This is a genomic window from Microbacterium sp. 3J1 (assembly GCF_001049495.1).
Classification (GTDB): domain Bacteria; phylum Actinomycetota; class Actinomycetes; order Actinomycetales; family Microbacteriaceae; genus Microbacterium.
Genome location: NZ_CDWI01000008.1, coordinates 168,861 through 223,985, shown reverse-complemented (window position 1 = coordinate 223,985; position 55,125 = coordinate 168,861). Strand labels below are relative to the sequence as shown.

The window sequence follows — 55,125 nt, the reverse complement described above, 5'->3', positions numbered from 1 at the left end:
AGGGCGTCGCCCCCCAGCGCTGCTGCGCGGGGGGGCGACGAGCGTGGCGGTGTCAGTCACCGTACTTCGCCCGGTTCTGCTCGAGGATCTGGTCGGCCTTCGCCGCCGCGTCGTCGAGCGCGGTCTTCGGGTCCTTCTTGCCGGTGAGGGCCTCGTTCAGCGCGAGCGTGATCTGCGCGTTGGCCTCCGTGATGCCGGGGGAGACCGTCTCGTAGTGCGCGTACTCCAGCTGCTCCATGAACGGAGCGAGGTTCGGGTAGGTCGACAGGAGCTCCGGGTCCTCGCGGACGGAGTTCGCCGCGGGGAGCTCGCCCGTCTCGGCCCAGCCGAGCGAGTTGTCGTTCATCCACTTGACGAAGACCGCCGCTGCAGCCGTCTCGTCGGGGTCCTGGCCCTTGTTCGACGGGAACACCCAGTGCGTGGAACTCGACCACACGGCCTTCTCCTCGCCGATCTGCGGCACGACCGCCGCGGTCCAGTCGAGGTCGTCGAAGGCGGTGTTGGTGGTCTGCCACACGCCGTTCCAGTTGAAGGCGGTCTCTCCGGCGATCAGCGCCTTGATGTTGCCGTCCTGGGCGACGTTCGCGGGGCTGTAGCCCTTCTCGACCATGTCGGTCATCCAGGTCAGCGCCTTCACGCCCGCCTCGTCGTTGAACGTCGCCTCCGTGACGTCCTCGTTGTACAGGTCGCCGCCGAACTGCCAGATCAGGCTCTGGAACTCGAAGGTGCCGGTGAAGACGTAGCCGTCGACCCACTCGCCGGCGACGCCGACGCCCTTGAGCGCCTCGAGGGCCGCGAGGTACGACGCCTCGTCGGTCGGGATCTCGGTGATGCCCGCCTTCGCGAGCACCGACTTGTTGGCGTACAGGCCGAGGGGCGTGACGCTCCACGGCACGGCGTACTGGGTGTCGTCGTAGTTGCCCTTGTCGAACACGCTCTGCGGGAAGTCGTCGGCCGCGTAGCCGAGCCCGTCGACGATGCCCCCGGCGTCGAGCAGCAGATTCTGCGCCGCATAGGTCGCCAGGTCGTCTCCGTGGAGGACGGCGACGTCCGGCCCCTTGCCCGCCTTGATGGCGAGCGGCATCTTCGCGATGATGTCGGCCCACTCCTGCGGCACGGCCTTGACGGTGATGTTGTCGTGCTCGGCGTTGAACTCCTCGATGAGCTCGGGCACGATCTTCGGGGCCGCTCCCCCTGTCCAGCCATGCCAGAAGGTGATCTCGACGTCGGGACCGGTGTACTCCCCGTCGCCCGAGACGGCACCGCCGCCATTGCCGCCGGATGCCGCGCATCCGGACGCTGTGATGCCGATGGCGAGTGCGAGTGCTGCACCTGTCGCCCGGCGAGCCCACGGCTTGTTCATGTGATTGCTCTCCTTTGAGTGCCTCCGGTGATCCGGAGCGGGAAGACCGGGTATCCCAGTCGTGTTCGAAATTTACAGCGCTGGAATTTTGTTGTCAAGGTATATTCATCCGTGACGTGATCGTGACCGGTTGGAGACCACATGGGTGTGCGCTTGCAGGATGTCGCGGAGCTCGCCGGGGTCTCGATGAAGACCGTGTCGAACGTCGTGCGGGGCTATGAGCACGTCAGCGTGTCGACCCGCGACCGGGTGCAGCGGGCCATCGACGAGCTGGGCTACCGGCCGAACCTCATGGGCAGACGACTCGCGACCGGGCGAACGGGCCTGCTGGCACTCGCGTTCGCCAACGTGGCGCTGCCGTACTTCGCCGAGCTCTCGCGAGCGGTGTCGGCGGCTGCGGGCAAGGCCGGCTACCGCGTGCTGCTGGAGGAGACCGACGGCACCCTCGAGGGCGAGCGGGCGGTTCTGGCGGGCTCCGAATCCGGCATGGTCGACGGGATGCTGTTCCAGCCGTCGGCGATGTCGTCGGCAGAGATCTCACGCCACCGGAGCGAGCTCCCGATCGTGATCCTCGGTGAGGGAGCGGCGCCTCTGCCCGTGGATCGCGTGATGATCGACAACTTCGAGGCCGCCAGGGCCGCCACCACGCACCTGGTGGCGCTCGGGCGGCGCCGGATCGGGTTCGCCGGCCACGAGCCGCAGGAGCTGTCGTCGACGTCGATGCAGCGCATCGCGGGATACCAGCAGGCGCTGGAGGATGCGGGTCTTCGGCCCGACCCCGGACTGCTGTTCGCCAGCCGGGAGATCTCCCCCTCGGGCGCCGTGGACGGCATCGGGCGGGCGCTGGATGCGGGAGCGGACATCGACGGCCTGGTCTGCCGTGACGACCTCGCCGCCATCGGCGCGCTGCGCGCGCTCCAGGAGCGCGGGCGCCACGTGCCCGAGGACGTCGCCGTCACCGGCTGGGACAACATCGAGCTCAGCCGGGTGACGTATCCCAGCCTCACCACGATCGCCCCCGATCTCGAGGGACTGGCCCGGCGGGCGGTCGAGATGCTCGCCGAGCGCATCGAGGGATTCGCGGGGGTCGGCCGCCACGAACTGGTGGACCACCGGCTCGAGGTCCGCGAGAGCGCGCCCGCCGCGCCGATCCCCGGTAGTTTACAGCGCTGAACAATTCATGCATGCTTGACCGCATGCTGAGTAATGATCCATCGGTCCCTCCCGTCGCGAGCCAGGGCGATGGCACCCACCCGCGTCCGCAGCTGGTCCGCGGAGACTGGAGCGATCTGAGCGGTCGATGGGGGTTCGCGTTCGATGACGACGATCGCGGCCTCCGCGAGCGGTGGTTCGACGACCCGTCGTTCGAGTCCTCGATCGTCGTGCCCTTCCCTCCCGAGTCGCCGGCCTCCGAGGTGGCCGACCCCCGGCCCCATGACATCCTCTGGTACCACCGGGCTCTCACCCGCGACCACCTCTCCGCCGCGGGTCACCGCGACGGGCGTCGGCTCATGCTGCGCTTCGGCGCCGTCGACTATCGCGCCGACGTGTGGGTCGACGGACAGCGGGTCGGATCGCACGAAGGCGGGCACACGCCGTTCTCGGTGGACATCACGGATGCGCTGCGCAACGCCGACGGCGGCGACATCATCGTTCGCGCCGAGGATCGCGCCACCGACGTCGCGCAGCCCCGCGGCAAGCAGGACTGGCGAGACGACCCGCACGCCATCTGGTACCACCGCACGAGCGGGATCTGGCAGCCGGTCTGGCTCGAGTCCGTGCCCGCAGGCCCGGCGATCGACTGGATCCACTGGCGCACCGACCTCACCTCCGCACGAGTGCACGCCCGCGTCGGTCTGGCCTCACCGCCCACCGACGACGGCGCCGTCGAGATCGAGCTCCGCCACGGCGACACGCTGCTCGCGCGCACCTCCACCCTCGTCCACGAGGGCGAGGCGGAGGTCGAGGTCGACATCCCTCTTCCCGCTCAGATGAACGGCCAGGCGTACGAGGAGCTGCTGTGGTCGCCCGAGAATCCGCGACTCGTCGACGCGACGGTGCGGATCTCTCAGGCCGACGTTCCCGTCGATGCGGTCTCGTCCTACCTCGGGCTCCGATCCGCAGCCGTGGACCGCCGCCTCTTCCACCTCAACGACCGACCGCGCTTCGTGCGCTCCGTGCTCAGCCAGGGGTACTGGCCCGAGACGCACATCGCCGCCCCCTCGGCTGACGCCCTGCGCGAGGAGGTCGAGCTCATCAAGGAGCTCGGGTTCACCGCGGCGAGGGTGCACCAGAAGTTCGAGGACCCGCGGTTCCTGTTCTGGGCCGACCGCCTGGGGCTCATGGTGTGGGCCGAGGCACCCGCCCCGTTCGCCTTCACGTCGACGGCCGTCGAGCGCACCGTGCGCGAGTGGCTCGAGATCGTGCACCGCGACTTCTCGCATCCGTCGATCGTCACGTGGGTGCCGCTCAACGAGAGCTGGGGCGTGCAGCACATCGCCCGCGACAGCCGGATGCTGCACCATGCCCTCGCGCTGGTGCACCTCACGAAGGCGCTCGACTCCACGCGGCCCGTCGTCTCCAACGACGGATGGGAGCAGGCCGACACCGACATCGTGGCGATCCACGACTACGAGGGCGACGGCGACGTGATGCGCGCCCGATACGCCGACCGCGCCGCCGTCGACGAGATGATCGCCGGCATCGGACCGGCAGGGCGACGGCTCGTGCTCAGCGGGGACGTCAGCGACCGGCCCGTGATGCTCACCGAGTTCGGGGGGATCTCGTTCGACGTCCATCACACCGAGAACGCCTGGGGCTACACGAGTGCCGGCTCGTCGGAGGACTTCGGGCAGCGCCTGGGCTCACTGATGACGGCGGTGCACGCGAGTCCTGTGCTGGCCGGGTTCTGCTACACCCAGCTGACCGACACCCTGCAGGAGACGAACGGTCTCGTGGGAGCCGATCGGGTGCCCAAGCTCCCGGTCGAGGAGCTGCGCCGGATCATGGTCGGACCCGGAGGGGTCAGGCCATGGGAGTGACCGCCGCCGAGGAGGACGCCTCCTCGCTCGCTCGGCCCGTGCACGACGGATACTTCGCCGATCCGTTCGTGCTGCGCCTTGCGGGCGGCGGCTACGCGGCGTACGGCACCAACCCCGAGAGCACGTCGGCGGAGGCCGCGTTCGAGGTCCTGCTCTCCGACGATCTCGCGACCTGGCGGAGCGCGGGTCTCGCGCTGAGGCGGATGGCGCCCGAGACGGGCGACGAGTACTGGGCTCCGGAGGTGTGCGTCCGCGACGGGGCGTGGTGGATGTACTACTCGGTCGGGCACGGCATCCGCGGCCATCACCTGCGGGTGGCTCGCGCCGAGCATCCGACGGGCCCGTTCGTCGACCTCGGCGTGAATCTCACACCCGACGAGTCGTTCGCGATCGACCCGCATCCGTTCCAGGACGACGACGGCCAGTGGTACCTCTACTTCGCGCGCGACGTGCTCGACGCGGAGCGTGCCGGTACGCACCTCGCGGTGGCGTGCCTGCCCGAACCCGCTCGGCTCGAGGGGTCGCGGTCGGTGCTGGAGCCGTACGCGGACTGGCAGATCTACGAGCGCGACCGCCCGATGTACGGCGGGATCCACGACTGGCACACCCTGGAGGGCCCGTCGGTCGTGCGGCGTCACGACAGGTACTGGATGACGTTCTCGGGCGGGGCGTGGACCGGCCCGGGCTACGCGGTGTCATGGGCCTCGTCCCCGACACCGCTCGGTCCCTGGACGCCTGCCCCGGCATCCGCCCCGGCGCTGCTGGAATCGGGCCCCTCGTTGATGGGGCCCGGCCACAACTCGCTCGTCGTGGGACCGGACGGGCGGGATCGCATCGCCTTCCATGCGTGGAACGCCGATCTGACCGCCCGGCAGATGCACATCGCCGTGATCGACTTCACGCCGGAAGAACCTGCTGTCGAACTTGCTCTCGAGGAGACCGCCCGGCCGATACCCTAGGTGTCGCTCGGCAGATCGAGCAGGATTCGGGAGACCAGATCGTGAAGACCATCGGCGTGCTCGGCGGCATGAGCTGGGAATCGTCTCTCGAGTGGTATCGCCTCGCGAACGAGCGGGTGCGCGACCTGCTCGGCGGTCACCACTCGGCGAAGATCGTCCTCGACTCGGTCGACTTCGCCGAGATCGAAGCCATGCAGGCGCAGGGCGACTGGGATGCCGCGGGGCAGCTTCTGGCTGACCGCGCTCGGGCGCTCGAGAGCGCCGGCGCCGAGCTGCTCGTCCTGTGCACGAACACGATGCACCTCGTCGCCGAGCAGATCCAGGATGCCGTCGGCATCCCGTTCCTGCACATCGCCGACGTCGCGGCCTCGGCCGTGACCTCCGCCGGACTGACCACCGTGGGCCTGCTCGGCACGGCATTCACGATGGAGCAGCCGTTCTACGCCGAGCGCCTCGCCGCGTACGGCATCCGCACCCTGGTCCCGGATGCCGACGATCGACAGGCCGTGCACTCGGTGATCTACAACGAGCTCGTGCACGGGGTGATCCGCGAGCAGTCCCGACAGCGCCTGGCCGAGGTCATCGAGCGCCTGATCGCTCAGGGCGCGGAAGGCATCATCCTCGGCTGCACCGAGATCGAGCTGCTCGTGTCCGCGGCCGACTCGGCGGTTCCGGTCTTCCCGACGACCGCACTGCACGTCGAGGCTGCCGTGACCCTGGCAGTCGCGGAGGACTGAGGTCCCGGCGACGGGGATGCGGGCGTAGGCTCGCGCCATGAGCACCGCCGCCGCTGTCGTGCAGGACTTCATGAAGGCGTTCCGCGAGCAGGATCGGCCGGCCGCTGAGCGCCTCATGGCGGGCGACTTCGACTTCACCAGCCCGCAGGACGACCATCTCGACCGGGATGCCTGGCTGCGGATCTGCTTCCCGACCGCGGACCACTTCGACGCCCCGGCGACCACGCTGCAGCTCATCGAGGTCGATGGCCTCGTGATCCATCGGTACGAGTACGTCGTCGACGGCATCCGGTTCCGCAACGTCGAGGCGCTCGAGGTCAGGGGCGGCCAGGTGCACGCCGTCGAGGTCTACTTCGGCGGCGCGGTCGACCGCCGCTCCTGACCTCGAGTGGCGGCGTGACCTGGCGTGCCTGCGCACAATTCAGCACAGATCGTCGGTAGGGCCCCGCATCGGGCCGGAATCCGCCTCGACCGAGCATTCATGATGACTTATGCACGCCGCGCCGACCGGTCAGGCCAGCGGAGCCGCCGTCGAGGCGCGCACGATCAGCTGGGAGCTGAGCGGGGCCGCGGTGTCGATCGCGGTGCCCATGATCGCCTGCAGCAGCAGATCCACGGCGAGCGCTCCGCTGCGGGCGATGGGCATGCGCACAGTCGTGAGACCGGGAGTCACGGCCGAGGCGAGGTCGATGTCGTCGATCCCGACGATGCTGATGTCCGCGGGGCAGCGCTTGCCGAGCTCCAGCAGCCCCGATTCGAGGCCCAGAGCGACGAGGTCGTTGTAGGCGACGACGGCCGTCGCGCCGCTGGCCGCCGCAGGGGCTGCGGCAGCCCGCCCACCCTGGATCGAGGCCGCCTGGTGGCTGAGCGCGGTCAGACGGATGCCGTGGCGCTCGCAGGCGCGGGAGATCGTGTCGGCGCGGCGGACGTCCGCCCAGGATCCGCGCGGACCCGCCGCGTAGGCGATGTGCGTGTGCCCCAGAGCGGCGAGGTGCTCGATCGCCTGGGCGGGGCCGTGCTCGGCGTCCATGAGCACGCACGGCGCCCCGTCGATCTGACGGTTCACGACGACGTAGGGCGTCTCTCCGACGAGGTCGATTACCTCGGCGTCGGGCAGTCGGGGCGAGCAGAGCAGCATCCCGTCGAGCTTGCGCGCCTGCTCGATCTGCTCCCGCTCGCGACGGAGGTCTTCATCGGCGTCGAAGAGCACGATGCGGTGCCGACCGTGCCACGCCTGCCCCTGGATCGCCTTGAGGAGCGTGGCGTAGACGGGGTTCGAGACGTCGGGGACGATCACGCCGAACGTCCGGGTCGCGGTGGCCGACTGGGGGGTGGCGTACCCCAGTTCGCTCGCCGCCTCGAGGACGCGACCGAGCGTGGCGGGTGCGAGCCGATCGGGCTCGCCGAAGGCGCGGGATGCGGTGGCGATGGACACGCCGGCGTGCCGCGCCACATCGGTCAGCGTCGCTGCCACATCCACCTCCCGGGTTCGAGGCAATCCTACGGTCCGGACAGGCGATGCAAAACGTCTTGACAAGTTTGTACAACTGATACACACTGTTTACATGACGATCATCGCCGATCACCGTGAAGAGTGCGCCGGCCAGAGCGAAGGAGCCACCGCGTGAGCAACGACACACCGGTCCTCGGCCGCACCACCCCGGCCGCCGTCACCCCGCTGGTCTCGCCGTCCGGCGCCGGCATCCTGCATCTCGGCCTCGGCAGCTTCCACCGCGCGCACCAGGCGGTCTACACCGCCGCAGCCATCCAGGCCTCCGGCGGGGACTGGGGCATCGTCGGCGTCGCCTCTCGGTCGCGCTCGATCGTCGACGCCATGCACGCACAGGAGTTCCTCTACTCCGTCGCGACGATCTCGCCCGGCTCGACGTCGCTGACCATCCCCGGCGTGCACACCGACGCGTTCGTCGGCGCCGAGGAACCCGAACGCGTGGTCTCGCAGATCGCCGACTCCGGCATCCGCATCGTCACCCTCACCGTCACGGAGAACGGCTACAGCTACTCCCCCGCGACGCAGCACCTCGACCTCGACGACGCCACGCTGCGGGCCGACCTCGCCGGCGGCGCACCGCGCTCGACCATCGGACAGCTCGCCAGGGGACTCCAGGCCCGGGCAGCCGCGGGCGGGGCGCCGATCTCCATCCTCAGCTGCGACAACCTCTCGTCCAACGGCACGCACACCGAGAAGCTCGTGCGCGAGTTCCTCTCCGAGCTTCCCGGATCGGAGGGTGCCGATGCTCTCGCCTTCCTCGATCGAGCCGTCACCTTCCCGTCCAGCATGGTCGACCGCATCGTCCCCGCCACGACCGCCGAGTTCCGCGCCCGCATCGGCGGTCTGCTCGGCGCTGCCGACGACATCCCCGTGCCCGCCGAGCCGTTCACGATGTGGGCCGTCGAGGATCGCTTCGCAGGCGGTCGCCCCACGTGGGAGGCCGGCGGTGCGGTGTTCACCGACGAGGTCGGCAGGTACGAGCAGATGAAGGTGCGGCTGCTCAACGGCACGCACTCCCTCATCGCCTACCTCGGCGCGCTGACCGGTGTCGGCACCATCCCCGAGGCGATCGCGCTGGACGGCATCGAGAGCGCGGCGCGGGCCGTGATGCGCGACGAGTACGAGCCGTCGATCGAGCTGCCCTCCGGGGTCGACGTCCGCGCGTACGAGACCGAGCTCTTCGAGCGATGGGCGAACAGCGCGCTCGGCCACCGCACCAGCCAGGTCGGCACCGACGGGTCGGTCAAGCTGCGACAGCGCATCCCCGAGCCGGCGCTCCTCTCGCTGCACCGCGGAGACATGCCGCACCTGATCGCACTCACCGTCGCGGGCTACCTGTCGTGCATCGCTCCGCTGGCGGGATTCGACCCCGGCGTGCACGCCGCGGCGATGACCGACGGCGCCCGCGAGCGGCTCGCCGCCCTCGCCGCGACGGCGCGCACCGGCCACGACCTCGCCCGACGCGTGATCGCGGAACTGCACCTGTTCGGCGACGAGCTCGCGGAGCAGGATGCGTTCATCGCGCGGGTCGGCGAACTGATCGATACCATCCAGCGGCGGGGCGTCGACGCCGCGATCGCCGACGCCGTCTCGGCGTCGCGGACCACGAAGGAGATGCAGCCATGAGGTCTCTCGCCATCCACGGCAAAGAGGACATCCGCTGGGAGGACCGCGAGGTCCCGAACCCCGGCGACGGTGAGGTCCGTCTGCGCGTGAACTACGTCGGCATCTGCGGCTCCGACCTGCACTACTACTTCCACGGAGCCAACGGCGAGTACACGATCCGCGAGCCGCTGACCCCCGGTCACGAGCTCTCGGGAGTCGTCGATCTCGACCCGTCGGGGCGCCTCGCCTCGGGAACCCCCGTCACCGTCCATCCGGCGCGCTACGGGGCATCCGTACCCGGACTCGAGGACCGCCCGCACCTGCGTGCCGGCGGCGACTACCTCGGCAGCGCCGCGGCCGACCCGCACCGTCAGGGCGGAGCATCCGAGCTCCTGATCGTCGAGGACCACATGGTCCGCGTCCTCCCCGAGGGGCTGCCGCTCGAACGCGCCGCTCTCGCCGAGCCGCTCGCCGTGGCGATCCACGCCGTCGGCCTCGCCGGCGACCTCACCGGCAAGCGCGCGCTCGTGATCGGCGCGGGTCCGATCGGACTCCTCGTCGTGGCCGCCGCCGTGAACGCGGGTGCTGCCGCGGTCGGGGCGAGCGACGTCCGGGCCGAGCCGCTCGACCGCGCAGAGTCCCTCGGGGCGAGCGAGTTCGCACTCGTCGGCCGAGACGCGATCGAGGACGAGTCCTACGACGTCGTCTTCGAGTGCTCCGGCGTCGCCGTCGCGCTCACTCAGGCCGTGCGCGCCGCCCGCCGTGCCGGCACGGTCGTCCAGGTCGGGATGCTCGCCAACGCCGAGATCGGGGTCAACCTCGCCCCGATGCTGGCGAAGGAGCTCACGATCCGCGGCGCGTTCCGGTTCTCGACCGAGATCGACGACGCAGTCGCCCTGCTCGCGGCATCCGATGCCCTCGATGCCGTCATCTCCCACGTCCTCCCCGCATCCGACGCCGTGGAGGCGTTCGAGCTCGCTCGCGACTCGTCCGCCTCGGCGAAGGTCCTGCTGTCCCTCTAGCACCACCCCTCGCGCCCCCGCGCACTCCACCGTCCCTGGTCCGAAGGAGTACCTCCCATGTCAGAACAGCACACGACGGCGACCGCCGTCGATCCCACCGCGAAGAGGTCGGTCCGCGACCTCGTCCGCGCCGCCATCTCCGGGTGGCTCGGCACCGCCCTCGAGTTCATGGACTACCAGCTGTACTCGCTTGCAGCCGCGCTCGTGTTCGCCGACCTCTTCTTCTCGTCCGAGAATCCCGCGGTCGCAGTGGTCGCCGCGATGGCCACCTACGGTGTCGGATACGTCGCGCGCCCCGTCGGCGCCTTCTTCTTCGCCCGCCTCGGCGACAAGACCGGCCGCACGAAGGTCCTCTTCTACACGATCCTCCTGATGGGCCTCGCGACCACCCTGATCGGCTTCCTGCCGACCTACGACCAGGTGGGCATTCTCGCCCCGATCCTGCTCGTGCTGCTGCGCGTCGCGCAGGGCTTCGGCGCCGGTGCCGAGATCTCGGGAGCCGGTGTCATGCTCGCCGAGTACGCCCCCGCGAAGCGTCGCGGCATCATCGCCTCGCTCGTCGCCCTCGGCACCAACTGCGGCACGCTGCTCGCCTCCGGCATCTGGGCGATCCTGCTGGTCGCCTACAGCGAGGACGAGGTCATCGCCTGGGCGTGGCGCATCCCCTTCATCGCCAGCGCGATCATCATGCTCTTCGCGATCTGGGTGCGCTTCAACCTCAAGGAGACCCCGGTCTTCGAGGAGCGCGACGACGTCGTCGACGGCAAGGCGCTCTCCAAGGAGGATGCCATCCAGCTCGCGACCGAGACCGGCGACGTGCGCACGCTCGAGGCGATGCAGCGCAAGCCGTGGAAGGCGTTCTCGATCGCGCTCCTGCTGCGCTTCGGCCAGGCCGGCAACTCGGGCATGATCCAGACGTACCTGATCAGCTACATCACCGTCGTGCTGCTGCTCGACCGCTCGATCGGCGTCAACGCCGTCATCGTCTCGTCGCTCGTCGCATTCATCACCGTCCCTCTCTCGGGATGGCTCGGCGACCGGTTCGGCCGTAAGCGCATGTACATGGTCTGGTCCGTGATCGCGCTCATCGTGATCGTCCCGACCATGCTCATGATCAGCAGCAAGGACACACTGCAGGTCTTCGTCGGCTACGTCGTGCTCCACAACCTCGCCGTCATGAGCTTCGCCTCGCTCGAGAACCTCACCCTGCCCGAGCTCTTCGGATCCCGCAACCGCTACACGTTCACGGCCATGGCCCGTGAGATCGCCGCCATCGTCGCGACCGGTGCGGGCCCCGTCATCGCCGCCGCGTGGGTGTCGGCCGTCACCGGATCCTTCATCCCGATCATCATCATGCTGTTCGTCTTCACGCTGTGCGCGCTCGTGGCCTCCATCTGGATGCCCGAGGTCGCCGGTCGCGACCTGACGGACCCGCGCGACGCGATCTGACCGATCGTCACGACCAGGGGTGCGGCTGCCCGAACAGCCGCGCCCCGCACCTCTGCCGTCTCACCCGCATGCCCGCGCCTCGCACCCCCAGGAGAACGCCATGACCATCGAGCTCGTCGACGTCATCATCACCAGCCCCGGACGCAACTTCGTCACGCTCAAGATCACGACCTCCGACGGGATCGTCGGCTGGGGTGACGCGACGCTCAACGGTCGAGAGCTGGCCGTCGCCTCGTACCTCTCCGATCACGTCGCCTCGACCCTCGTCGGCCGCGACGAGGACCGCATCGAGGACACCTGGCAGTACCTCTACCGCGGGCCCTACTGGCGTCGCGGGCCCGTGACGATGGCGGCGATCGCCGCTGTCGACATGGCGCTGTGGGACATCAAGGCCAAGAAGGCCGGGATGCCGTTGTACCAGCTGCTGGGCGGCGCCAGCCGCGAGGGCGTCCGTGTCTACGCGCACGCCTCCGGCACCGACTACGAGGCGCTCAAGAACGCGATCGCCGGCTACGAGGAGCTCGGATTCACGGCCGTCCGCGTGCAGACCGGAGTCCCCGGACTCGGCCAGATCTACGGCGTCTCGGCCGCCGGCCCCGGCGTGCGGTACGACTACGAGCCCGCCAAGCGCTCGGGCGACCGCCCGGCCGAGGAGACGTGGGACACCCGCAACTACCTCACTCACATGCCCGGGATCTTCTCGCGCATCCGCGAGGACTTCGGCACCGACCTGCGCATCCTCCACGACGGACACCACCGGATGTCGCCGATCGAGGCCGCACGCTTCGCCAAGGACATCGAACCGTACGACCTGTTCTGGCTCGAGGACTGCACGCCCGGCGAGGACCAGACCGCGCTGCGGCTCGTGCGTCAGCACTCCACGACGCCCCTCGCGATCGGCGAGGTCTTCAACACGGTGTTCGACTACCAGACGCTCATCACCGAGCGCCTGATCGACTACGTCCGCTCGGCCGTCACGCACACCGGTGGCGTCACCGCCATGAAGAAGCTGCTGGACTTCGCCGCGATCTACGGAATCAAGTCCGGCATCCACGGACCGACCGACATCTCGCCGGTCGGCATGGCCGCCGCCCTGCACCTGGACCTCGCGATCCACAACTTCGGGATCCAGGAGTACATGCCGCACAACGAGCAGACGCTCGAGGTGTTCCAGACGTCGTTCACGTTCGACAAGGGATTCCTCCACCCGGGCGAGCAGCCGGGACTCGGCGTCGAGCTCGACGAGGATGCCGCGGCCGGCCACGAGTACACCAAGGCGTACCTGCCGGTGAACCGACTGCTCGACGGGACCGTCCATGACTGGTGAGGTCGCGCGTGTGGCGTTGCCCGCCCGCACCGTCGAGTCGCGCCTCATCGTCGTAGCTCGCGCTCAGCGGGCCGAGGACTACGACACCGTGCTCGACGTGCTGGTGGATGCCGGCATCCGCAGTGTCGAGGTGACCCTGACGACCCCGGGCACGTTCGAGCACCTCCCCCGCCTGCTCTCGCGCTTCGGCGACAGCGTCGACCTGGGCATCGGGACGATCACCGACCCCTCGCAGCTCGCCCGGGCGATCGAGGTCGGCGCGAGCTATCTCGTGACTCCGATCACGTCCCGTGACCTCGTGACGCAGGCGACGGATGCCGGTGTGCCGATCGTCCCCGGCGGTCTCACGCCCACGGAGCTGTTCTCGTCGTGGTCTGCCGGAGCATCCGCGGTCAAGGTCTTCCCCGCCGGACAGGTCGGGCCGTCGTACCTGAAGGATCTGCGCGGCCCGTTCCCCGACCTGGTCGCGGTGCCCTCCGGCGGCGTCGATCTGGCCGGTGCCGAGGCCTGGCTCACAGCCGGGGCCGTGGCCGTGAGCGTCGGCGGTCCGCTCCTCGGCGATGCCTTCGCCGGTGGCGACCTGGTCGCCCTGCGCGATCGCGCTGCCGCCTTCGTCGAGGTCTGCGCCCGGAGCGCCGAGTGACCGCATCCTCCGTCGTCACGCTCGGCGAGACCATGGCCCTCGTGCGCGCGGTCGAGATCGGCTCGCTGCGTCATGCCGATGCGCTGACGCTCGGGATCGGCGGCGCGGAGAGCAACGTCGCGATCGGTCTCGCACGGCTCGGCGTCGGCGTGTCATGGCTGGGCCGGGTAGGCGACGACTCCCTCGGCGAGCGCGTCGTGCGCGAGATCCGCGGAGACGGGGTCGACGTGCGAGCAGTGATCGACGCCGATGCGCCCACCGGCCTGATGGTGAAGGAGCGCCCGTCGGCCGCATCCACCGCGGTGCACTACTACCGCGCGGGGTCTGCCGGATCCCGTCTGCGCCCCACCGACCTCCCCGACGGATGGGTCGAGTCCGGCGTCCTCCTGCATCTCACCGGCATCACGCCGCTGCTCTCCGACACGGCTCACGCCGCCGTGCGCTGTGCGATCGATCGGGCACGGGATGCCGGGGCATCGGTGAGCTTCGACATCAACTACCGGTCGGCGCTCGCCCCGGCATCCGTCGCGGGCCCCGTGCTGCGCGAGATCGCCGAGCGGGCGGATGTCGTCTTCGGCGGAGTCGAGGAGTTCGCGATCCTGTATCCGGATGCGACGCCCGCCGACGCCGCTGGACGTCTGCGTGACGCCGGGTGCGCGACCGCCGTGTTCAAGCTCGGCCCCGACGGAGCATCCGTCGTCACCGCCGACTCCGTGACCGATGGCCGCGGCTTCTCCATCGACGTCGTCGACACGGTCGGCGCAGGAGACGCGTTCGTGGCAGGATTCCTCAGCGCCCTGGTCGAAGGCCTGGGGACGGACGAGATCCTGCGCCGTGCGAACGCCTGCGGGGCGATCGCCTGCCTCGTGCCCGGTGACTGGGAGGCCGCCCCCACCCGCCGGGACCTCGAGCGGTTCCTCGCGGGAGACGCCGACCCCGTCCGCCGCTGAGAACCCGCTGCCGACCTGATCTCCCGACGTCGGCGTGCATGATTCAGCACAGAACGGCTGCCGAGGGGTGATCAGGTCCGAAATCGGCCCCGTCCGGGCATCGGTGCTGAGTTGTGCACACCGACACACCTCGGCGCGGCGCCGGCTCCCGAGCGCGTAGCCTCGAAGGATGCCTGAGAACGTCGTCACCCTGACCCCGGGCTCCGCCCCCACCGACGACCGACGGCACGTCCCGCCGCTCCAGCACGCCGCGGTGAACTCGCGGCCGATCGCCCTCGCGTACCGGATCGTCGCCGCAGGGGTCATCCTCACCGGCGTCCTGCGCAATGCCGAGGTCTTCTCCGGCACCCCCGCCTGGTCGAGCCTGCTGTTCTACACGATGATCAGCGACCTCATCTGCCTCGTCTGGATGCTGCTGCTCGTCGTCCGCACGGGTCAGGACCTCCGGCGCATCGGCCGATGGGGCACCTCGACGCCGAGCGCACGATGGAGCGGGGCGGTGATGATGTCGATCACCGTGACCATGCTCATCTACCTCGTGGTCCTGGTGCCGACGCGATTCGCCGCAGGCGACAGCGACGTCTTCTCCCTCACCGACAACCTCATCCACATCGTCACGCCGACCCTGCTGATCGTCGACTGGCTCCTCTTCGTGCCGAAGGGATCGTTCCGCTGGGTCGACCCGCTGCTGTGGCCGCTCATCCCCTACGCCTACCTGCTGTGGGCGTTCGTCTACGGCGCGGGCGGCGGCGAGTTCACGCCCGGGCAGCGCTACCCGTACCCGTTCATGGACGTCGACGCGCTCGGGGTGCTCGGCGTCGCGCAGTGGGTGGTGGCTCTGACGATCGCCCTCGTCGTCGTGGGCTTCGTCTACGTCGTCATCGACCGCGCCCTGGCCTCGGCTGCGGAGCGCGCGCTGCGGGTCAGTTGATGATCTCGGCGCGGGGGTCGGAGTGCAGGGCGGCGATCTTCTCACGCCAATCGGCCAGTGCCTCCGGCGACAGGCGCGTCCAGTCGATGACCTCGCGCACGACGCGCAGCGGCTCGCTGCTCCGGTACGAACGCGTCGGATTGCCCGGGAACTTCTTGTCGGTGACGTTCGGGTCGTCCTCGAAGTCGCCGAGCGGCTCCACCTCGTAGACGCGCGGTTCTCGATCGCCGGGTGCGAGCTCGGCGGCGAGGCCGGCACCGTCCCGCAGCGCGGTGAAGTAGACGTGGTTCATCACCACCTCGGGGCGGTAGTTCGACCGGAAGCCGGCGGTCAGCAGATCGCCGGCTCCGAGGTCGGCCTTCGTGCCGTGGAAGAAGGGCCCGTCATCGCGCGCGTCAGTCACGCCGGACAGCATACGACCGGGTCGTGCGCCGCGGAACCCCGGTCACTCGCCCGAGCGGCGGGTGCCGATCCCGGGCTCGTCGTTGTGGATCGACTCGTCCTTCACCTCCCCCTCCGAGGAGGGGTCGACGCGCACCGGGCCTTCGCCGCCCGAGTCGGCTCCCGCGCCGCCGGCGGGCACATCGCCCACGGCGTCCGGGTCATCGGCGTTCCGATCGGCGATCAGCGCGGCGATCGAATCACGTTGGGGTGCGTCGGCCGCCGCCTCCACCTCTTCGGGCTGCGGGTCCTGACCTGAGACGTCGCTCATTCCGTGCCGTCCCGAAGGTCGACGGGAGCGTCGCCCGAGTGCTGACCGCCTTCATCCTCCGGCGCGAGGTCGCCCTGACCGTCCTCGCCGATCTCCGCATCGATCAGGTCGTTGCCCTGTGTCTCGGGCTCCTGCGTGTCGGTCGGGAACGTCCCATCGGTCGGGTCCGCCTCGGGGACGCCGGGCATCTCCGGCTCGAAGCTGTTCGCGAAAGCGTCGATGTTGGTCATGGTGTCTCCTCTGTCGGTGTCCGAAGCACCATCGTCGATCACGACCGCGGCGAGCGCAGGGCGGTTGACAGCAGCAGACGGCCGGAGTATCCGACGCTCCCCGGCGGCGCGCCAGGCGGCACCCCTCTCCTTCCCCTCATGAGAGCATCGACTCACACCGTGATGCGAAGGGGATTCGGATGCTGCGCGCAGAGGACAGTGTGAGGCTCGGCCGGTCCGGCCTGAAGATCTCGAGGATCGTGCTGGGATGCATGAGCTTCGGCGCTCCAGACAGGGGAACGCACGGCTGGTCTCTCGACGAGGAGGCGAGCCGACCGCTCATCCGGCAGGCGCTGGAGGCGGGCATCACGACGTTCGACACCGCCGACGTGTACTCCGACGGCACCAGCGAGGAGTTCGTCGGCCGAGCGCTGGCCGACTTCGCAGACCGCGACCGGATCGAGATCGCGACCAAGGTGCACGGGCGGATGGGACCGGGAGCGAATCAGGCCGGACTCAGCCGCGCGCACATCCTGTCGGGGATCGACGCGAGCCTGAGGCGTCTCGGCACGGACTACGTCGACCTGTACCAGATCCACCGCTGGGACCCCGAGACGCCGATCGAGGAGACCATGGAGGCCCTGCACGACGTCGTGCGTTCGGGTAAGGCGCGGTACATCGGCGCCTCGTCGATGTGGGCGTGGCAGTTCGCGACGGCCCAGCACACTGCCGTGCAGAACGGATGGACACCGTTCATTTCGATGCAGGATCAGTACAACCTGCTGCAGCGCGAGGAGGAACGGGAGATGCACCCGTTCTGCCTCGACTCCGGTGTCGGTGTGCTGCCGTGGTCGCCGCTCGCCCGAGGTCGCCTCACCCGTGACTGGGACGACACCACGGCCCGCAGCGAATCGGACGCCTTCGGCAAGACGCTGTACCGGCGCGAGGAGGACTCGAACCGAGCGATCGTCGAGGCTGTCTTCCGCGTCGCCGAGGACCGGGGCGTGCCGCGCGCGCAGATCGCGCTCGCCTGGGTGGCCCAGCAGTCAGCCGTCACGGCCCCCATCGTCGGCGCCACGAAGGCGGCACACATCACGGATGCCGTCGCCGCGACCGCCATCCGCCTGGAGGATTCCGAGATCGACGCGCTGGAGAGCGCCTACACGCCGCGTGAGCCGGAAGGGTTCTAGCGGCCGCTCAGAACGAGCGCACCGAGAGCATCTGCCAGCCCTCGGGAACCTGCGCCTCGAGGGCGGACATGCTCTCGGCCTCGATCTCGCGGATGCCGTCGACCCGCGTGAACGTGCCGGTCGCCTGCATCTTCGCCTCGCCCTTCAGCATCCGCACCGGCGAGGAGACGAGGACGAAGCCGTCCTTCTGATGCGCGCGGAGCTGGGTGCTGACGTCCTCCAGAGAGGTGCCGATGACCTCCGCCGTGCTGGACTCGAGCGGACGGATCAGGGCGGCGAGCATCGTCCCAGTCTAGGAGCCGCTACTCGATCTGCCCGATGGGCTCGCGCTTCTCCGCCTGGAACTGGTCCTCGGCACGACCGCGGGCCCAGTAGGCGGAGATCGACAACGACTCCCGAGGGACCTCCCGCTGCTTCAGCACAGCCCTGATCTCCTTTATCGTGCCCCGCTCGCCGTGCGCGAAGACGGAGGGATGACCGTCGGCCCAGGGCAGTGCGGCGAGCGCGGCGAGGAGCTCGTCGTCCGTCGTCGTCCACGAGACGGTCACGCCGACCGGGACCTCGGGCAGGATGCGGTCGGCAGGATCGGGCAGCGCGAGCAGGACGTGCCCGACGGCATCCGTCGCCATGGCATCGATCGCCGACGAGATCGCCGGAAGCGCGGTGTGGTCGCCGATCAGCAGGTGCCACGGAGCCTTCGGGTCGGGCCGGTATCCGCCGCCGGCGCCGCTCACGACGAGTGTGTCTCCGGGCTTCGCGCGGCGCGCCCAGGGGCCCGCGACGCCCTCGTCTCCGTGCACGACGAAGTCGATCACGAGGCGTCGGCGATCCGGATCGCTCGACCGCACCGTGTACGTGCGGCGGGTGGGGAGCTTCTCGGGGCTGTGCTCGCGCAGCTGGGTCAGATCGTACGGAGGCACGAGCCCATGGCGCGGGTCGGCGAAGAGGATCTTCACGTACTTGTCGGTCGAGTCGTTGTCCACGAACGCCGAGTAGCCGTCGCCACCCGCGGTCACCCTGATCAGGTCGGGGCTGACCTGCTCCACCTCCTGCACCGTGAGCACGGCTTGAGAGGGGGACGTGCGCGGCTGATCGGTCATTCGGACTCCTGGAGGTCGCGGGTGAAGCCGTTCCAGTCTGCCCGGGATTCGACGACCCGGGGCGGCCGGCGACTCTGCTGCGTCCGGCTGCGCATCCGAGGCGGCGTCCTAGGGTGGAGCCGTGCCGTCCTCCTCGACTCCTGCTGCCGTCGCCCGCACGCGTCGAGTGCGGTGCGTGGTCGCCGCCGCACTGGTCGTCGCGGTCGGCCTCGCGGTGCACCTCGCCGGCTCAGGACCGCTGGCGGATGCCGCGGGCGACGCCCTCTACGCCGTGATGATCTACCTCGTCATCGCGATCCTGCTCCCTCGCGCGAGCGTCTGGGTGGTCGGCGCGAGCGCAGTGGTCGTCTGCACCGCCATCGAGGTGTTCCAGCTCACCGGCCTGCCCGGAGCCTGGGCAGAGACGTTCTGGCCGATCCGGCTCGTCCTCGGGGTCGGGTTCGACGCGCGCGACCTCGTCGCGTACGGGGCGGGTGCCGCAGCGGCGGTCGGATGCGACCTGGCGCTCCGCGCTCTCGACGAGAGGCGTGGGCGCCGCTGATCAGCTCTTCGCGGTGGCGGCGACGAGGTCCAGCCGGTCGAGGAGCAGCTCACCGGCACCGTTCATCGCCATGATCGCGTTCAGGGTGACGAGCGCAGCGAGCAGTGTGAAGAAGAGGACCCCCGGCAGGTTCCGTCGCGAGACGATGGTGATGACGAGGGCGGCGAGCGCGCCGCCGATCGCGACCGTCTGACCCGCTACAGTCGCGAATGCCATCCGCACGGCGCTCACGGCGGTCAGCGGTCCGTAGCTGTTGAGTAACGCGGCGAGCGCGAACGGGATGACGATGAGGGTCACGAGGAGCACCAGGCGGCGACGCAGGAACCAGCGCGGCTGACGGACGACGACCTGCGGCGTGACGACCTGTGCGGTGCTCATCGCGCGAGTGTATCGGCAGGTCGTAGCCGAGCACAGCACCGCGTGGTCATCCCCTCGACGAGCCGGGGGCGCTCGACGAGGCGGATGCCGTCGACCAGAGGACGCGCAGCACGCTGACGACATCGTCGGCGCTGGAGCCGGCGACGGATGCGGTCTCGACGAGTTCGCGTGCCAGCCGCATCACGGGCAGCGGAAGCACGGCCGCGGACTCGGCGACGCGGGTGCCCGCCGCCGTGCGGCTGACCACGAGACCCTCCTGCTCGAGCATCTTGTAGGCCTTCGCCGCCGTGCCCGGCGCGACGCCGAGGTCGCTCGCGGTCTGCCGGACCGTCGGCAGGCGTTCGTTCGCTCCGAGCTGCCCCGAGACGATCAGGCCGCGGAACTGGCGATAGATCTCGACAGCGGATCCGCTCTCCTCCGCGGCGGCGACGGCCTGCTCCTGCGTCATCGGAGCTCTTCGGCGGGCGCGGCGGACCCGGTGGCGAGCAGCGGGGTCGGCAGTCGGCGGGGCACGCGCATGGCGACGAGCACGAGCAGGGTGAAGCCGACGACTTCGAGCAGCGGCGCTCCCCATCCGACGACGGCCGCGAGCTCCGCATACTTCCACGTGGCGTCGTACGGGGCGCCCTCGTTCACGCCGGTGATCACGATGCCCGTGATCGCGTTCGCGTCGGCGACGAGCCGAAAGCCTGCGGCGAGCGCCAGCGCCAGCGCGGCGATCGGGATCGTCGTGGCATCGGATGCGAGGTGTCGGCGGACGGTCCGCTCGGCGTGCACGGTCTCCGGGCGGATGAAGGGACGTGCCGCGTTGAGGCGGAGCAGGACGACGACGGCGACGACGAGCGCGGCGGCACCCAGCAACGCCGGTATGCCATACGTCCATCCGTAGAACTGCACGCGCAGCGGATCGACGTCCGGGAGGTTGGGAACGGGAATCTGGAGGATGACGTGTCGGCCGTCGCGGTCCGTCGACGAGACGAGTCCCGCGAGCACCGTCGTGACGACCAGAACGACGAGGAGCGTGCCGAGGATCACGAGGTCGCGGGGCCGACTGAAACTCGACCAGGTCCGCCGCGCGGCGGGGATCACGGGAACGCTGGAGGGGGCGGTGCCGCGGGTACCGATCCACGTCGCCACGAAGGCGATTCCGAGGCATGCGGCGAGCAGCGGCATCGCGACCCGCAGCGGGGCTGTGGATGCGGACATGTCGAGGACGTAGGACCGCAGGAGCACGTCGGCCAGTGGCGCCACGATGACGGCCACCGCCACCACTGCGAGCAGCACGACCTCGGAGCGGTGCCTGCTGCGGATTTCGAGCTGGTCGGTCTGTCGGAGGGCAGCGCTCTCGGCATCACGCCTGTGCGATGCCCACGCTTCGACGACGAGGGAGACGAAGATCGCGATCACCAGGGAGGTGATCGGCAGCGAGACGAGCGCCATCACGACGTCCGGCAGGTTCCAGGTGGTCAGGTGCATCATTCGCTTCCCCCATGTTGTGTCACCGTTGTATCACAACTTGTACCAACTTCGCAGCACAAGGCCGTAACCGTTGCGCGGCTCGAGATGCCCTCGTGTCTTCGGGCGCCCCGGTCGCCTAGCGTGTGAGGGGACAGAGGACGACGGGGCCGACGGCCGCGGGGGCGGAGCAGACGATGAGCAAGAGAGATGCCGAGCTGCGCGCGCTGCAGGCCCGCGCCTACGGACGCGATGCCGACATCGGCGACGACCCCGCGGCGCTCAGACGGCTCGCGGCGCTCGAGTCCCGGGAGTTCGACATCATCGATACGGGTGCCGAGGAGCTTCTCGCCGAGCTGCGCGGCCCGCATCCGCAGACGCCTCCGGGCGCCACGAGTCGCGAGCCCGCGGATCCCCTCGCCGCCGACATGAATCCGCCGTCGAGATCCGATCGCGCTCGGCTGTTCGCCCCTGCACCACGACCTGCGTGGCTCGTCGTCGGCGCACTCTGCGTCGTTGTCGCGGCGATCGGTGCGGGCGCGTTCGCGTTCGCATCACGGCCCGCGCCTCCGGGGATCATCACCACCCTCGGCGTCGACGAATCAGGCGAATGGCCGGAGGTGCTCGGCGACCCGCAGGAGGGCTCGGCGGTGTTCGAGGACTACCTCGGCATCACGTTCATCCGGAACCCAGAGTGGATCACGTCCGACCGTTCCGGAGAGAACTGTCTGTTGGCGGCGAATTCCGACGTGCTCCTCTCGAACGACTTCGGAGGATTCCAGGTCGGATGCTCCGCCGGGGCTTTCCCGGCAGTGATCCAGTTCACGGTCGACTCGAACACGACCGACGAACTGCAGCAGGAGTTCTCGGAGGGCACCGCACTGCAGTTCACGCTCCGCGGGAACGCCGTCGAGGTGCGCGTCGACGAGTGAGGTGCTTCGTCTGTACGACGTCGCGTCGACACGGACGGGAAGAGCCGGTCAGAAACTATCTCTGACCGGCTCTTTCACCTCAAACAGATCGGGCTGAATAAACGAATACAGCCTCGTGTGCGCGAGGGGGGACTCGAACCCCCACGTCCTTGCGAACACTGGCACCTGAAGCCAGCGCGTCTACCATTCCGCCACTCGCGCGAGTGTCTCATTCCGAAGAACTCAACTTTGCGAGGATATCACGCGATCCGACCCCCGATGAAACCGGCCCCCGCAGCATCCGATCGACATCGGCGCAGCGGCGGCACCCCCGGTCGGTCACCGACCGTCGCCGCCCGAATCCCCCGAGAACACCGGGAAACAGCGGTCACGACGGCGTTCACCCAGAACACCTGACTACGATGTCCCTACCGGTCGGCATGCCAGAGGAGCCCAGTGGGACTACTTGACAGCTTTGAGAAGGGTCTCGAGCGCGCTGTGAACAGCGCCTTCGCGAAGACCTTCCGCAGCGGCATCCAGCCCGTGGAGATCGCCTCCGCCATCCGGCGCGAGGCCGACACCAAGGCGGCTGTGGTGAGCCGCGACCGCATCATCGCGCCCAACAGCTACGTGGTGCGGCTCAGCACCGACGACGCCGAGCGGATGCGGGGGCTCGGCGGCGCGCTGACCGATGAGCTCCTCGCGCTTCTCACCACGCACGGCAAGGCGCAGGGCTACAGCTTCTCGGGACCGCTCACGATCACCCTCGAAGGCGATGACAAGATCGCCACCGGCACCGTGCGCGTCAGCTCCGGCACGGTCGAGGGCCGCGTCAATTGGCAGGCCGTCATCGACGTCGACGGACGCCGTCACTCACTGACCCGCGCCCGCACCGTCATCGGCCGCGGGTCGGATGCCGACATCACGATCGCCGATGCCGGTTCGAGCCGCAAGCACGTCGAGGTCCTCTGGGACGGCGAGCGCGCCATGATGCGCGACCTCGGATCCACGAACGGCACGAAGGTCGACGGTCAGAAGGTGCGCGAGGCCGCCCTCCCCACCGACACCACGATCACGATCGGTCGCACGGACCTCGTCTTCCGCATCGTCCCCGTCGCCACCCCGTCGCGTCCCGCGCGTCCTCGTGACGACGACGCCACCCGCGCGTTCGGAGCGATCACGTGAGCACTCCCTCCGAACTCGTCCTCCTCCTCCTGCGCTTCGGGTTCCTCTTGCTGCTGTGGTTCTTCGTGTTCGGCGTCGTCTACTCGCTGCGCGCCGACCTGTTCGGCATGAAGGTGCGCAAGCTCCCGGCCGACGGCGATGCAGCTGCCCCGGCGGCCGCACCCTCCACCCCTCCGGCTCCCGCCCGTCCGTCCTCGGCCAAGCCGGTGACGACGGGCCCCGCGACCATCGCCACCGCGAAGCGGCTCGTCATCACGTCAGGACCCAAGGCCGGACTCGAACTACCGCTCGGCACCGAGACCATGACCATCGGTCGATCCAGTGAGTCGGCCCTCGTCATCCGCGACGACTACACCTCCAGTCATCACGCGCGGCTGCTGCTGCGCGGCGATGCGTGGGCGATCCAGGACCTCGATTCGACGAACGGCACCTTCGTCGCCGGTCAGCGCGTGACGGGCGGCCCCGTCTCGCTCTCGCTGGGCACCCCGATCAAGGTGGGCGCCACGACCTTCGAGCTGCGAGCCTGACCCCGGCATGGTCTTCGAGGGCTCGAGCGCCGCGATCTCCCACACCGGGAAGGTCCGCTCCAACAACCAGGATTCCGGATACTCCGGGGCCAACCTGTTCGTCGTCGCCGACGGCATGGGCGGCCACGCCGGCGGCGACGTCGCCTCGAGCATCGCGATCCACCGGATGGAGCCGCTCGATCAGCCCTACTCGTCGACGGAAGACGCGCAGGCCTCGCTCCAGGCCGCCGCGACCACTGCCGCCGGCGATCTGATCCGCGCCGCGAAGGACCGCCCGGAACTGGCCGGTCTCGGCACCACGCTGAGCGCCATCATCATGGTCGACGACTTCGCGGTCATCGGCCACATCGGCGACTCGCGCATCTACCTGTATCGCGACGACGCGCTCACCCAGATCACGGCAGACCACACCTTCGTGCAGCGGCTGGTCGACTCGGGCCGCATCACTCCAGAGGAGGCGCGCTACCACCCCCGTCGCTCCGTGCTGATGCGGGTCCTCAGCGACATGGACGCGGATCCCGAGCTCGACATGTTCGTGATGCACACGCAGCCCGGCGACCGCTGGCTGCTGTGCTCCGACGGCCTGTCAGGAGTCGTCGACGAGGAGCGCATCCTCAAGGCGATGCGGCTCGGAATGGCCCCGGGCCGCACCGCCGACAACCTGCTCAAGCAGGCCCTCGACGGCGGCGCCCCCGACAACGTCACCATCGTGCTCGTCGACGTCGGCGGACAGCACGCGATGCACTCCGGCACGGCGACGATCGTCGGCTCCGCATCGAATCCGGCCAACGTCACCGTGCCGCCGGTGCGCGCCCCGCGCAGCAACTGGCTGCACCCGGTGCGCCAGGCCGCGAACGAGCCCAGCCACTTCGAGCCGGCGCCCGAGTACCTCGAGGAGCTCATCGAAGAGGACCGTCGGCGCGCCCGCCGGCGCCGTTTCGGATGGATCGCCGGGATGCTCCTGGTGCTCGCCGTCCTCGCGTTCGCCGCGTTCGCGGCCTACAGCTGGACGCAGACGCGCTACTTCGTCGGCGCCGACGAGGACAGCGTGGTGATCTACCAGGGCGTGCAGCAGAACATCGGCCCGATCACCCTGTCGACTCCGCTCACCGACACCGACATCCTGCTCGCCAACCTCCCGCCGTACCAGCGCGATTCCGTCGAGCGCACCATCTCCGCGCGGTCGCTGTCGGATGCCGAGGCGATCGTCGCTCGACTGCAGGCCGGCGCCGACCGCGTGATCGGCGAGACGCCCCTGCCCACGCCTGTACCCACGCCGACGGAGGACGCCGGATGAGCGCCGACGTCACGGCCGACACCGCCGTCATCAAGGCGCTCCGCAAGATGCGGATGCCGCAGACGCAGCGCAACCGCGAGTTCTGGCTGCTCCTGTTCGCCGTCGCGATCAGCGGTGCCTCCCTCACCCTCGTGCAGCTCGGTGCGCTCGGCCTGATCGACCCGATGATCCTCGCGATCGGCGGCGGGCTCGCCGTCCTGGCGTTCGCCCTGCACTTCGTGCTGAGGGCTGTGGCCTCCGACGCCGACCCGTTCGTGCTGCCGATCGCCACCCTGCTGACCGGCCTGGGCATCGCGATGATCTACCGAATCGACATCGCCGAGTCGCTCACCGGGTGGAACGCGTATTCCACCAAGCAGCTCGCCTGGACGGCGATCTCCCTCGCGGGCGCCATCACCGTCGTCATCCTGCTGCGCAACTACCGAGTGCTGTTCCGATACACGTACATCTTCGGCCTCTCCGGCATCCTGCTCCTGCTGCTGCCGTTCGTGCCCGGCCTGCGCATCCCCGACGCGAACGCCCAGGTGTGGGTGTCGCTCGGCGGCATGTTCGCGTTCCAGCCGGGCGAGCTCGCCAAGATCTGCCTCGCCATCTTCTTCGCCGGCTACCTGGTGCGCACCCGCGAGAGTCTGACCTCGGTCGGCACCAGATTCCTCGGCATCACCTGGCCCCGCATGCGCGAGCTCGGGCCGGTCCTCGTGGTCTGGGCGATCTCGCTCGGAATCATCGTGATCCAGCGCGACCTCGGCACCGGAACCCTCATCTTCGGCATGTTCGTCGCGATGCTCTACGTCGCGACCGGCAAGACGAGCTGGGTGCTCATCGGCCTGGCCCTCGTCGCCGCCGGTGTGGCGGTCGCGACCCAGATCCTCAGCTACGTCCGTGGGCGCTTCATCAACTGGCTCTTCCTCTTCGACCCGCAGCAGGTCGACCCCGAGGATGCCGGATTCCAGCCGATGCAGGGCCTCTTCGGCCTCGCACACGGCGGGCTGCTCGGCACCGGCTGGGGCCAGGGACGCCCCGACGTCACCCCCCTCGCGCACAGCGACTACATCATCACGAGCCTCGGCGAGGAGATCGGGCTCATCGGGCTGTTCGCCATCCTCTGCCTCTACATGGTCTTCATCAGCCGCGGCATCCGCATCGGTCTCGCGGGACAGGACGACTTCGGCAAGCTGCTCGCCACCGGCCTCGCCTTCACCATCGCGCTGCAGGTGTTCATCATGGTCGGCGGCGTGACGCGCGTCATCCCCCTCACCGGCCTCACGACCCCGTTCCTCGCCGCCGGAGGCTCCTCGCTCGTGGCCAACTGGCTCATCGTGGCGATCCTGCTGCGCATCTCCGACGGCGTCCGCAGCCAACCGAGGGCGGTGATCGGCTGATGCTCGCACTCACCCGGATTCTGTCGAAGGGCGGCCTCGCATGACGAAACAGCTCCGCCGCCTCAGCATCGTGATGCTGTTCATGTTCCTGTCGCTGTTCGTCGCGACCAGCTGGATCCAGGTCGTCGAGGCCGACAACCTCGGTCAGAACCAGAACAACCGTCGCACCCTGCTCGACAGCTATGAGATCCAGCGCGGGTCGATCATCGTCGACGACGTCGCGATCGCCTCATCGGTCCCGTCGGACGACCGGTACCAGTTCCAGCGCGTCTACACGGATGCCGCCATGTGGGAGCCGGTCACCGGATACTTCAACCCGGCCCTGCAGTCCGCCACCGGAATCGAGCGCGCTCTGAACGCCGATCTCTCGGGCACGGGCTCCAGCGCGTTCTTCGCCGAGATCGAACGCATCCTCTCGGGTCAGCCGCAGACCGGCTTCAGCGTCGAGCTGTCGCTGAACACCGCCGCGCAGCAGGCCGCCTACGACGCTCTGCAGGGACTCCAGGGCGCGGTCGTCGCGATCGAGCCGAAGACCGGGCGCATCCTCGCGATGACCTCGACACCCGGTTTCGACACGAACGCGCTGGCCACGCACGACGCGGATGCCGCGAACGCGACCTACGACCAGCTCGTCGACGATCCGCTGAAGCCGCTCTCGAACCGTGCGATCGCCGGCGACCTGAATCCTCCCGGCTCGACGTTCAAGCTCGTCGTCGCGGCCGCCGCCTACGCATCGGGCGAGTGGACGCCGGATTCCACGCTGCCGAACCCCGCGCGCTACACGCTCCCCCAGTCGTCGAACACCGTATCGAACGCGTGGGGCGGCACGTGCGGCCCCGGCGAGACGGTCACGATCTCCGAGGCGCTCCGGCTGAGCTGCAACATCCCGATGGCGCAGCTCGCCGTTCAGCTCGGCGACGACCGCATCCGCGAGATGGCGGAGAAGTTCGGCTTCAATCGGAGCTTCGCGACACCCCTCGAGTCGACGCCGTCCAGCTACCCGCGCGGGCTCAACGACCCGCAGACCGCGCTGACCGGCTTCGGTCAGGGGCAGGTCACCGCGACCCCGCTGCAGATCGCGATGGTGGCCGCCGGCATCGCGAACGACGGCGTCGTGATGAACCCCCGACTGGTCGATACCGTGATCGGCATCGATCTCTCGGTGATCCGCGCCTACGAGGACACCGAGTACGGGCGGGCCCTCGAGGCGTCGGTCGCCGATCAGGTGGCGTCGTCGATGGTCGCAAGCGTCTCAAACGGCGCGGCGCAGGGTGCAAGAATAGACGGGGTCGACGTGGCGGGTAAGACCGGTACGACCGAGAACGATGACAATCCGTACACGTTGTGGTTCACAGGGTTCGCACCTGCGGACGACCCGCAGGTGGCAGTAGCGGTCCTCGTCGAAGACGGCGGTGGACAAGGGCAGTCAGGATCCGGCGACACCATCGCCGCTCCGATTGCAAAGAAGGTCATAGAGGCGGTGCTGGGCAGATGAGACCGACGCAGGGTGTGTCGTTCGGTGGTCGCTACGAGCTGCAGTCGCGTATTGCGATCGGCGGCATGGGCGAGGTGTGGGAGGCGACGGATCACGTCATCGGACGCACCGTCGCGATCAAGATCCTCAAGGACGAGTACATGGGGGACCCCGGGTTCCTCGAGCGGTTCCGCGCCGAGGCGCGCCATGCCGCTCTCGTCAATCACGAGGGCATCGCCAGCGTGTTCGACTACGGCGAGGAGAACGGCAGCGCCTACCTCGTCATGGAGCTCGTCCCCGGCGAGGCCCTGTCGACGATCATCGAGCGCGACGGCTCGCTGAGCGCGGACAAGACTCTCGACATCGTCGCCCAGACGGCATCCGCACTCCAGGCCGCGCACGCGGCCGGGCTCGTGCACCGCGACATCAAGCCGGGCAACCTGCTGATCACGCCCGACGGTCGCGTGAAGATCACCGACTTCGGCATCGCGCGCATCGCCGACCAGGTGCCGCTGACGGCCACCGGTCAGGTCATGGGCACCGTGCAGTACCTGTCGCCCGAGCAGGCGTCCGGCCACCCCGCATCCCCGGCGACCGACACGTACTCGCTCGGCATCGTCGCCTACGAGTGCCTCGCCGGCAAGCGCCCCTTCACGGGCGAGTCGCAGGTCGCGATCGCGATGGCGCAGATCAACGAGCAGCCGCCGCCGCTGCCGCCGACCGTGCCGATCCCGGTGCAGAACCTCGTCATGGCGATGATCGCCAAGAAGCCGGCCGACCGCCCGTCGTCGTCGGCGACCGTCGCCCGTGCCGCTCAGGCGCTGCGCCGGGGCGACCTAAATTCCGCAGCCATCGCCGTTCCCGCCATCGCGGCAGGGGCGGCGGGGGCCGATGACGCCACGCGCCTGCTGACGTCCACCGGCGACGACGGCACGACCCGCATCCTGCCGACCACGGCGCAGCTCCCCACCGGAGCCACCGCCGAGGACGAGGCGGAGGGCGAGAAGAAGAAGCGCAGTCCGTGGACGTGGCCGCTCATCGCCCTCATCGCGCTGCTGGTGATCGTGCTCGGCGGAACGGTGATCGCCCTGATGAACCAGGACGACGGCCGCGGCGGAGCAGATCCGACCGGGACGCCCACGACGAGCCAGACGCCGAAGCCGACCCCCACGGAGGTCGAGACGCCCGAACCCGCGCAGGTGAACGTCGACGGCCTCGGCCTCATCGGCATGCAGTGCGAGGCAGCGCAGCGCGCCGCCGTCAACGCGGGCCTGCAGGCCGAGTGCGTCGTCGGCAACACGGTCGCACCGAGCGCCGGTCAGGTCGGCACCGTCGAGTCGGTGACCCCGGGCGGCAACGTCCCGGAAGGCACGGCGCTGACGCTGACCACCTTCAAGGAGCAGGTCCAGGTAGGCAAGCCCACCGGCACTCCCTCGATCGCCGGAACCGCCACCGAAGGCCAGCCCGTCACCCTGAACTGGCCGAGTTTCGAGTGCCCCTCGGGCACCGGACCGCGGTCGGCCTTCGAGGTCACGCTCACCAACGCGACGTTCTCGGGCGGCAATGCGGGCGAGTCGATCCGCAGCTTCGGTCCGAGCGTCCTCACGACGCAGATCATCCCCGGCGCCGCGGGCCAGAGCATCACCGCCACGTATCGCGTCTTCTGCGGCGAGATGGCTTCTGAGCCCTCGAACGCGTCCGCTCCCGTCGTCATCCTCCCCGCCGTCCCCGACGGCGGCGACGGTGCCGACGGCGGCGACGACGCAGGCGAATAAGCAGGTTCGCCACGTAGGCTGAGCTTTTCACCAGGTCGTTCTCAGGGGGTCAGTACGTGTCGACAGAGCCACGCGTGCTCGCGGGTCGCTACCGCGTCGACGAACTCATCGGGCACGGCGGCATGGCGAAGGTGTACCGCGGGTACGACCTGACGCTGGGTCGCCAGGTCGCCATCAAGATCCTCGACCCCGAGCTGGCCAGAGACACTGCCTTCCGTACCCGTTTCCGCCTCGAGGCGCAGTCGGCATCGCGCATGTCGCACCCGTCGATCGTGCGTGTGTACGACGCGGGTGACCCGTCGACCGCTGACGCGAACTCGACCGAGCCGCCGTACATCGTGATGGAGCTCATCGGCGGAACCCTCCTGAAGGACATCATCGCGAAGGGCCCCGTGCCCGTCGAAGACGCCGTGCGCTACGTCGACGGCATCCTCGAGGCGCTCGACTACTCGCACCGTGCCGGAGTCGTGCATCGCGACATCAAGCCGGGCAACGTCATGGTCACCGAGAAGGGCCAGGTCAAGGTCATGGACTTCGGCATCGCGCGCGCGGTGTCCGACTCGTCGTCGACCGTGGCCGAGACCACCCAGATCATCGGCACCGCCGCATACTTCTCGCCCGAGCAGGCCAAGGGCGAGCCCGTGGACGCCCGGGCCGACCTCTATTCCACCGGTGTCGTGCTCTACGAGCTGCTCACCGGCCGACAGCCGTTCCGGGGCGAGTCCCCCGTCGCCGTCGCGTACCAGCACGTCAGCGAGACCCCGGTCCCGCCGACCGAGATCAACGAGGACTCCCCCGGCGCCCTGGACCCGATCGTGCTGCGCGCGCTCGCGAAGGATCCGTACCAGCGGTACCCGGATGCTGCGCACTTCCGCGCCGCACTCGACTCCGCCGTCGCCGGGCGCGCGCCGAGCCGCAAGGAGCTGGGCGCCCTCACCAGCGAGCTGTACGGGCCCAGTCCTCGGCAGGCCCAGGAGACCGCCCGGTCGCTGCGTCAGCTGAGCACCGACACCACGATGGCGCGCACCCAGTCCGGCCCTCCGGTCGCATGGATCTGGGCGGGCGTGGCGCTGCTCGCCGTGCTGCTGGCCTCGGTCCTGTTCTGGGTGTGGACGATCAGCATGCGCCCCGAGGAGGTGCCGACGAGCTCGCGCACCGTGCCCGACCTCGTCAACGTCTCGTCGGAACGCGCGCAGGAGGACCTCGGCGAGCTCGACCTGACATCGACTCTGGTGCTCGAGGCCAGCTCGGAGATCGCCGAAGGCAATGTCATCCGCACCGATCCCGTCTCAGGGACCGCGGTGAGCCAGGGCGACTCGGTCACCCTCTACGTGTCCTCCGGCAAGGAGACCGTCGTCGTTCCCACGCTCGAGGGCCTGTCGCTGGCCGCCGCGAAAGACGCTCTCGCGTCGGCGGGCCTTCAGCTCGGCACCGTGATCCAGCGCAACGACAAGGGCCTCGCGGCCGACACGGTGATGGAGGCGAGCGTCACGGCGGATGCCGAGGTCGAGCCGGGCACCATCGTGAACCTCGTCGTCGCCAGCGGTCGCGTGACGATCAGGGACATGTCCGGCTGGACTCTGGCGGCCGCCACCGAGGAGCTCGACAACCTGGGACTCACTGCCCAGCCCGTCGAGCTGACGGACTGCCCCGCGGTCACTCCGCCTACGGTCACCTCGATGTCGGTGGCCCCGGGCGACGTGCCCATCGGCTCCACGGTCGAGCTGCGTTACTGCACGGGTGCCGCCGGCTGAGCCGGGGCTGCGAGACTGCGTCCGCGTCACGCGTGCGAGAGCGGATGCAGTCGCTCCGAGCGCTCGACGGCCTCGGCATCGCCGCACATCGCCAGCCAGTTCGCGAGAAGCCGGTAGCCGCCCTCCGTCAGAACGCTCTCGGGGTGGAACTGGACCCCGAGGATCGGCAGCTCGGCATGCGCGAGCGCCATCACCGTGCCGGTCTCTGACCGCGCGGTGACGACGACATCCGCCGGCAGGGCCGACCCCGCGATCGCGAGGGAGTGATAGCGGCCGACGTCGAACGGCGAGGGGATGCCGGCGAACAGCGCCGAGCCGTCATGCTCGACCCGAGACGTCATTCCGTGCATGAGCTCTGGCGCCTCGGACACCGGCGCTCCGAACGCCTCCCCGATGGCCTGGTGCCCGAGGCACACGCCGAGCAGCGGACGTCGCAGCAGTGCGGCGGTGCGGACGGCGGCGATCGACGACCCGGCATCCGTCGGGGTTCCCGGACCCGGCGAGATCATGACCCCGTCGACCCCGCTCAGGAGACTGACGAGTTCCGCATGCCCGACGGCATCCGCTTCGATCATCGACACGTCGGCACCCAGCTCGCGAAGGTACCCGACCAGGGTGTGCACGAAGCTGTCGTGGTTGTCCACGACGAGCACGCGTGTCATTCGAGGTCGACCTCGCCCGGGGTGATGAACGGGCTCACCCAGGGGAACACGTACCAGAACAGCCCGTAGAGCACGGCGGCCACGAGGGCCAGCACGATGAAGAGCTTCAGCCACCAGGGGCCGGGCAGGATGCGCCAGAGTGCGGCATACATGAGTGCGTGTTCCCTTCGTCTAGATCGACGGCCCGGCGGGGGGCGGCGGCGGGTCGGTGAGCGCAGGCGGCGGACCCTCTGCGCGAGGTTGGAAGCTCTCGTACACGCCATAGGCGACGATGCGCTCGGCGAGCGAGTAGAGCGGCGAACATGCCGTCAGCGTGATGTAGCGCTCCCCCGTCGAGACACCGGGCATCTGCGGCACGTCGAGCAGCACGTCCGTCTGCGTCGGCTTCACGTACTCCAGGGTGCGGAAGCGGTAGGTGAACCAGCCGTCGGGCGTCTCGACCACGATCGCGTCGCCCACTTGGAGCTTGTCGAGCTGGTTGAAGGGCTTGCCCCAGGTGGTGCGGTGACCCGCCATCGCGAAGTTGCCCACCTCGCCGGGCATCTTCGAGTCGGTGTAGACGCCGATCCCGAGCTTGTCGAGGGTGCGTGCGCGACTCGTGCCGCCGTAGATGCCGACGTTGTACTGCGTTCCGAAGCGGGGGATCAGCATCTGGCCGAGCTGCTCGGTGTCGGCCGGCGGTGCCGGGATCACCGGCTCGTAGACGACCGTGCCATCGGACGTCTCGATCACCGGGGGCAGCTCGGGCGTCGGAGCATTCGCCCACTGCTCCGAGACTGCGGCGCCTTCTTCGTTCTTCTGGGCGGCGATGATGATGTCGCCGATCCACATCTGCCAGGCGACGAACAGCAGCACGAGAACCCCTGCGGTGAGCAGCAGCTCGCCGAGCACGCTCGTGAAGGTCGCGCGCGAGCGAGGGCGGCGGCGAGGTGCGCGTCGCTCCCCCGAGACGACGGATGCAGTCATGGCGCGATCTTATCCCGCCGCACTGTACGGAAGACGGTCACGGGGGTGTCCTGCTTTGGAAAGAAGTCATGGGTACAATGTCGGAATGGCACGTGACCGCAAGATCGAAGAACCCGAAGCGCCGCGCAGCGAAGGTGAAGCTGCGCCCAACGCCGTCTGGTTCAAGCCGGTGATGGTCGGCTTCATGCTGCTCGGCCTCGCGTGGATCCTCGTGTTCTACATCTCCGGCATGCAGTTCCCGATCCCGGGCCTCGACAACTGGAACCTCGCCATCGGACTCGGCATCGCCCTGATCGGCTTCCTGATGACCACTCGCTGGCGCTGACGTCCGCCGCACACGTCACGAAGGCCCCCTCGCTCGGCGAGGGGGCCTTCGTCGTTCCCGCAGGACGAGCGACAGTTATCCACAGGTTGTCCACACCCTGGGGAGAATTACACCGGTGTTATTCACACCTGTTAACAGGGTTGTTAACAACCTGCGATCAGGCATAAACCCCAGCGCTGATGAGCAGCGGAGGCACGATGAACATCACCGCGACGAGGAGCACCGCGGTGGCTGCGAGCAGCACGATCTGCCAGGTCCGCTGGTCGCGTCGGCGCGTGCGGGTGAGGATGAACGCCACGAGCGCGCCGACGACGGCACCACCGAGGTGCGCCTGCCAGGCGATCCCACCGATGAAGAAGCCGATGACGAAGTTGATGCCGAGGATCACGAGGATCCCGGTCACATTGGCCCCGATGTGACGGCCGATGATCAGCAGGGCGGCCATCAAGCCGAAGATCGCACCCGAGGCACCGACCGTATAGAGGCCCGGCGCGATGAGCGCGACCGCGACCGAGCCACCCAGACCGCTGATCAGATAGAGCGACAGGAACCGGGCCCGGCCGAGCATCGGCTCCAGGCTCTGCCCCAGCATCCACAGAGCGAGCATGTTGAGAGCGAGGTGGATGAAGCCGCCGTGCGCGAAGACCGCGGTGAGCGCGCGCCACGGCTCGAACGGGAAGACCCCGAACTGGGGATAGAGATAGAGGGCGTTGAAACGGAGTATGCCGGTGAGTGCATCACCGAGCCCCGGAACGATCTGCAGGAGCCCGATGATCGAGGTGATCAGCAGGAGAGCGTACGTGACGACCGGCGTGCCGCTGGACGTGGCGGTCATCGTGGACCCGCGGCCGCGCCACCGGCGCTCCGCGCGCTTCTGCGCGGGGGTGCGGTTCTTGCGCTCTGCCGCCATGCACTCGGGGCAGATGACCCCGACGGCCGCCTGGGTCTGGCACTCGGGGCAGATGGTGCGCAGGCACCGTTGGCAGAGCACGAAGCTCTGCCGATCCGGATGCCGGTAGCAGAAGTTGTCGCGGTTGTCCGCGAACTCAGGCGTCGTCATCCGGATCGGCCAGCGTCGGCGTCAGGCCGCGACGATGTCGATCGACTGCAGCACGACCGGCTCGAGCGGACGGTCGCCCGCAGCGGTCGGCACGGCGGCGATCTTGTCGACGACGGCCTTCGAGGCGTCATCGGCGACCTCGCCGAAGATCGTGTGCTTGCCCTGCAGCCACGGCGTCGGGTCGGTGGTGATGAAGAACTGCGAGCCGTTGGTGCCCTCGGCCTTGCCGGTGATGGCGTTGCGACGCAGGCCGGCGTTCGCCATCGCGAGGATGTAGGGCTCGTTGAAGTTGAGCTCCATGTTGATCTCGTCGTCGAAGTTGTAGCCCGGTCCGCCGACGCCCTGGCCGAGCGGGTCGCCGCCCTGGATCATGAAGTTCGGGATGATGCGGTGGAAGATCACGTCCTTGTAGAGAGGACCCTCGCCCGGCTTGCCGGTGGCGGGGTCGGTCCAGGACTGGGTGCCGTCGGCCAGGCCGACGAAGTTCTTGACCGTCTTCGGGGCGTGGTCGCCGAAGAGGTTGATGACGATGTCACCGTGGTTGGTGTGCAGGGTTGCGACGTGGGAAGCGTGAGCCATGCACTCATTCTCTCAGAGCTTCCGGTGAGTTCGTCCGGTTCTACCGCTCATCCCGGTACAACGCAAGGGCTCGGCGATTCCCTCCCCCCATCCAGACTCGCGTGGCAAGATGGGGAACCCGTACTCCAATCGACAGGAGAGCATCGTGAGCATCACCCGAAAGCGGAAGAAGGAACTGCGTCGCCTTCAGGCAGACGCCAACCAGCTGTGGGAGAACCAGCAGATCCTCGTCGGCCACGCTGCCGACGTCGCTCGCGAGGCGGGTCGCCAGCTCGGCAACTTCGGCCGTGAGCAGGTGGCTCCGGCTGTCCAGGACACGTACCAGCGCCGCGTCGTCCCGGTCGTCGACCAGGGCGTGCGTCTCGGCAAGCACGTCGTCGACGACAAGGTCGTCCCGATCGTCGGCGGTGTCGTCGGCACCGCGCTCACCGCGTGGGACGTCGCGAACGCGAAGCGCAGCGGCGTTGTGCACAAGATCGAGAAGAAGCTCGGCAAGGTGGTCGAGCCCGAGAAGAAGGGGCCGAGCGCAGGCTCCGTCATCGCCCTGATCCTCGGTGTCGCCGCAGCTGCCGGTGTTCTCTACGCCGCATGGCAGGCGCTGCGTGCTGACGACGAGCTCTGGGTCGCCGACGACCCGCTCGCAGCCCCCGAGGCGTGACGACCACTGCAGGATCCCCGGCTCTCGAGTCGGGCGATCCTCATGCCCGGGTGAGGGAGGCGGCCGCGGCCCGCGGTCTCGACATCGAGATCCGCGAGCGGCCCGCCGCCCGCAGTCTGCCTGAGGCTGCCGAGCTGCTCGGCATCCTTCCCTCGGGCATAGTGAAGACCCTCGTGGTCAAGCGCCCTTCGGCGAACTCCGGTGCGGAGGGGGACTATCTCTTCGCCCTCGTCCCGGGAGGACGGGCGATCTCCTGGCCGAAGCTTCGCGCGCTGGTGGGCGTGAACAAGCTCCGCCTCCCCGAAGCCGACCTCGCGCTGGCGGCTACCGGGTATGAGCGAGGCACCATCGTCCCCATCGGCAGCACGACCGACTGGCCGGTCTACGCCGACGACACGATCGTCGGACAGCGCATCGCGATGGGCGCCGGTTCGCACGGCTTCAGCCTCTTCGTGGACGCGGACGACCTGATCGCGGCATACGGTGCGACGGTCGCCGACATCTCCGTTCCGGAGGAACCGCGCGACTGATCGCCCGGGCCAGGGATCTCAGAGGATGCCGGCCATGCGCAGAGCGATGTCCACGAGCTTCACGCGCTGCAACTCCGCCACCGACTTCAGCGGGAACCACTCGGCCATGTCGGTCGATCCATCTGTCTCGAACTGCAGCCTGCCGCCGCTGACCGTCGCGCGGTAGACGATCCGCAGCGTGTGCAGCGGCTGGTCCGAGCCGTGCACTCGCTGGCTCGCGGGGATCACCCGCGAATGGATGCCGAGCAGTTCGCCGACCTTGACCGTGTATCCGGTCTCTTCCCGCAGCTCGCGCCGCACGGCGGCCTCCGGCGATTCGCCGGGTTCGAGACCGCCTCCGGGCATGGTCCACGCGACGCGTCGTCCTTCGATCCAGCGCGCCAGAAGGATGCGTCCGTCGTCATCGGTGACGACAGCGTATGCCGCGACACGCATGTCCATCCACTCACCATAGTGGCTGGGCCGGCGGCCCGATTGCGGTCTCGGGCAGTGCGTCAGGACGCGAGAGCCTCGTGAGACGTGAAGGGGAAGCCGTCGAGGCGGGCCGACATCCTCTCCGCCTCTTCGAGCGCTGCAGCGCACCGGGGACAAGCGAGCAGGTGCGTCCGCAGCCGCCCTCGATCCCGCAGCGGCAGCGTGCCGAGGACGTATCCGACGATGTCTTTCTGGATCGAGGCGCAGTCCGGATCGGGCGGGGATCCGAGGGTCGCGATGATCCAGGCGTCCCGGTACCCCTTCTTCGCCCTCAGCACCAGCGCCGAGACGGCATTGGCCGATATGCCCATGTAGGCGCTCACGTCCCGAGGCTTCAGGTCCTCGACCGCGGTGTACCACAGCACCTCCTGCCACCGTCGAGGCAGAGAGCTGAACGCGGCTGACGCCACCGCACGATCGAAGTCGATCGCCGACAGATCGTCGACCCCGAGTGCGTCGACCAGGTCGATGTCCTTCAGCTCGCGCTCGGCGGCCGCCGCCTGTCGGGTGAATCGCGACCTACCCACGTTGCGAACCGTCATCGTGAAGTACGGGCGGAACGCCGAATGCGGACCCTTGCCTCGCTTGATGGTCTCGACGATGCGGACGAACGCCTCAGAGACGACATCGTCGGCATCGAGCGACACGAACGTGCGAGCCACGGCGTACGCGGCACCGAGATGACGGCTCCACAGTGCCGCGAGAGCGTCGGAGTCGCCTGCGCGTGCCAGGCGCAGAAGCTCCTCGTCCGGCCACGTCTCGACCGTCGTCAGCGGCACGGCGAATGCGGTGTTCATCGCGAACTCGATGCGGTGAAGACGGAGGTCTCGTTCATGGCGGGCGATCCCCTTCTCGGGCAGGAACACCCGATATCTGTTTGATAGATCGTTACATCAAAGGCTAAGAACCACCAGAGAGCGCCGAAGATCGACCGAATTCGTTACGAGCCGGTGACCTGCCATGCCCCGGCGCTGCGAACGACGAAGCGAGCCAGCACGCCGAGAAGCAGGGCCGCCGGCCAGGCCGCCACCGCGGTTCCGATGAGCCACCAGCCGTCGACATAGCTGGCGCAGGCGCTCAGCAGGACTCCGGCCACCCACATCCCGGTGCCGCCGACCAGGGCATCCGCATGATCGAGCGCGCCCGCGACGCCCGCGGCGACGGCGGCAGAAACCGCGACCACCACCCCGGCGGCTCCGAGGAAACCGAACAGCGGAGCAAGGTCGTTCCAGATACTGAGCGTGGATATCACGGGGGCCTCCTGCGGTGCGTGGATCGAGCACCATGTGCGTCATCTATCCAGACGCTCGCGGACGCACTTCATTACGCGGTTGCGCGATATGTCGCCACGTCGAGCGTGGGCTGCAAGCGCGCACTGAGGCGCAGCCTCAGGGGAGAGTCGGCTCGCTGCGGAGCGCCCGCCGCGCGGCGATGTGACCGACGATCGCGACCACGAGCGAGATGACCGCCGCGGCGATCACACCCCAGCCGATGTGGAGCATGAGGAGGAGAGCACCCACGACGGCGCCGGCGGCGATGAGCACGATCGCCGCGGTGCGGCGGATCCACGGCTGGCCCTTCCCCCCGGCCAGACGGCTGTCCGCCGCGAGCCCGGTGATGGTGGAGGTGACGACGACCGTGGTGACATCCTTCACCGCGATGTGGCGCGCGGTCGCCGCCTGCAGACCCATGCTCGCGGCGAGCAGCAGCGTGGCTGCGAGCTCCCAGGGCGGGGGAGGAGTGCCGTCCGTCACGAACAACCCCGCACCGGCGATGCCGAGCACGACTCCGACGACGCCGATCAGCCAGGTGGTGCGGAGGCTCCACCCTGCATCCGAGGTGCGAAGGACCCTCCCGCCCACGACTGCTCCGGCCATGAAGGCGAAGAGCGCGAGCATGGGTCCGACCCAGGGCAGGTCTTCGGCTCCGGCGAGCGCCATGCCGAGGATGACGACGTTGCCCGTCATGTTGCCGGCGAACACCTTGTCGAGACCGAGGTAGCCGACGGCGTCGACGATTCCGGTCGAGAAGGTGAGGGCGAGCATGAGCACCAGATGGAGGTTCAGTCGCGAGGGGCGGGAGCGTTCGGCCATCGGCTTCAGCGGCCGATCTCGACCGTCAAGGTGTTCTCGAAGCTGCTGCCTCCGGCGAGCGACATCACGCCGATCGTCGCTCTCCCGCCGAGGCCGATCTCGGATCCGAACACCTCGACGAAGAGGTCCGAGGCACCGCTCGAGACCCTGTGCACCTCGGTGAACTCCATCGTCGTGGTGACGAAGCAGGTCTGCCGGATGATGCTCTTCACACGGTCGAGGCTGCCCAGAGCGAGCCGGATGCCGCCCAGGCAGTTGAGGGCGGTGAGCCGTGCTGCCTCGTATCCCTGCTCGACGGTGAGGTCCTGGCCCAGACGGCCCGCGAACCTGACGGTGCCGTCTGCGCGGTCGGGAGTGTGGCCGCTGAGATACAGCACGTCGCCGACGATGTGGTGCGGCTTCATGCTGCCGTAGGTGTCGGCACCGTAGTAGCCACTCACGGCGAAATCGGGGATCTCCAGTCCGAGTTCGCGAACCCGCTGCTCCGGTGTCGTCATGGTGTGTCCTTTCGATGGGATCGGTCGTCGTCAGTCTGATACATGGACGCCGCCGTCGCTGCGCGGATCGGCGCCGGCCGACAGACGCCCGTCGGGATTCCTGCGGGCGATCATCGCGTGTCCGGCTCCCGAATCGTTCTCGTGCCCGCGACGGATCTCCAGCGTCGTCGCGGCGAGCTGGGCCTGGGCGGTCTCCGCGATGCCCGGTTCGATGAGCACGGAGTCACGATCATCCGTGCCGTGCTCGGAATCGCCGACGATGAGCCGCGGCGCCGACACCGCCTCGAGTGGCGTCGCTCCTTCGAGCACGCGGAGGAGGAGCTGCGTGTGGATCTGCGCCTGCGCCTTGCCGCCCATGGTGCCGTGAGCGGCGATCGTGCCGTCGGGGGATTCCACGATGACCGGCATGAGGGTGTGCGCCGGTCTCTTTCCGATGGCGACGACGTTGGGGTGCCCCGGCTCGGTCTGGAAGAACGCGGCCCGGTTGTGGAGCACCACACCGGTCAGCGGCTCGAGCAGTTTGCAGCCGAAGCTGTGGAACACGGACTGGATCAGGGATATCGCCATGCCGTCGGCATCCACGACCGTGATGGCGACCGTGTCGCCGCCCGGCCGAGGCGTGTGGATCGCAGCCTCTCGCGTACCCGTCCGCAGGCTGCTCTCGGCCTCTTCCCGCGCACGGCGGAGCCCTTCGGGCTGCAGCATCCCGTCGACGTCCACCGGTGCGAACCGAGGGTCCGCGAGGGCGGTGTCTCTGATGCGATCGCCGCTGTGGAAGAGCTCCGCGAGCAGGCCCGTGTCGGTGGAGAGTGCTCCGGTGTCGTCGTCACGCAGCGCGCCCAGGGTGCGGAGCATCGTGAAGCCCTGCGAGTTCGGCGCGGCGGTGGAGACCCGAAGATCGCCGACGCGGCGCGCGATCGGCTGCTCGATGCGCGGCACGTGTGCTGACAGATCTTCGGCGGTGACCGGAACGCCGAGCGCCGCGAACCCCTCGTCGAGCAGTGCTGCGGTGTCGCCGGTGTAGAAGGACGTCAGTCCGTCCCTGGCCAGTGCGGAGAGCGTGTGCGCGAGAGCGGGTTGCACGAGGTCCGCCCCGGCCGTCAGCGCCTTCCCCTCCGGGAAGAACACGGAGGCCATCCCGGGGTCCTCCCGCAGGGTGGCCGCGTCGTCGGCGATGGCCTCGGCGAGACCGGGGCTCACACTCGTCCCCAGAGCCGCGAGCTCGATCGCGGGCTGCAGCAGCTGCTCGGTCGAGATGCTGCCCCACGCCTCGTGCATCGCGTGCCAGCCCGCCACGACACCGGGGACCGACACCGTCAACGGCCCCTCGACGGGCATCGCAGCGCGTCCGTCGAGCACCTCTGCGAGCGAGAACCGGGAGCCGTAGGCGCCGGTGCTGTTGACGCAGATGCGGTCGCCGTTGGGAAGGCGGACGATGGCGATCATGTCGCCGCCGAGACTGCACATGTGGGGATAGACAACCGTCAGGGCCGCCGCTGCGGCGAGCGCGGCGTCGACGGCGTTCCCTCCCGCGGAGACGATGGTGGCTGCGGCACGCACGGCGGCCTCGTGGGGGGCGGCGATCGCGATGGGTGCGTAGGTTGAGGTGCGCATTGACGTCTTTCTGAGAAGAGGAGTGGTCGGCCTGATCGGGTCAGGGCTGAGTGCCGAAGTAGGCCGAGTGCAGCCGCTCGTCGGCCAGCATCGCCGCCGCGCTGTCGCCGCCCGAGAGACGACTCGTCTCCATGACGTACCCGCGGTCGGCGATGGAGAGCGCCTGGCGGGCGTTCTGCTCGACCAGCAGCACACTGGTTCCTGCCTGGTGGATCTCGCTGATGAGCTCGAACATCCGCTTGACCATGAGCGGCGCCAGTCCCATCGAGGGCTCGTCGAGGATGAGCAGCCGAGGGTGTCGCACGAGCGCACGGGAGATCGCCAGCATCTGCTGCTCGCCGCCCGACAGGGTCGCAGCCGCCTGTCCGTGGCGCTGCTCGAGCACGGGGAAGAGCTCGTAGATGCGGGCCAGCTCGTCGCGGAGTCGGTGCCGGCTGCCCCAGGTCGCGACCTGGAGGTTCTCGAGAACCGTCATGCTGCCGAAGATGTGGCGGCCCTCGGGCACGAGACACATACCCGCGCGCACGCGTCTCTCGGCGGGGTGCCGGCTCACGTCGGTGCCGGCGAGCTCGACACGGCCCTCGGCTCGGGTGAGGCCGGCGATGCCACGCAGCAGGCTCGACTTCCCCGCGCCGTTCGCGCCGACGATCACCACGAGCTCTCCGGTGTCCAGATGCATGTTCGCGCCTCGCAGCGCCTGCACCGCCCCGTACTTCACGGATACGTCCGCCACCGTCAGCAGGTTCATGCGTCGCTTCCCAGATAGGCCTCGAGTACGAGGGGGTTGGTGCGGATCTGCTCGGGGGTGCCGTCGGCGAGGACGACGCCGTGGTCGAGGACGATGATGCGGTCGGAGACCCCCATCAGCAGATCCATGTCGTGTTCGATGAGGACGACGTCGACGCCCGCGTCGCGGATACGCACGATGAGTGCGGCGAGCGCGTGGGTCTCGCTCTCATTCATGCCCGCGGCGGGCTCGTCGAGAAGGAGGAGCCGCGGTCTCGTCATCAGCGCCCGCGCGATCTCCACGCGCCGCTGCCCCTCGTAGTCCAGCGACTTCGCCAGGTCGCCCTCGCGGTCGTCGAGACCGACGAACCTCAGCAGATTCCGCGCCTCGACGGCGGCCGCTCGTTCTGCTTTCGCCGTCTTCGGCAGCCGAAGCACGAACGCCGGCACCCACCCTTTGAGGCGACCGTGCGCCCCGACCAGCAGGTTCTCCATGACGGTCATGTCCCAAAACAGCCGCACCGTCTGGAACGTGCGGGCGATCCCCGCCTCGCTCACCTCGGCCGAGCCCGCCCTGTCGAGCGACCTGCCCTCGAACGAGATGCGGCCGGACGACGCGGGGGTGACCCCGGAGAGGACGTTGAGCAGCGTGGACTTCCCCGCACCGTTGGGTCCCATCAACCCGACGATCTCGCCGTGTCCGATGTGCATGGTGACCCCGCGCAGGGCCTTAAGTCCTCCGAAGGTGCGCGACACCTCATGCACCTCGAGCGTCCGGACGCCGGGCTGTCTGGTCGGGTGATGGTCGACCAGCAGGGGAGTGGCGTCATCACCGTCGTGCGACGGCGCCGTGTGCCGGGCGCGGGTCAGGCGGAGACGACGACGGACGATGCCGCCGGGGCGAACGATCATGAGCACGATGACGATGAGCGCGAGGATGCCGGTGCGGAACTCCGGATGCTCCTGCACGATGGCCCAGTCCCTGGCGATGGCCTGGAAGAAGATCCAGAGCGTCGCTCCCACGACGGGCCCCCAGAATGTGCCGGCACCTCCGAGGATCACGAGGCTCAGGACGATGAAGTTGTCTTCCAGCGTGAAGCTGTCGGGGTTGATGAACTGCTGCATGTGCGCGAAGAACACCCCGGTGATCCCGGCGACGGCCGCTCCGCACATGTAGGCGAGGAGCTTGTAGCGCTTGGTCTTGATGCCCATCGACGAGGCGACGAGCTCGTCTTCGCGGATGGCGACCCATGCTCTCCCGACGGGCGAGGCGACGAGGCCGGCCACGGCCACGAGGATCACGACCACCATGATGAGGACGGCGTAGTAGGTGCTGGTCGGAGAGCTGGACCCCAGGCTCAGCGGGGGGATGCTGCGGATGCCGACGGCACCGCCGGTGAGGTCGACCCAGTTGATCGACACGATGCGCACGATCTCGCCGAAAGCGAGGGTCATGATCGCCAGGTAGTCGCCCCGCGCCCGCAGGGTTGGGTATCCGATGATGGCACCGGCGGCCGCCGAGAGCACGAGCGCGAGAACGAGACTGACCGGGAACAGCCACCACAGGTCGGACGGGTCGAAGCCCAGGCCATCGACGAACAGCTTCACCGTGAGCACGGCGGTCGTGTAGGCCCCGATGATGAAGAAGGCGATGTATCCGAGGTCGAGAAGTCCGGTGAGCCCGACCAGGATGTTGAGTCCGCTGGCCAGGGCGACGTAGATGAGGGCGAGTGCGGCGACGCGCACCCACCGATCACCAGGGAGCACGAACGGCAGTACGATCGCAGCCGCGGCCAGGACGAGCGGGACGACGAGGCGGCGGGCGGTCCCGCCGATCTGCGCCCGCGTGGTCTTCTGGATGTCCATGGTCCTCACACCTTCACGACTTCACGCCGACCGAGAATGCCCTGTGGACGCAGCCACAGGATGAGTACGAGGACACCGAAGGCGATGACGTCGCGGTACGCGGATCCGCCGGGGACGAACGCGGCGGCGGCCTCTTCGACGACGCCGAGAGCGAGGCCGCCCACGAAGGCTCCGGGAATGCTTCCGATGCCACCGAGGACTGCGGCGACGAGCGCCTTCAGTCCGGGGATGAACCCCATCGCGGCGGCGGCGAAGCCGTACTTCTGCGAGTAGAGGATGCCGGCGAGAGCGGCCATCGCGGACCCGAGGATGAAGGTGGTCGCGATCACGCGGTCGATGCCGATCCCCATCAGCTTCGCCGCATCCTTGTCGAGCGCGGTCGCCCTGATCGCGCGGCCGATCGGGCTGAACCTCACGACCGCCCAGAATGCCGCGGCCGCCATGACGGCGACGATGAAGATGACGAGGTCGATCGGCTGGATGCGCGCCCCCCAGATGACGATCGCTTCACCGATCTCGGGCCTCGGCGCCGGTACCTGCGCGGCACCGAACAGGAAGGTGGCGATCGCTCGCAGAAGCAGTGAGACGGCGATGGCGGTGATGAGCATGGAGAGGATGGGAGCGGAGCGGAGGGGCTTGTAGGCCAGCCGCTCGACGACGAACCCGACGGCGGCGCCGACGACGAGGCCGACGATCAGAGCGAGCCAGGGCGGCAGTGCCGGGCCCGCGACCTCCGCCCCCGCGACGTTGATCGTCGACAGCGAGGCGACCAGGGCGCCGAAGGCGCCGAACATGAAGACCTCGCCGAACGCGAAGTTGACCATGCCGAGCACGCCGTAGACGATGCTGAAGCTCACCGCCAGGAGTCCGTAGATGCCTCCGACGGCGAGGCCGTTGATGAGTACCTGAGTCACAGCACGATTCCAATCGGATACACGGAGCCGCCCGCACGGGGCGGCTCCACCGGGGATGAGGTCACTCGGCTACCGGGACGAAGGCGTCGCCGTCGACGGTGAGGAAGATCAGATCGCCCTCGCGATTGCCCTCGTCGTCGAAGCTGATGGTGCCGGTGGCTCCGGGGAACCCGTCGATCTCCGACAGGGCGCCGGCGATGTCGACACGTTCGGTCGACCCCGCGTCGGCGATCGCCTGAGCGACGACCTTGGTGGCGTCGTAGGCGAGTGCGGCCCACGAGGTCGGCTCCGAGTCGTACTTCTCCGTGAACGCGGCGACGAACTCCTGCGTGTCGGGGGCGTCCGACGAGGCGGAGAATCCGCTGTACACGGTCATCCCGTCGACGGCGTCGCCTCCCAGCGAGATCAGGTCCGGGGTGACCGCACCGTCGGTGCCGAAGAGGGCGACGTCGGATCCGGCGTCGCGGACCTGCGTGGCGATCTTGGCGGTCTCGGTGTAGAAGCCACCGACGAAGAGTCCGTCGGGGTCGTCCTTCAGGGCCGTGTCCACCAGCGTTCCGAAGTCCACGCTCCCGAGCTGGTAGGCCTGGGCGGAGGTGACGGTGCCACCGGCCTTCTCGAAGGCGGCGGTGAAGGCATCCGAAATGCCCTGGCCGTAGTCGTCCTGCTGGAACAGCACGGCGATGGAGGTGACGCCCGAATCGTAGACGTGTCTGGCCATCGCTTCGCCCTGCGAGGCGTCGGTGAACACGTTGCGGAAGAACGTGGGGCTCGCGCCCGAGAGCTCCGGCGAGGTGACGGCCGACGCGACGATCGGCATGCTGCAGGTGTCGTACACGGGGAGCGCAGCCAGGGCCACGCTCGAGAAGCTGTACCCGAGCACTGCGGTGACGGACTCGTCGCAGAACTGCTGCGCGACGACCGGCCCGTTCGCGGGGCTGCCCTCGTCGTCGGCCGAGACGATCTTCACGGTGCGCCCGTCGATCCCGCCGGCCGCGTTGAGCTCCTCGACCGCGAGGTCGACGCCCTGACGCATCTGCAGGCCGTAGCTTGCGAAGTCGCCTGACAGGGTGGCGGTGTAGCCGAGGGAGATGGACTCCGAGGAGTCACCGGATTCGCCGGACATGGAGGAGCAGGCGGCGAGCGTCCCTCCGAGGACTGCAACGGTGGCGGCGGCGGCGACGCGACGCGACACGCGGTTTCCAGATGTGTACATGGCGGGTCAATCCCATTCTCGGGCGCGGTGACCCGGAAAAAACAATCCGTGAAGTTGTGAGCGAAGCGTCCCTTTTGGGTTGATAGATGGTTACACCAAATGAGGCAAAGCACCATAGCGCGGCCAAGATTGCTCGAAGTTGTTACCTGCCGGTGACACGCCCGACGCACGGAGACGTCGCCGATCAGCGTCGATTCAGCTGGTAACCGAGCAGGAACGCCTCAGCGGGAGCGAACGGAGGATTCTCGCGAGATCACGGCGATCGGGAACGGCTCCGCCGGGAACTCGGCGTCGCGCGAGGAATCGATCACCTCGAACAGACGTGTCGCGCAGCGCGCACCGAAGGCACGAGGCGAGAGGTCGAGCGCCGTGATCGCCGGATCCGCCATCTCCATGGCCAGTCCGTCGGCGTATCCGGCGACGAGGAGCTCGGACCCGACCTCGACTCCCATCGCCCTGGCCGTGGAGACCACGCCGACCGCCGACCCGTCAGGCGTCGAGATGATCGCGTCGGGGGCGGGGTCCGACGTCAGCAGCTCGCGGGTGACCCGCCGGATGTCCTCCGAGCTCAGGCGCTCGGCCGAGTCGGCGAGAAGCGGCTCGACTCCGCGTGCGGCGCACCACTCCAGGTACGCGTACCGGACGTCCCTGACCCACGCAGTGTTGGCCGGCCCGACGATCAGCGCGGGACGGCTCGCCCCCGACGCCGACAGGTGGGCGAGCAGTTCGTGCATGCCGTTCGCGTGGTCCGACCAGACCACGGCATCCGGCGTGGGGGCGCCCGCGGGTGGCCGCTCACCGCTGACGACCGGCAGCTTGCCGTTCAGGATGCTGAGCACCGTGGCGTCGTCGTCGGGCGGGTCGACGAGGATGTATCCGTCGACGTGCGACACCTGATGCGCCTTCGTGCGGCCCTCGGGGAGGATGGTGACCGACACCTCGTTGCGCGAGGCGACGTCGATGACCCCGAAGATGAAGTCCATGTAGTAGGCGAGCCCGTTCGTGCTCTCGGGCAGGTAGACGCCGATCGCTCCGGCGCGCGCGTTGCGGAGATTGCGTGCACCGACGTTGACGACGTACTTCATCTCGTCAGCGACTCGACGCACGTGCTCCCGCGTCTTCTCGGACACCCGCCCCGAGTTGGAGAGCACGAACCAGACGGTCGACCGCGATACTCCGGCGACCTCAGCGATGTCATCCAGGGTCGTGGGCCGACGGCGTACCATGCCCTCATAGTAGGCGAGCGAGCGGGTTCCGCGGACGACCGCACCGGCTTTCCGCTCCCGTCTCGAGGATCGATCAGGAATCGAGAAGCGCGGCGCGCCGCCGCATCCGTAGTGTGAGCCTCATCGCAGACCGCTCAGGAGAGGAGCCGGCCATGGCCGACAACGAGAAGAACTTCAGCGCCGAAGAACGCGAGGCCATGAAGGAGGCGGCGGCCGACAAGCGCAAGGCGCGATCTCGGTCGAAGAAGACACCCGAAGAGATCCGTGCCGAGGGAGTGGCCGATCTCGAGGCGGCGATCGCGAAGCTTCCCGACGGCAAGGATCGCCAGCTGTCGAAGGCACTCCACGAGCTGGTCACCGAGGTCGCACCCGAGCTGATGCCCCGCACGTACTACGGGATGCCCGCGTGGGGCAAGGACGGCAAGGTGCTGTGCTTCTTCCAGCCGGCGAGCAAGTTCAAGGTTCGGTACGGCACGTTCGGCTTCGAGCCGATCTCTAACCTCGACGACGGAACGATGTGGCCGACGGCGTACGCGCTCCTCGAACTCACGGCGGCGAACCGTACGAAGCTGGCGGAACGCATCCGCCTCGCCGCCAGCTGACCCGCCCTGCGCGCAGGCCGCCGCGCGCAGTAGCGTGGATGCCGTGAGCACACTGCCGTTCCCCGCCTCCGTGTACGCCGCCCGACTCGAGCGAGCGGCAGGTCTCGCCGCTGACGTGGGCCTGGACGCGATCATCGTGGGTCCGGGACCGGACCTGCAGTATCTGCTGGGCGTCGAGGGCGACACGATCGAGCGGCTCACGGCGCTCGTCCTCGGGCCGGGCCTCGCGCCCACGGTCATCGTGCCCCGGATGGAGCTGGCGAAGGTGCGGAGCACGGCGGTCGGCGAGCTGCGGCTCGCCGTCTACGATTGGGTCGACGGGGAGGATCCCTACGAACTCGTGGCCGCGGCGTCGGGAACGGTGCACCGGGTGGGCGTATCGGACGCGCTGTCGGCTCTGCACGTCATCCCCATCGCCGACCGACTGGACGTGCGCGTCGAGCTCGCGACGCCTGTGCTCCGCGAGGGACGCATGACGAAGGATGCCGAGGAGATCGCCGAACTGCGTCGTGCGGGCGCGGCCATCGACGCCGTGCATCGACGCGTGCCGGAATGGCTGCGGGCCGGTCGTACGGAGCGCGAGGTCGCCGAGAACATCGCGGAAGCGATCGTCGCCGAGGGCCACCGGACCGTGGAGTTCGTGATCGTCGGCTCAGGACCCAACGGGGCGGACCCGCATCACGAGGTGTCCGACCGGGTCATCGAAGACGGCGACGTCGTCGTCGTCGACATCGGGGGAGCGGTGCCCAGCGGCTACAACTCGGACAGCACTCGGACGTACGTCGTCGGCACGCCGGCGCCGGAGACCGCCGAGCGCGTCGGCGTGCTCGTCCGTGCGCAGCAGGCAGCCGTCGATGCGGTGCGCCCGGGCATCACGGCCGAACAGGTCGACGCCGCAGCGCGCACCGTTCTGGCGGACGCCGGCCTCGGCGACGCGTTCCTGCATCGCACCGGTCACGGCATCGGCGTCTCCGTGCACGAGGAGCCCTACATCGCACCCGGCAACGACCTGATGCTCCGCGAGGGCATGGCCTTCAGCATCGAACCCGGCATCTACTTCGCCGGCGAATGGGGCGCCCGAATCGAGGACATCGTCGTCGTGACGGCTGACGGGTGCGAACGCCTGAACGTCGCGCCGCACGAGCTCACCGCAGTCTGACTCCGGTAGCACGGCCCGCTCCGGAGGAGCTCTACTCAGCGGCCATGGCGACAGCATCGGCCGCAGCTCACGTCTGGGCCTGAAGCGACGCCGTCGGCGAACCGTAAGACGCGAACCGCCCCTCCCGAGGGGCGGTTCGTCGCGGGGGAGCCAGCGGGGGTCAGGACTCCACTCGGCGACGCCGAGCCACCAGCACTCCTCCCGCTGCGAGCAGCAGCAGCAGGAGAGCGATGAGGCCGATCGGCACGTCCGCTCCGGTGCCGGCGAGACCGCCGCCGGCAGTGGCCGCTGCGGTCACGGTGAGGGGCGCCTCGGCGCTGAGGGCGGATGCCGCGCCCACTGCGATGACCGTGTGAGCGCCCACCTCGGCGTTCGTCGGCACGGTGAGTTGGGCTCGGAAAGCTCCGGTCCCGTCTGCCGTGACCTGCCCCAGGCGGATCGGGTCGGAGTGCAGCGTCACGGTGACCAGCTCGCCCGCGGCGAAGCCACGACCGACGACCTCGATGCTGCCTCCCTGCACGACCGACTTCGTATCGATCACCAGCTCGGCCTTCAGCACCGGCGTGCTTCGGACGGTCACGGTCAGCGGTTCCGACTGCGAGGGGAGGTGGGCCTCGGCATCCGACGGGACGAACCGAGCCACGAAGGTGTGCTCGCCCGATGTCGCGATCATGACGTCGGCTGTCGCGGTTCCCGCCGAGACGCTCGCCGAACCCACGACCACGTCACCCTCGAGGAACTCGACCTGCCCGGCTGCGCCGTCCGGCGTGACGGTGGCGATGAGCGCGATCGACTCGCCGGCGACCGGATCGTCCGAGCCCGCGGCCAGAGTCACGGAGGTGTTCCGCGGTCCTGTGGGCTCTGCGGTGACCCGCACCGACGCTCGCGCCTCGATGTTCGACACCTCGCCGAGTGCGACCACGGGGTGGTCGCCGTCGACGGCATCCGCAGGCACCGTGAGGTCAGCGCTGATGGCGCCGCTCTCGCTGGCGGTCACGACCTCGGGAGCCTCGTCGTCGATGCGCACCGAGACCTCCTCACCCGACGCGAAGCCGGACCCGGTGATGGTGATCGTGTCACCAGGCGCCGCCTCGGCGGGCGCCTGGATCTCGGGCTCGTACTCGGGCTCCGGGTCGACCACGGTGATCTGCACCTGGGTGTCCGCGGACTTCACTCCGTCATCCGCCGTGACCGTGACCGTGTAGGTCCCGGCTGCGGCATAGGCGTGCGATGCGGAAACCGCGCCCTCGACGATCTCGCCCGTGGCGACGGGCGTTCCGTCGCCCCAGTTGACGACCGCTGTCGTGTCTCCCTGACCGCCGACGATCGTCGCGAGGGTGGCGTCGAACTCCTCACCGGTGGTCTGCTCGTCGACGACTCCGGGCACGACGCTCAGCTCCGCCGCCGCCGCACGGTCGCCGTCGGATGCGATCGCGAAGATGTGCACCCGCCCGTCGTTCAGAGAACCGGGCTCCTTCGGCATCGTGAGCGACTCGACCACCTTCGGCGCCCCGCCCTCGTCCACCGCGAGGGTGATCGGGGCGGTGGCGTAGATCGCCGTGTTCTTGATGCTCGACTCGGCACCGGTGCCCGACAGACGACCCTCGGAGATCGTGAGCACGGTGTTGCCCTTGTACGGGTTGCCCGATGCGCCGACCCAGTCGCCGAGGCTGATCATCACCTTCTGCTCAGTGCCGTCGGTGAAGTGCAGCGTCGCCTCCGAGTCGCGGTTGCTCTCGGTCGCGGTGCCGATGAACGACAGCTGCGTCGCACCGGCGCCCAGCGACACCTTGACGGTCTGGCCTTCACCCGTGATGTTGTCCGGAGCACCGGCCGCCACCGCAGGAAGGTCGTACGTCAGAGTCGTACCGGGAATCGTGAGCGTCTCGCCCTGCACGAAGCCGTCGGCGTTGATCTTGTCGCGGAAGTATCCGTGGCCCTGCGAGTCGCAGTTCGCCGCGGTCACCCCGAGGTCGCCGATGCAGACGTTGGTGAAGGCGCCGACCAGCGTCTCATCGCGGAAGGCGGTGACGGTCGCCGTGGCCTGAGCCGTGGCGTCTGTCGAATCGCGAACCGTGACGACGGCGGAGTACGTGCCGGGTGCGGTGAAGGTGTGCGGAGCGCTCACCGTCCAGCCACCGAGGTCGTCGCGCGTGAGCGTGACGTCCTCGACCTCGACACCGTCGCCGTAGTCGACCGTGACCTCGTACCCGGAGGCCTCTGTCTCGGTGCCGACGATGGTCGCCAGCACGCCGCTGAACTCGGTGTTCACCGCCACCCGCTGCGGCGAGCCCGCGGCGATCGAGAGTCCGTCCGCCGCAGAGGCCGAGGCGAACAGTTCGACCTCTGACAGAGCGAGCGGAGCACCGCCGGTCTGGGCCGTGAGCTTCACGCTCGTGTACCCGCCCGTGCCCTGAGCCGTGAACGGTCTCGTCTGCGAGTCCCACGTGAACGTCTCGCCGTCGCGGCTGTCCAGCTCGGTCCAGGTGGTGCCGTCGGTCGAACCCGACAGCGTCCACCTCGAGGGCGCGTTGTCCTTCGCGGCGCTGGTCAGCGTGTACTGGCCGATCGTGACGGGACCCGACTGGGACGTCCAGACCAGCTCTGCAGTGTCACCGGCGAAGGAGACCGTCGAGTTCATGTTGTCGTCGACGAGTGATCCGACAGGTGTGCCGTCGGCTGCGGCGAGCGCGCCGCGGCCGGGCTTGGTGGCGTCGACCAGGGTGGTCGGCACCTCCAGCTGCTCGGCGAGGTCCTTCGAGCCCCACGCCGAGGGTTCGGCACTCATCGTGAAGTCGAGCGTGCCGCCTGAGCGGAGCAGATCACCGTCGAAGGTGGTCTCGTCCACGGGCTGTCCGTTGATGCTCACGCCGGCGACGTAGTCCTGACCGGACGACGCCCCGGGCGCGTTCACGACGAGTTCCGTGTCGCCGAGCGAGACGGTCGCGCTGTCGAACAGCGGCGTTCCGATCGTGTAGTCGCCGGACCCCACTTCGAGCGGGTAGAACCCGAGGGCTGAGAACACGTACCAGGCGGAGAACTCGCCGTTGTCCTCGTCACCCGGATAGCCCTGTCCGATGTCCGAGCCGACGAACAGACGGTCCTGGATGTCGCGGATGAGCGCCTGCGCTCCCGACGGGTCGCCGGCCTCGGCGAGCACGTAGGGGATGTGGTGGGCGATCTGGTTGGACATCCCCAGCATCCCGAGTCGCACGTCCCGTGCCTCTCGAGCCTCGTGGATGCCGGAGTGGTCGGCCTTCTCCCGGATGGTGAGGAAGTCGTGCATGACGTCGAGCAGCTGCTGACGTCCGCCGTACAGCGCGGCGAGACCGTCGACGTCGTGCGGTGCGTGGAACCCGAAGGTCCAGGCGCTGGCCTCGGTGAAGGCTCCGCCCCAGGCCTTCTTGTCGAACTCCGCGCCGCTCGTCCACGAGCCGTCGGCGTTGCGCGATGTGAAGGTCCCGGCCTCGGGGTTGAACATCTCGACGTAGTGCTCGGCACGCGCCTCGAAGTAGGTGGCCTCCTCCTTCAGCTGCGCCACCCGCTCGGCCGGGGTGTTCGGGTCATCGGCGAGGGCGGCCGCCATCTCGGCGATGCCGAAGTCGTTGATGTACCCCTCGAGTCCCCACGAGGCACTCTCGTGCGTCGTGGCCTCGGTGTACCCGAGGAAGATCGACTGCGCGAGGCCCTTACGCCCGACGGCGTTGGATGCCGGAAGCACCGTCGCGTTCTTGACCGCCGCGTCGTACGCCTCGAGCGCCGTGTCGGTGTCGAGCGCGCCGGCGAGGTAGGCCTCGGCGAAGGCGACGTCGGAGCTGGTGCCGGTCATGAGATCCGCGTATCCGGGCGACGACCACCGGGCGACCCAGCCGCCGTCGCGGTACTGCTGCACGAACCCGTCGACGAGTTCTTCCGTGACGTCCGGGTACAGCAGGGAGTACAGGGGCCAGGCCGTGCGGTAGGTGTCCCAGAACCCGTTGTTGACGTAGACCTTGCCGTCCACGATCTTGGCGTTGGTCTGAGTGTCCGACGCCGCGCCCGAGGTCGGGGAGACGGGGCTGGCGTACTGGTAGACGGGGTCGGTTTCGGTGCCGGTGTTCTCGAACTGCGAGTTCGGGTAGAGGTTCAGCCGGTACAGGCTGGAGTAGAGGGTGACGAGCTGGTGCTCGCTGGCGCCTACGACGTCGTGCACGACGCCGAGGCGCTCGTTCCAGGCATCGCGGACCGCAGCGTGCGCCTCGTCGAACGACACGCCGTCGACCTCGAAGGCGTGGTTCTTCTTCGCCTGATCCTGCGAGATGAACGACGACGACAGACGCAGCTCGACCGTCCGGTCGGAGGTCGTGTCGAATGCCGCGAAGCGCGCGGTGCCGTTGCGGTCACCCTGGGTGGTCGCACCCGAGGCGGTCGGCTCCTGGTCGAACGTGCCGTAGACGAACATGCGGGTGCGCCCGGGCCATCCGGACCCGCCGTCGACCCATCCCGAGACCGTGTCGCCAGAGATCGAGAGCTTCGACGAGTCCACGAGCTGATCGATGAGGATGGAGCTCGTGTCCCCGGTGAACTCGAAACGGTAGATCGCTCCGTGGTCGGTCGCCGTCACATCGGTCTGGATGCCGTTGTCGAAGTCGACGCTGTAGATGTCGGGTCGAGCGATCTCGTTCTCGTGGTGGAACGTGAGCTTGCGATCGTTGAGCGATGACGTGGGATTGCCGTTCGCGGCGGGGAGCACCGCGATCTGGTTGCGGTCTCCCATCCAGATGCTGGGCTGGTGCGAGAAGCCGATGCCGTTGAGGGCGGGCAGGTTCTGCGCGGTGTTCGCACGCTGGTACTGGTAGATCGTGCCGACGTTGTCGGCGTTGGTCATGGGGGTGATGAAGTTGAAGCCGTTGGGCCAGCCCACGGCGGGCAGGTTGTTGCCTCGGGAGAAGCCACCGGTCGAGTTCGTCCCTCGGCGGGTGTCGACGTAGGAGACGAGCCCGTCAGAGGTGTCGCGCTCCTCGGCCGCGCCGATCTCGACATCGTCGAGCCAGCCGCTGAACGCGGTCGCCCCGGTGGGCACCTCGATGCCCTTCACATCGGCGCCCGGGTGGTCATAGGTGAACACGATGTCGTCGACGGTCTTGCCCGCCGACTGACCGAGGTCGACGGTCACCTTGTTCCACTGATTGGGCCACAGCACGTTGGCCTGACCCTGCTGCCGAGCCGTCGCTCCGTAGCCGTAGGCGTCGATCGCGCCGCTGGTCGAGAGCGTCGAGCCGTCGGTGAACGAGAGGTCGACGGCGACGAAGGTCGCCGCATACGTCTGCTCGCCGTCGAGCTCCGGGAAGACGAGGTACGAGAGCTCGCTGTCGTCGGCCACGTCGATCGCGACGTCCTCGTAGAGGACGGTGGACGACGAAGCGGGCCCTGCAGCGAGGTGGCGTCCGGCGTACTGCAGCGCCTTCGTGCCGGTGAACCCGACTCCGGTCTTCGCCGTGTCGGAGCTCGTCGGGCCGCTGCCGACCTGCAGCAGCAGGTCAGCCGCGTCAGGCGTCGCGCCGTCGACCGCGATCGGCTCCCACCCCGCCAGCTGCACGATGCCGGCGGTCGGGGTCCTCGTGGCGAGCACCTCGAGGCGGTAGTACCGGTACCCGGTGCTCGGCGCAGCGAGAGTGAAGCTGCGTGTCTCTCCGCGACCGGTGAACAGCTCTCCGCTGCGCTCGTCGATCGTGACCCAGTCCGTACCGTCAGTGGATCCCTGCACCCGGAAGTCGGCAGGATCGCGTTCGGGCGCATCGTTCCCGGAGGTCAGGGTGTAGCTCACCATCGGGTGGGGGGAGGCGAGCTCGTACTGCACCCAGCCCGTGTTGGCGAACGCGAGCCACTTGGATCCCGCGTTGCCGTCTGCGACGAAGGTCGCGGCCTCGTTCGGGGCGTTCTCCGCGGATGCCGTCACCGCCGCCACGTCTCCGAGCACGCTGCCCGGCGTGAAGCGGCTGCCGGTGACGTTGACCGGGCTGCCCGTGCCGGCGAGCGCCGGCGCCGCGTCGGTCGCCTCGAATGACGACGCGAAGGTCGTCTCTCCGGCGGCGGCAGTCGCGGTGATCGGCGTCAGCATCGCGAGACCGACCGATGCGGCGACGCCGGCGGCCAGGATCGATCGGCGAGCGCGCCGCGCATTCGTCGGGCGGGAAACCCTCATGGTTGCTCCTCTAACACTGCAGTGTGTCGTCATGATCGCGGTGTCTGGGGAACCGCGTGACCGTATGACATCGCTGTCATATGCTGAGGACGCTATCACAGTCATCGGCCACGGGGGAAGGACGACCTCGTGCCGGTATCTCGAGGTCTCCGGACCACGGCCATAATGAGCTATCCGCCTGTGGAGGCGACGAAAGGGACGCATGAATCGATCCGACAGCGGCGTCCCTGCGACGAGACCGACGCTCGCCCAGGTCGCCGCTCGCGCAGGCGTGAGCCTGAAGACCGCGTCGCGCGCGCTCGGCGGTGAGTCCTACGTCAGTGAGAAGACCCTTGCGAGCGTCCTCG

Annotated in this window: 56 protein-coding genes and 1 tRNA gene (2 of these 57 running past the window's edge); 28 read left to right on the top strand and 29 right to left on the bottom strand. The window is 68.9% G+C overall.

Features of this window, described 5'->3' with window-relative positions; all coding sequences use genetic code 11:
* On the bottom strand, positions 1 to 60 hold the start of the coding sequence (locus tag BN2660_RS06065) for a carbohydrate ABC transporter permease (RefSeq protein ID WP_091228540.1). 915 nt of this gene lie to the left of the window's left edge; only the first 60 of its 975 coding nucleotides appear in the window; its start codon is at positions 58 to 60; its stop codon lies off the left edge, out of view.
* Positions 53 to 1,363 (bottom strand): ABC transporter substrate-binding protein, encoded by a 1,311-nt coding sequence (locus tag BN2660_RS06060; RefSeq protein WP_091228537.1) that lies wholly within the window; start codon positions 1,361 to 1,363, stop codon positions 53 to 55. Before BN2660_RS06060 ends, BN2660_RS06065 begins: the two co-directional genes overlap by 8 nt.
* Before the next feature lie 141 nt (positions 1,364 to 1,504).
* Between BN2660_RS06060 and BN2660_RS06055 the strand changes: the two genes are divergently transcribed.
* Genes BN2660_RS06055 through BN2660_RS06035 form a run of 5 tightly spaced genes read left to right on the top strand, consistent with a single transcriptional unit; the run spans position 1,505 to position 6,482 of the window.
* A complete protein-coding gene (locus BN2660_RS06055) occupies positions 1,505 to 2,536 on the top strand; it encodes a LacI family DNA-binding transcriptional regulator (RefSeq protein ID WP_091228533.1) in 1,032 nt (343 codons plus the stop codon).
* Between the two features lie 11 nt (positions 2,537 to 2,547).
* The gene (locus BN2660_RS06050; RefSeq protein ID WP_255305052.1) at positions 2,548 to 4,404 is read left to right on the top strand and encodes a glycoside hydrolase family 2 protein; all 1,857 of its coding nucleotides are present in this window, start codon (positions 2,548 to 2,550) and stop codon (positions 4,402 to 4,404) included.
* Positions 4,395 to 5,363 (top strand): glycoside hydrolase family 43 protein, encoded by a 969-nt coding sequence (locus BN2660_RS06045; RefSeq protein ID WP_091228529.1) that lies wholly within the window; start codon positions 4,395 to 4,397, stop codon positions 5,361 to 5,363. Before BN2660_RS06050 ends, BN2660_RS06045 begins: the two co-directional genes overlap by 10 nt.
* Before the next feature lie 41 nt (positions 5,364 to 5,404).
* Positions 5,405 to 6,100 carry an aspartate/glutamate racemase family protein gene (locus BN2660_RS06040; RefSeq protein WP_091228526.1) on the top strand — a complete coding sequence of 232 codons (696 nt, stop codon included), beginning with the start codon at positions 5,405 to 5,407 and terminating at the stop codon, positions 6,098 to 6,100.
* A 37-nt stretch (positions 6,101 to 6,137) separates the two neighbouring features.
* Positions 6,138 to 6,482: a DUF4440 domain-containing protein gene (locus tag BN2660_RS06035; protein WP_091228522.1), complete on the top strand. Its 345-nt coding sequence runs from the start codon at positions 6,138 to 6,140 to the stop codon at positions 6,480 to 6,482.
* Between the two features lie 129 nt (positions 6,483 to 6,611).
* Here BN2660_RS06035 and BN2660_RS06030 read toward each other — a convergent pair whose 3' ends face one another.
* Positions 6,612 to 7,574 carry a LacI family DNA-binding transcriptional regulator gene (locus tag BN2660_RS06030; RefSeq protein ID WP_091228904.1) on the bottom strand — a complete coding sequence of 321 codons (963 nt, stop codon included), beginning with the start codon at positions 7,572 to 7,574 and terminating at the stop codon, positions 6,612 to 6,614.
* Between the two features lie 150 nt (positions 7,575 to 7,724).
* Between BN2660_RS06030 and BN2660_RS06025 the strand changes: the two genes are divergently transcribed.
* The 7 genes from BN2660_RS06025 to BN2660_RS05995 all read left to right on the top strand — a co-directional run bounded on the left by BN2660_RS06025 (position 7,725) and on the right by BN2660_RS05995 (position 15,537).
* Positions 7,725 to 9,236 carry a mannitol dehydrogenase family protein gene (locus tag BN2660_RS06025; RefSeq protein WP_091228519.1) on the top strand — a complete coding sequence of 504 codons (1,512 nt, stop codon included), beginning with the start codon at positions 7,725 to 7,727 and terminating at the stop codon, positions 9,234 to 9,236.
* Complete coding sequence (locus tag BN2660_RS06020) at positions 9,233 to 10,237, top strand: zinc-binding dehydrogenase (protein WP_091228515.1); 1,005 nt, start codon at positions 9,233 to 9,235, stop codon at positions 10,235 to 10,237. Before BN2660_RS06025 ends, BN2660_RS06020 begins: the two co-directional genes overlap by 4 nt.
* A 57-nt stretch (positions 10,238 to 10,294) precedes the next feature.
* The gene (locus BN2660_RS06015) at positions 10,295 to 11,686 is read left to right on the top strand and encodes an MFS transporter (protein ID WP_091228512.1); all 1,392 of its coding nucleotides are present in this window, start codon (positions 10,295 to 10,297) and stop codon (positions 11,684 to 11,686) included.
* A gap of 100 nt (positions 11,687 to 11,786) precedes the next feature.
* The gene (manD, locus tag BN2660_RS06010; RefSeq protein WP_091228509.1) at positions 11,787 to 13,013 is read left to right on the top strand and encodes a D-mannonate dehydratase ManD; all 1,227 of its coding nucleotides are present in this window, start codon (positions 11,787 to 11,789) and stop codon (positions 13,011 to 13,013) included.
* Entirely contained in the window at positions 13,003 to 13,656 is a 654-nt protein-coding gene (locus BN2660_RS06005) for a bifunctional 4-hydroxy-2-oxoglutarate aldolase/2-dehydro-3-deoxy-phosphogluconate aldolase (protein ID WP_091228506.1), read from the top strand. Before manD ends, BN2660_RS06005 begins: the two co-directional genes overlap by 11 nt.
* On the top strand, positions 13,653 to 14,606 hold the full coding sequence (locus BN2660_RS06000; RefSeq protein WP_091228503.1) for a sugar kinase: 954 nt from the start codon (positions 13,653 to 13,655) through the stop codon (positions 14,604 to 14,606). Before BN2660_RS06005 ends, BN2660_RS06000 begins: the two co-directional genes overlap by 4 nt.
* A gap of 169 nt (positions 14,607 to 14,775) precedes the next feature.
* Positions 14,776 to 15,537 carry a Pr6Pr family membrane protein gene (locus BN2660_RS05995; RefSeq protein ID WP_091228499.1) on the top strand — a complete coding sequence of 254 codons (762 nt, stop codon included), beginning with the start codon at positions 14,776 to 14,778 and terminating at the stop codon, positions 15,535 to 15,537.
* On the opposite strand, the gene arr is transcribed toward BN2660_RS05995, so the two are convergent.
* The 3 genes from arr to BN2660_RS05980 are packed head-to-tail and all read right to left on the bottom strand — an operon-like array spanning position 15,530 to position 16,479.
* Complete coding sequence (gene arr, locus BN2660_RS05990; RefSeq protein ID WP_091228901.1) at positions 15,530 to 15,940, bottom strand: NAD(+)--rifampin ADP-ribosyltransferase; 411 nt, start codon at positions 15,938 to 15,940, stop codon at positions 15,530 to 15,532. The genes BN2660_RS05995 and arr overlap by 8 nt on opposite strands.
* Before the next feature lie 42 nt (positions 15,941 to 15,982).
* The gene (locus BN2660_RS05985) at positions 15,983 to 16,249 is read right to left on the bottom strand and encodes a hypothetical protein (RefSeq protein WP_091228495.1); all 267 of its coding nucleotides are present in this window, start codon (positions 16,247 to 16,249) and stop codon (positions 15,983 to 15,985) included.
* Entirely contained in the window at positions 16,246 to 16,479 is a 234-nt protein-coding gene (locus BN2660_RS05980) for a hypothetical protein (protein WP_091228492.1), read from the bottom strand. Before BN2660_RS05980 ends, BN2660_RS05985 begins: the two co-directional genes overlap by 4 nt.
* A 179-nt stretch (positions 16,480 to 16,658) precedes the next feature.
* Between BN2660_RS05980 and BN2660_RS05975 the strand changes: the two genes are divergently transcribed.
* Positions 16,659 to 17,648 (top strand): aldo/keto reductase, encoded by a 990-nt coding sequence (locus BN2660_RS05975; RefSeq protein ID WP_091228488.1) that lies wholly within the window; start codon positions 16,659 to 16,661, stop codon positions 17,646 to 17,648.
* 7 nt (positions 17,649 to 17,655) lie between these two features.
* Here BN2660_RS05975 and BN2660_RS05970 read toward each other — a convergent pair whose 3' ends face one another.
* Positions 17,656 to 17,931 carry a hypothetical protein gene (locus BN2660_RS05970; protein WP_091228484.1) on the bottom strand — a complete coding sequence of 92 codons (276 nt, stop codon included), beginning with the start codon at positions 17,929 to 17,931 and terminating at the stop codon, positions 17,656 to 17,658.
* A 19-nt stretch (positions 17,932 to 17,950) separates the two neighbouring features.
* Positions 17,951 to 18,748 (bottom strand): siderophore-interacting protein, encoded by a 798-nt coding sequence (locus BN2660_RS05965; RefSeq protein WP_091228480.1) that lies wholly within the window; start codon positions 18,746 to 18,748, stop codon positions 17,951 to 17,953.
* 121 nt (positions 18,749 to 18,869) lie between these two features.
* Between BN2660_RS05965 and BN2660_RS05960 the strand changes: the two genes are divergently transcribed.
* Entirely contained in the window at positions 18,870 to 19,289 is a 420-nt protein-coding gene (locus tag BN2660_RS05960) for a ribosomal maturation YjgA family protein (RefSeq protein WP_141651249.1), read from the top strand.
* Here the strand turns inward: BN2660_RS05960 and BN2660_RS05955 are convergent, their stop codons facing one another.
* Genes BN2660_RS05955 through BN2660_RS05945 form a run of 3 tightly spaced genes read right to left on the bottom strand, consistent with a single transcriptional unit; the run spans position 19,290 to position 21,143 of the window.
* Positions 19,290 to 19,667 carry a hypothetical protein gene (locus BN2660_RS05955; RefSeq protein ID WP_091228472.1) on the bottom strand — a complete coding sequence of 126 codons (378 nt, stop codon included), beginning with the start codon at positions 19,665 to 19,667 and terminating at the stop codon, positions 19,290 to 19,292.
* 46 nt (positions 19,668 to 19,713) lie between these two features.
* Entirely contained in the window at positions 19,714 to 20,115 is a 402-nt protein-coding gene (locus tag BN2660_RS05950) for a GntR family transcriptional regulator (protein ID WP_091228468.1), read from the bottom strand.
* A complete protein-coding gene (locus tag BN2660_RS05945) occupies positions 20,112 to 21,143 on the bottom strand; it encodes a hypothetical protein (protein WP_141651248.1) in 1,032 nt (343 codons plus the stop codon). Before BN2660_RS05945 ends, BN2660_RS05950 begins: the two co-directional genes overlap by 4 nt.
* 176 nt (positions 21,144 to 21,319) lie before the next feature.
* Here BN2660_RS05945 and BN2660_RS05940 point away from each other — a divergent pair, with 176 nt between their 5' ends.
* Positions 21,320 to 22,054 carry a hypothetical protein gene (locus BN2660_RS05940; protein WP_091228462.1) on the top strand — a complete coding sequence of 245 codons (735 nt, stop codon included), beginning with the start codon at positions 21,320 to 21,322 and terminating at the stop codon, positions 22,052 to 22,054.
* A 118-nt stretch (positions 22,055 to 22,172) separates the two neighbouring features.
* Here the strand turns inward: BN2660_RS05940 and BN2660_RS05935 are convergent.
* A tRNA-Leu gene (locus tag BN2660_RS05935) sits at positions 22,173 to 22,255 on the bottom strand.
* Between the two features lie 234 nt (positions 22,256 to 22,489).
* Here BN2660_RS05935 and BN2660_RS05930 point away from each other — a divergent pair.
* From BN2660_RS05930 to pknB, 7 genes are read left to right on the top strand one after another with little or no spacing between them, the layout of a single operon-like run.
* A complete protein-coding gene (locus BN2660_RS05930; RefSeq protein WP_091228459.1) occupies positions 22,490 to 23,218 on the top strand; it encodes an FHA domain-containing protein in 729 nt (242 codons plus the stop codon).
* Complete coding sequence (locus BN2660_RS05925) at positions 23,215 to 23,745, top strand: FHA domain-containing protein FhaB/FipA (protein ID WP_091228455.1); 531 nt, start codon at positions 23,215 to 23,217, stop codon at positions 23,743 to 23,745. Before BN2660_RS05930 ends, BN2660_RS05925 begins: the two co-directional genes overlap by 4 nt.
* A gap of 7 nt (positions 23,746 to 23,752) precedes the next feature.
* Positions 23,753 to 25,042 (top strand): PP2C family protein-serine/threonine phosphatase, encoded by a 1,290-nt coding sequence (locus tag BN2660_RS05920; RefSeq protein ID WP_091228452.1) that lies wholly within the window; start codon positions 23,753 to 23,755, stop codon positions 25,040 to 25,042.
* Positions 25,039 to 26,424 carry an FtsW/RodA/SpoVE family cell cycle protein gene (locus BN2660_RS05915; RefSeq protein ID WP_091228449.1) on the top strand — a complete coding sequence of 462 codons (1,386 nt, stop codon included), beginning with the start codon at positions 25,039 to 25,041 and terminating at the stop codon, positions 26,422 to 26,424. Before BN2660_RS05920 ends, BN2660_RS05915 begins: the two co-directional genes overlap by 4 nt.
* A 40-nt stretch (positions 26,425 to 26,464) precedes the next feature.
* Entirely contained in the window at positions 26,465 to 27,919 is a 1,455-nt protein-coding gene (locus tag BN2660_RS05910; RefSeq protein ID WP_091228446.1) for a peptidoglycan D,D-transpeptidase FtsI family protein, read from the top strand.
* Entirely contained in the window at positions 27,916 to 29,673 is a 1,758-nt protein-coding gene (locus BN2660_RS05905) for a protein kinase domain-containing protein (RefSeq protein WP_091228442.1), read from the top strand. The genes BN2660_RS05910 and BN2660_RS05905 overlap by 4 nt, the downstream gene beginning before the upstream one ends.
* A gap of 56 nt (positions 29,674 to 29,729) precedes the next feature.
* On the top strand, positions 29,730 to 31,427 hold the full coding sequence (gene pknB, locus BN2660_RS05900; protein ID WP_091228433.1) for a Stk1 family PASTA domain-containing Ser/Thr kinase: 1,698 nt from the start codon (positions 29,730 to 29,732) through the stop codon (positions 31,425 to 31,427).
* Between the two features lie 26 nt (positions 31,428 to 31,453).
* Here the strand turns inward: pknB and BN2660_RS05895 are convergent, their stop codons facing one another.
* From BN2660_RS05895 to BN2660_RS05890, 3 genes are read right to left on the bottom strand one after another with little or no spacing between them, the layout of a single operon-like run.
* A complete protein-coding gene (locus BN2660_RS05895; protein WP_091228430.1) occupies positions 31,454 to 32,089 on the bottom strand; it encodes an anthranilate synthase component II in 636 nt (211 codons plus the stop codon).
* Positions 32,086 to 32,241, bottom strand: coding sequence for a hypothetical protein (locus BN2660_RS16570; RefSeq protein ID WP_176697105.1), 156 nt, complete (start codon positions 32,239 to 32,241; stop codon positions 32,086 to 32,088). Before BN2660_RS16570 ends, BN2660_RS05895 begins: the two co-directional genes overlap by 4 nt.
* 19 nt (positions 32,242 to 32,260) lie before the next feature.
* Positions 32,261 to 33,055 carry a class E sortase gene (locus tag BN2660_RS05890; protein WP_091228426.1) on the bottom strand — a complete coding sequence of 265 codons (795 nt, stop codon included), beginning with the start codon at positions 33,053 to 33,055 and terminating at the stop codon, positions 32,261 to 32,263.
* Between the two features lie 85 nt (positions 33,056 to 33,140).
* Here BN2660_RS05890 and BN2660_RS05885 point away from each other — a divergent pair, with 85 nt between their 5' ends.
* The gene (locus BN2660_RS05885) at positions 33,141 to 33,380 is read left to right on the top strand and encodes a cell division protein CrgA (RefSeq protein WP_091228424.1); all 240 of its coding nucleotides are present in this window, start codon (positions 33,141 to 33,143) and stop codon (positions 33,378 to 33,380) included.
* Between the two features lie 157 nt (positions 33,381 to 33,537).
* Here the strand turns inward: BN2660_RS05885 and BN2660_RS05880 are convergent, their stop codons facing one another.
* Positions 33,538 to 34,440, bottom strand: coding sequence for a rhomboid family intramembrane serine protease (locus tag BN2660_RS05880; RefSeq protein ID WP_091228421.1), 903 nt, complete (start codon positions 34,438 to 34,440; stop codon positions 33,538 to 33,540).
* A gap of 21 nt (positions 34,441 to 34,461) precedes the next feature.
* Entirely contained in the window at positions 34,462 to 35,019 is a 558-nt protein-coding gene (locus tag BN2660_RS05875) for a peptidylprolyl isomerase (protein WP_091228417.1), read from the bottom strand.
* Between the two features lie 145 nt (positions 35,020 to 35,164).
* On the opposite strand from BN2660_RS05875, the gene BN2660_RS05870 reads away from it, so the two are divergent.
* Positions 35,165 to 35,677 carry a DNA helicase gene (locus tag BN2660_RS05870; protein ID WP_091228414.1) on the top strand — a complete coding sequence of 171 codons (513 nt, stop codon included), beginning with the start codon at positions 35,165 to 35,167 and terminating at the stop codon, positions 35,675 to 35,677.
* A 50-nt stretch (positions 35,678 to 35,727) separates the two neighbouring features.
* Entirely contained in the window at positions 35,728 to 36,207 is a 480-nt protein-coding gene (locus tag BN2660_RS05865) for an aminoacyl-tRNA deacylase (protein WP_091228899.1), read from the top strand.
* An 18-nt stretch (positions 36,208 to 36,225) separates the two neighbouring features.
* Here BN2660_RS05865 and BN2660_RS05860 read toward each other — a convergent pair whose 3' ends face one another.
* The 11 genes from BN2660_RS05860 to BN2660_RS05810 form a co-directional block, all read right to left on the bottom strand.
* Complete coding sequence (locus BN2660_RS05860) at positions 36,226 to 36,648, bottom strand: NUDIX hydrolase (protein ID WP_091228407.1); 423 nt, start codon at positions 36,646 to 36,648, stop codon at positions 36,226 to 36,228.
* A gap of 53 nt (positions 36,649 to 36,701) precedes the next feature.
* Complete coding sequence (locus tag BN2660_RS05855; protein WP_141651247.1) at positions 36,702 to 37,478, bottom strand: sigma-70 family RNA polymerase sigma factor; 777 nt, start codon at positions 37,476 to 37,478, stop codon at positions 36,702 to 36,704.
* 143 nt (positions 37,479 to 37,621) lie between these two features.
* Entirely contained in the window at positions 37,622 to 37,933 is a 312-nt protein-coding gene (locus tag BN2660_RS05850; protein ID WP_091228399.1) for a hypothetical protein, read from the bottom strand.
* A gap of 136 nt (positions 37,934 to 38,069) precedes the next feature.
* Positions 38,070 to 38,774, bottom strand: coding sequence for a YoaK family protein (locus BN2660_RS05845; protein WP_091228395.1), 705 nt, complete (start codon positions 38,772 to 38,774; stop codon positions 38,070 to 38,072).
* 5 nt (positions 38,775 to 38,779) lie between these two features.
* Entirely contained in the window at positions 38,780 to 39,271 is a 492-nt protein-coding gene (locus BN2660_RS05840) for a RidA family protein (protein ID WP_091228392.1), read from the bottom strand.
* 30 nt (positions 39,272 to 39,301) lie between these two features.
* The gene (locus BN2660_RS05835) at positions 39,302 to 40,885 is read right to left on the bottom strand and encodes a gamma-glutamyltransferase family protein (RefSeq protein ID WP_091228388.1); all 1,584 of its coding nucleotides are present in this window, start codon (positions 40,883 to 40,885) and stop codon (positions 39,302 to 39,304) included.
* Positions 40,886 to 40,925: 40 nt separating this feature from the next.
* Entirely contained in the window at positions 40,926 to 41,633 is a 708-nt protein-coding gene (locus BN2660_RS05830) for an ABC transporter ATP-binding protein (RefSeq protein WP_091228383.1), read from the bottom strand.
* The gene (locus BN2660_RS05825) at positions 41,630 to 43,477 is read right to left on the bottom strand and encodes a branched-chain amino acid ABC transporter ATP-binding protein/permease (RefSeq protein WP_091228380.1); all 1,848 of its coding nucleotides are present in this window, start codon (positions 43,475 to 43,477) and stop codon (positions 41,630 to 41,632) included. The genes BN2660_RS05830 and BN2660_RS05825 overlap by 4 nt, the downstream gene beginning before the upstream one ends.
* A 5-nt stretch (positions 43,478 to 43,482) precedes the next feature.
* Positions 43,483 to 44,391 carry a branched-chain amino acid ABC transporter permease gene (locus BN2660_RS05820; protein WP_176697104.1) on the bottom strand — a complete coding sequence of 303 codons (909 nt, stop codon included), beginning with the start codon at positions 44,389 to 44,391 and terminating at the stop codon, positions 43,483 to 43,485.
* A gap of 61 nt (positions 44,392 to 44,452) precedes the next feature.
* Complete coding sequence (locus tag BN2660_RS05815) at positions 44,453 to 45,607, bottom strand: ABC transporter substrate-binding protein (RefSeq protein ID WP_091228374.1); 1,155 nt, start codon at positions 45,605 to 45,607, stop codon at positions 44,453 to 44,455.
* A 221-nt stretch (positions 45,608 to 45,828) separates the two neighbouring features.
* Complete coding sequence (locus BN2660_RS05810; protein WP_091228371.1) at positions 45,829 to 46,833, bottom strand: LacI family DNA-binding transcriptional regulator; 1,005 nt, start codon at positions 46,831 to 46,833, stop codon at positions 45,829 to 45,831.
* Positions 46,834 to 46,985: 152 nt separating this feature from the next.
* Between BN2660_RS05810 and BN2660_RS05805 the strand changes: the two genes are divergently transcribed.
* Positions 46,986 to 47,435, top strand: a complete 450-nt coding sequence (locus BN2660_RS05805; RefSeq protein ID WP_091228368.1) for a DUF1801 domain-containing protein — start codon at positions 46,986 to 46,988, stop codon at positions 47,433 to 47,435.
* A 43-nt stretch (positions 47,436 to 47,478) separates the two neighbouring features.
* Entirely contained in the window at positions 47,479 to 48,594 is a 1,116-nt protein-coding gene (locus BN2660_RS05800) for a M24 family metallopeptidase (RefSeq protein ID WP_091228365.1), read from the top strand.
* A 160-nt stretch (positions 48,595 to 48,754) separates the two neighbouring features.
* On the opposite strand, the gene BN2660_RS05795 is transcribed toward BN2660_RS05800, so the two are convergent.
* A complete protein-coding gene (locus BN2660_RS05795; protein WP_176697103.1) occupies positions 48,755 to 54,778 on the bottom strand; it encodes a GH92 family glycosyl hydrolase in 6,024 nt (2,007 codons plus the stop codon).
* 202 nt (positions 54,779 to 54,980) lie between these two features.
* Between BN2660_RS05795 and BN2660_RS05790 the strand changes: the two genes are divergently transcribed.
* Positions 54,981 to 55,125 carry the start of a LacI family DNA-binding transcriptional regulator gene (locus BN2660_RS05790; RefSeq protein ID WP_091228358.1) on the top strand. 869 nt of this gene lie beyond the right edge of the window, so only the first 145 of its 1,014 coding nucleotides appear in the window; its start codon is at positions 54,981 to 54,983; its stop codon lies off the right edge, out of view.

What these genes read in the sequence shown, in the direction of transcription:
- BN2660_RS06060 (WP_091228537.1), bottom strand. Translation starts at nt 1,363, where the DNA reads ATGAACAAGCCGTGGGCTCGCCGGGCGACAGGTGCAGCACTCGCACTC.
- BN2660_RS06055 (WP_091228533.1), top strand. Translation starts at nt 1,505, where the DNA reads ATGGGTGTGCGCTTGCAGGATGTCGCGGAGCTCGCCGGGGTCTCGATG.
- BN2660_RS06050 (WP_255305052.1), top strand. Translation starts at nt 2,548, where the DNA reads ATGCTTGACCGCATGCTGAGTAATGATCCATCGGTCCCTCCCGTCGCG.
- BN2660_RS06045 (WP_091228529.1), top strand. Translation starts at nt 4,395, where the DNA reads ATGGGAGTGACCGCCGCCGAGGAGGACGCCTCCTCGCTCGCTCGGCCC.
- BN2660_RS06035 (WP_091228522.1), top strand. Translation starts at nt 6,138, where the DNA reads ATGAGCACCGCCGCCGCTGTCGTGCAGGACTTCATGAAGGCGTTCCGC.
- BN2660_RS06020 (WP_091228515.1), top strand. Translation starts at nt 9,233, where the DNA reads ATGAGGTCTCTCGCCATCCACGGCAAAGAGGACATCCGCTGGGAGGAC.
- BN2660_RS06015 (WP_091228512.1), top strand. Translation starts at nt 10,295, where the DNA reads ATGTCAGAACAGCACACGACGGCGACCGCCGTCGATCCCACCGCGAAG.
- manD (WP_091228509.1), top strand. Translation starts at nt 11,787, where the DNA reads ATGACCATCGAGCTCGTCGACGTCATCATCACCAGCCCCGGACGCAAC.
- BN2660_RS06005 (WP_091228506.1), top strand. Translation starts at nt 13,003, where the DNA reads ATGACTGGTGAGGTCGCGCGTGTGGCGTTGCCCGCCCGCACCGTCGAG.
- BN2660_RS05995 (WP_091228499.1), top strand. Translation starts at nt 14,776, where the DNA reads ATGCCTGAGAACGTCGTCACCCTGACCCCGGGCTCCGCCCCCACCGAC.
- BN2660_RS05985 (WP_091228495.1), bottom strand. Translation starts at nt 16,249, where the DNA reads ATGAGCGACGTCTCAGGTCAGGACCCGCAGCCCGAAGAGGTGGAGGCG.
- BN2660_RS05980 (WP_091228492.1), bottom strand. Translation starts at nt 16,479, where the DNA reads ATGACCAACATCGACGCTTTCGCGAACAGCTTCGAGCCGGAGATGCCC.
- BN2660_RS05975 (WP_091228488.1), top strand. Translation starts at nt 16,659, where the DNA reads ATGCTGCGCGCAGAGGACAGTGTGAGGCTCGGCCGGTCCGGCCTGAAG.
- BN2660_RS05970 (WP_091228484.1), bottom strand. Translation starts at nt 17,931, where the DNA reads ATGCTCGCCGCCCTGATCCGTCCGCTCGAGTCCAGCACGGCGGAGGTC.
- BN2660_RS05965 (WP_091228480.1), bottom strand. Translation starts at nt 18,748, where the DNA reads ATGACCGATCAGCCGCGCACGTCCCCCTCTCAAGCCGTGCTCACGGTG.
- BN2660_RS05955 (WP_091228472.1), bottom strand. Translation starts at nt 19,667, where the DNA reads ATGAGCACCGCACAGGTCGTCACGCCGCAGGTCGTCGTCCGTCAGCCG.
- BN2660_RS05950 (WP_091228468.1), bottom strand. Translation starts at nt 20,115, where the DNA reads ATGACGCAGGAGCAGGCCGTCGCCGCCGCGGAGGAGAGCGGATCCGCT.
- BN2660_RS05945 (WP_141651248.1), bottom strand. Translation starts at nt 21,143, where the DNA reads ATGCACCTGACCACCTGGAACCTGCCGGACGTCGTGATGGCGCTCGTC.
- BN2660_RS05940 (WP_091228462.1), top strand. Translation starts at nt 21,320, where the DNA reads ATGAGCAAGAGAGATGCCGAGCTGCGCGCGCTGCAGGCCCGCGCCTAC.
- BN2660_RS05920 (WP_091228452.1), top strand. Translation starts at nt 23,753, where the DNA reads ATGGTCTTCGAGGGCTCGAGCGCCGCGATCTCCCACACCGGGAAGGTC.
- BN2660_RS05915 (WP_091228449.1), top strand. Translation starts at nt 25,039, where the DNA reads ATGAGCGCCGACGTCACGGCCGACACCGCCGTCATCAAGGCGCTCCGC.
- BN2660_RS05910 (WP_091228446.1), top strand. Translation starts at nt 26,465, where the DNA reads ATGACGAAACAGCTCCGCCGCCTCAGCATCGTGATGCTGTTCATGTTC.
- BN2660_RS05905 (WP_091228442.1), top strand. Translation starts at nt 27,916, where the DNA reads ATGAGACCGACGCAGGGTGTGTCGTTCGGTGGTCGCTACGAGCTGCAG.
- BN2660_RS05895 (WP_091228430.1), bottom strand. Translation starts at nt 32,089, where the DNA reads ATGACACGCGTGCTCGTCGTGGACAACCACGACAGCTTCGTGCACACC.
- BN2660_RS16570 (WP_176697105.1), bottom strand. Translation starts at nt 32,241, where the DNA reads ATGTATGCCGCACTCTGGCGCATCCTGCCCGGCCCCTGGTGGCTGAAG.
- BN2660_RS05890 (WP_091228426.1), bottom strand. Translation starts at nt 33,055, where the DNA reads ATGACTGCATCCGTCGTCTCGGGGGAGCGACGCGCACCTCGCCGCCGC.
- BN2660_RS05885 (WP_091228424.1), top strand. Translation starts at nt 33,141, where the DNA reads ATGGCACGTGACCGCAAGATCGAAGAACCCGAAGCGCCGCGCAGCGAA.
- BN2660_RS05880 (WP_091228421.1), bottom strand. Translation starts at nt 34,440, where the DNA reads ATGACGACGCCTGAGTTCGCGGACAACCGCGACAACTTCTGCTACCGG.
- BN2660_RS05875 (WP_091228417.1), bottom strand. Translation starts at nt 35,019, where the DNA reads ATGGCTCACGCTTCCCACGTCGCAACCCTGCACACCAACCACGGTGAC.
- BN2660_RS05860 (WP_091228407.1), bottom strand. Translation starts at nt 36,648, where the DNA reads ATGGACATGCGTGTCGCGGCATACGCTGTCGTCACCGATGACGACGGA.
- BN2660_RS05855 (WP_141651247.1), bottom strand. Translation starts at nt 37,478, where the DNA reads ATGAACACCGCATTCGCCGTGCCGCTGACGACGGTCGAGACGTGGCCG.
- BN2660_RS05845 (WP_091228395.1), bottom strand. Translation starts at nt 38,774, where the DNA reads ATGGCCGAACGCTCCCGCCCCTCGCGACTGAACCTCCATCTGGTGCTC.
- BN2660_RS05840 (WP_091228392.1), bottom strand. Translation starts at nt 39,271, where the DNA reads ATGACGACACCGGAGCAGCGGGTTCGCGAACTCGGACTGGAGATCCCC.
- BN2660_RS05835 (WP_091228388.1), bottom strand. Translation starts at nt 40,885, where the DNA reads ATGCGCACCTCAACCTACGCACCCATCGCGATCGCCGCCCCCCACGAG.
- BN2660_RS05830 (WP_091228383.1), bottom strand. Translation starts at nt 41,633, where the DNA reads ATGAACCTGCTGACGGTGGCGGACGTATCCGTGAAGTACGGGGCGGTG.
- BN2660_RS05825 (WP_091228380.1), bottom strand. Translation starts at nt 43,477, where the DNA reads ATGGACATCCAGAAGACCACGCGGGCGCAGATCGGCGGGACCGCCCGC.
- BN2660_RS05815 (WP_091228374.1), bottom strand. Translation starts at nt 45,607, where the DNA reads ATGTACACATCTGGAAACCGCGTGTCGCGTCGCGTCGCCGCCGCCGCC.
- BN2660_RS05810 (WP_091228371.1), bottom strand. Translation starts at nt 46,833, where the DNA reads ATGGTACGCCGTCGGCCCACGACCCTGGATGACATCGCTGAGGTCGCC.
- BN2660_RS05805 (WP_091228368.1), top strand. Translation starts at nt 46,986, where the DNA reads ATGGCCGACAACGAGAAGAACTTCAGCGCCGAAGAACGCGAGGCCATG.
- BN2660_RS05795 (WP_176697103.1), bottom strand. Translation starts at nt 54,778, where the DNA reads ATGAGGGTTTCCCGCCCGACGAATGCGCGGCGCGCTCGCCGATCGATC.